We start from the raw sequence: 54,708 nt of genomic DNA on the forward strand, positions 1-54,708 counted from the left end.
TCAGGAATTGAAGCGACGCCGATGTGTTCCCTTTCTTTCTACCAAGGGAGAGGGGACTGATCGAGGTGAATGTTAGAGATTCATTGACCTGGAATATTGAGTCGTACTCAGGAATTGAAGCGACGCCGATGTGTTCCCTTTCTTTCTACCAAGGGAGAGGGGGCTGACCGAGGTGAATGAATGAGCTCCATCGACTTGAAATCTTGAGTCGGACTGAGGGTTTGAAGCATCCCCGATCTGCTCCCTTTCCCCTCGCCCCCTTGGGGGCGGTCCGACGATTCGGGAGGGCTGGGGTGAGGGGGTAGGTTCTTAACGACACAAAATATCTCAAGCCGGATAAAAAAAGGGCCTGCTTCGTTTCCGAAGCAGGCCCTTTTGTTTATTGAAGTTAGAACTCAGTAGAACCGATCAATCACCCGAACTTCGTTCTTGTTCTGCATCGAGTCCCACGCCTGTTTCAGCGTTTGCAGAACATTACCGATGAAGTCCTTGTCGGCCGCGGCTTTTTTGCCGACATAGCCGTGGCCGCGGCGGTACATCTTCAGGCGGGCCAGCAGGTTCTGGTTGTTCCGGTCGAACTCTTCTTCACCAGCATGGGGCGACAGGCAGTCGATATGGACCTGACCCGACTTGCTGATCCACAGAATATGGCTGTCGTGGCTGTCTTTTTGCGCAGCGAACATACGAGCCAGTTCTTCGATAGTAGGTTGATTGTTCAGATTCATGATATTGCCCCTTGACCAGTCTGGTGATCTTTCAAAGTTGATTCGCTAATACAGGTAGCCCATCGGTTAGTTGATCCCTGGCACCGAAACCAGGACGTCAGCGGTCGCCCGTGTGAAGTACGGGGTCATGCATCTGTTGCATGTAGTCGTGTTGAATAACTGCTACGCAATAGCGTCACAACGAGGAGAAGCAGCGAAAACCGGGAGGCTCCTTGACGACGTTTTCAGGGTCGACCACAAGCGTCTTGAGAATTTTCGCCAGCGCTTCTCGTCCTTGTACTGGACGTTCAGGCCAGGTCAGCTTCTTCAATCTGCCTTGTGGGCAGCGTGTATCCGGAAAAAACAGCTCGGCGGTCAGACGAGCTTGCTCAAGCGTGTTGCCAGTGCTCCCGATCGGGGAGACGTCTGCATCATGCAAAAGCAAAACGACGCCGTCAACGGTTTTGTAGTGATTATTTTTGGTCACTACATATTGTCGGACAAAGTCATTCTGGAATGAGAAAAGGGCCGTTCAGGCAGCGTGGGAAGGGCTGCGCAGGCAGTAGAAGGTGCAGGGGTAACCGTCTACGGTTTTCTGCTGACAAGTGAATTCGCCGCCGCTCACCTCAGGGATGACCCTGGCCCAGAAGCGCCGCGCAGGCAGGTTGGCGTCGACATGGAAAATCTGCCACTGACCAGGCAGGTGGCTCAAGAGGGCAGAGGCGACAAACTGCGCGACGCCTTGGCCACGCCAGCGCCGGCTGACGAAGAAATAGCCGATGTTGTAGTCGGCGCCTTCGATGAGGATGTGATCATCGACGGTCACGAATCCCGAGAGTTCGCCGTCGACGTTGATCAGGAATGGCCGGGTTGCCGGCTGGCGCCAGTAATCGTCCTTCAACTGGATTGGAAAGAATCCGTGTTCGGCGAGCTTCAGCGGCAGCCACTCGCTGAAGTCGTAAGTGTAGAACTGCATCAGGTTTTCGATGGTGTCCAGTTCGTCGCGCCGGGCGACGCGCAGTTCGATGACAGACATACCGCTGGCTCCTGACAATCACTGCAGAAACAGTAGCGCGCAACGGGCTATTTGGCTGCCGGTTTCGCCGTGCGTTTGCCGGTAGCGGTGGTTTTGCGCCGGGTGGTTTTGCGCTTGTTCTTCCAAGGTGCCGAAGCCTTGCCGGCAGGTAGCGGGCCGCTGATGGTCAGGCTCAGCCCGGCGCAACGGGTCACTTGCTTGCTCATCCACGCGGCCTGTTTGGTGACGAACTCTTCCAGACTCATCTCGCCGCTCTGCACCATGTCCAGCGCCTGTTCCCAGATCGCTGTAGTGCCGGGGTCGGCAATCGCCCTGGGCACGGCGTCGATCAGGCTGAACGCGGCGGGCGTGGCGGAGAGTGCCTTGCCGTTTTTCACCAGATAACCGCGATCCAGCAGGCCCTGAATGATCGAGGCGCGGGTGGCTTCAGTGCCGATGCCGGTGGTGTCCTTGAGTTTCTGCTTGAGCAGCGGGTCTTCCACCAGTTTGGCGACGTTTTTCATCGCCTTGATCAGATCGCCTTCGGTGTAGGGCTTGGGTGGCTGCGTCCACAGGTCCTTGAGCTTCACATCCGCCACGGCGCATTCGGCGCCCTGGGTCAGCGTCGGCAGGGTTTGCGGGGCAGGGGCTTCACGACCCTTGGCCGGGGCCAGTGCTTCCGGTAGTGCGCGTTTCCAGCCCGGCTCGATGATCTGCTTGCCGACGGCGCGCAAGGCTTCGCCGGCGCAATCGAAATCGGCCTGGGTGCGGTCGTATTCGTGATTGGGCAGGAACTGCGCCAGATACCGCGCGCGTATCAAGGTGTAGACCGCACGATGCTTGCCGGTCAGGCGTTCGAGATTCTTGGCGGCGGCGGTGGGGATGATGCCGTGGTGGGCGCTGACCTTGGCGTCGTTCCAGGCGCGGGAGCGACGCTGCGGCTCCAGATGCTCGCGCAAGGCATCGAGGCTCGGGTCGGCCTGGCGCAACGCCGCGAGAATCCCCGGCGCCTCGCTGTGCTGGCTCACGGGCAGGTAGCCGCAATCGCTGCGCGGGTAGGTGATGACCTTGTAGGTTTCGTAGAGGGCCTGGGCGATGTCGAGGGTTTCCTGGGCGCCGAGGCCGAGTTTTTTCGAGCAGACTTCCTGCAAGGTGCCGAGATCGAAGGGCAGGGGCGCCACTTCGCGCAGGCGCTCGGTGCGCAGCTTCACCACCCGGGCGCTGGCAGCGCTGCTGATTGCGGCGGCCGCTTGCTGGGCGAGGGCCTGATTGAGGCAGCGGTCCTGATCGTCACAGGCATCGTTCGGCGCCCGCCATTGCGCGGTGAACGCCGTGCCGTGGTGCAGCAGTTGCACATCGATGGCCCAGTACGCGACGGGCACGAAATCGGCGATGCAGCGGTCGCGATCCACCACCAGTCGCAGGGTTGGCGTCTGCACGCGGCCCACCGGCAGCACGCCTTGATAGCCGGATTGCCGGCCAAGCAGGGTGAACAGCCGACTCATGTTCATCCCGATCAGCCAGTCGGCCCGTGAACGCCCCAATGCCGAGTGATAGAGGCTGAAGGTTTCCGAGCCCGGCTTCAGAGCCGCCAGGGCCTTGCGGATCGAGGCTTCATCCAGCGCCGACAGCCACAAGCGGCGGATCGGCCCGCGATAGCGGCAATGCTCGACCAGCTCACGGGCGATCATCTCGCCTTCACGGTCGGCGTCGGTGGCGATGATCAGTTCGCTGGCCTCGCCGAGCAGTCGCTTGACTGCCTTGTACTGGCTGGCCGTGCGCGGCTTGACGGTCATTTTCCATTTGTCGGGGATGATCGGCAGGTCCGCCAGCACCCAGCGCTTGTAGCGTGCGTCGTAGGCGTCCGGCGGGGCGGTTTCCAGCAAGTGGCCGATGCACCAGGTCACCGTGACGTCCGTTCCCAGCCAGCAGCCGTCGCCTCGGCGCCTGGCGCCCAGCACGGCCGCAATATCCTTGGCCTGGGAAGGTTTTTCACAGAGGTACAGCCGCATAACCACCGTCGTCGATCATTGCCCGAAGAGGCGCACAGAATGGCCTGAGTCGGGCAATCGGGCAACTTTTATCTGTATGGATATACAGATAAAAGGATTGCCGGTCATGACAACCGTCGCCGGGGCAATCCGGGACGCTATCGAGAAATTGATTAGCGCCCCCGCTGGCGGCTGTGGCAGGTTCAATTCGCCTCAACAGGGCGAGTGACAGGACGATCTCGCCAGAAGATCGCCGTTTTTCTGTCTGACACTGACTCTTTAGAAACAAGGACGTACACCATGTCTCAACCTTCCTCCCAGGCCAGCAGCGCCTTCACCGCGGTCGACACTTTCAGCCACCTGTATGACCGTGGCACCGGGACCGTCAACGGCAAGCCGTCGTTCACCGCCGACCAGGCCGCCGACGAAATCCTGCGCAAGGGCATGTCGTGGCAAGACAAGAACGCCGACGGCAAGATTGATCTGACTTACTCGTTCCTGACCGACAAGCCGTCGAACTACAACCCCAAACTCGGCAACTTCAGCGAGTTCAGCGATCAGCAGAAAGCCCAGGCCATCCTGTCGATGCAATCGTGGTCGGACGTGGCCAAAGTCACCTTCACCGAAGGCAAGGGCGGCGACGGTCACATGACCTTCGGCAACTACGACGTCAGCACCGGCGGCGCGGCTTTCGCCTACCTGCCCCAGGGCAGCAGCTATGACGGCCAGTCGTGGTATCTGATCAACGATAAATATCAGGTCAACAAGACTCCGGACACCAACAACTACGGACGCCAGACCCTGACCCACGAAATCGGCCACACTCTCGGTCTGTCGCACCCGGGCGCCTACAACGCCGGCAACGGTAACCCGACCTACGGCGACGCCAAGTACGCCGAAGACACCCGTGGTTACAGCCTGATGAGCTACTGGAGCGAAGCCAACACCGACCAGAACTTCAGCAAGGACGGCAGCGGCGCCTACGCTTCGGCTCCATTGCTGGACGATATCGTCGCGGTGCAGAAACTCTACGGCGCCAACCTGGAAACCCGTGCCGACAACACCGTTTACGGCTTCAACTCCAACGCCGATCGCGACTACTACAGCGCCACTTCGAACACCTCCAAAGTGGTGTTCTCGGTATGGGACGGCGGCGGCAACGACACCCTGGACTTCTCCGGCTTCAGCCAGAACCAGAAGATCAACCTCAACGAAGGTTCGTTCTCCGACGTCGGCGGCCTGGTGGGCAACGTGTCCATTGCGTACGGCGTGACCGTTGAAAACGCGGTGGGCGGCTCGGGCAATGACCTGTTGATCGGCAACTCGGCAGCCAACGATCTGATCGGCGGTGCCGGCAACGACATCATCTACGGTGGCGGCGGCGGTGATTCGTTGTGGGGCGGTGAAGGTGCAGACACCTTCGTGTTTGGCGCTGCCAGCGACTCGACCATGACCGCACCGGACTGGATCATGGATTTCACCAGCGGCCTGGACAAGATCGACCTGTCGGGCATCGCCGGTTTCGCTTCGGGCGCGGCCACGCTGAACTTCGTCAGCGGCTTCACCGGGCACGCGGGCGACGCGATCCTCACTTACTTTGCGCAGACCAACCAGACCAGCCTGATGATCGACCTCACAGGCCAGGGTTCGGTGGACTTCGCCGTGGGTGTGGTGGGGCAGGCCGTGGCGACCGATATCGTCGCCTGATCTGAAAACGGAAAATCTGAAACGAAAAAACCGCAGTCCTTCGCAGGCTGCGGTTTTTTTATGGGCGGAAAACCGTTCGGCTGCGAACCCGACGAGATTCTCCCGCATGGGTTATACCTGAACCGGTGCCTTCGCCGCAGTCAGGAGAAACCGATGAAAACCTCCGGTCCAAGCCCCGTCATCACCATCGCCGAGCAGCCAGGCTGCCTCCTTGTGAAATTCCATGGCATACAAGTCGCCGCTTCAGCCCGAGCACTGGTGTTGCTCGAAGCCAATTACCCGCCGGTCTACTACATCCCCCGCGAAGATATCGACGAAAAATACTTCGCCCGCACCGACCACACGAGTTATTGCCCGTACAAGGGCGACGCCAGTTATTTCAGTCTGCAAGTGCCCGGGCATGAGGGCGCGAACGCGGTGTGGACGTACGAACATCCGAAGATTTCGGTCAGCCAGATCAAGGACTACGTGGCGTTCTATCCCGATCAGGTGAAGTTTGAATTGCTGGAGGCGGAGGTCTGAAATTACGCAGGGTGGCGAGGGCATTGCCCCCTCGCCACACGTTTATCAATCAGTTCTTGTCCAGATCGATATTCTTCGTCTCACGCAAGCAAATCATCCCGACCACCAGGCTCACCCCGGTAATCAGCACCGGGTACCACAGCCCGTAGAAAATATCCCCGGTGTACACCACCAGCGCAAACGACACGGTCGGCAGGAAACCGCCGAACCAGCCGTTGCCGATGTGGTACGGCAGGGACATCGAGGTGTAGCGGATGCGGGTCGGGAACAGTTCGACCATCAGCGCCGCGAGCGGTCCGTAGCACATGGCGGAAATGATGATCAGAGCGACGATCAGGGCCACGATCATCGGCTTGTTGATTTGCTGCATGTCAGCCTGTTGCGGGTAGCCGGCGAGGGTGATCGCGCCGCGCAGGGCGGCCTCGTCGAAGCCGTCGAGTTTCACATCGCCGACGCTCACCTGCACCGCGCTGCCAGCCGGGGCGGCGACGCTGGAGTAGGGCAGACCTTGCTTGACCAGGAAGGTCTTGACCTTGTCGCACGGGCTGTCGAATTTGGCCTTGCCCACCGGATCGAACTGGAAGGTGCAGGTGGCCGGGTCTGCCACCACGGTGATCGGCGCCTGTTGGCTGGCATGGTCGATGGCCGGGTTGGCGTAGTGGGCCAGGGATTTGAAAATCGGGAAGTAAAGCGCCGTGGCCAGCAGCAGGCCGAGCATCAGCACCGGTTTGCGCCCGACCTTGTCCGACAGCCAGCCGAAAATGATGAAGAACGGCGCGCCGATCACCACGCTGATGATCAGCAGACTGTTGGCCACCGCCGGGTCCATTTTCAGGAATTGGGTGAGGAAGAACAGCACGTAGAACTGCGCGGCATAGAAGGTCACTGCTTGCCCGGCGTTGATGCTGAACAGGGCGATCAGCACGACCTTGAGGTTTTCCCATTTGCCGAAGGATTCGCGGATCGGCGCCTTGCTGGCCTTGCCTTCCTCTTTCATCTTCAGATAGGCCGGCGACTCGTGCAGGCTCAGGCGAATCCAGGTGGAAATCCCCAGCAGCACGATCGACAGCAGGAACGGAATGCGCCAGCCCCAGACTTCGAACTGATCGCCGGTGAAGTAACGGCAACCGAGCACTACCAGCAGCGACAGCAGCAGACCGAGGGTCGCGGTGGATTGAATCCAGCTCGTATGGAAACCGCGTTTGCCGATGGGGGCGTGTTCCGCTACGTAAGTCGCGGCGCCGCCATACTCGCCGCCGAGGGCCAGGCCCTGGAGCATGCGCAGCACCACCAGAATGATCGGTGCGGCGATGCCGATGCTGGCGTAGGTCGGCAGCAGGCCCACCGCGAACGTCGCCACGCCCATCAGAATGATGGTCGCGAGGAAGGTGTATTTGCGTCCGATCATGTCCCCCAACCGACCGAACACCAGTGCCCCGAACGGCCGCACGATGAAGCCTGCGGCAAACGCCATCAGCGCGAAGATGAACGCCGTGGTGTCGTTGACCCCGGCGAAGAACTGCTTGCTGATCACCGCCGCCAGGGCGCCGTAGAGAAAGAAGTCATACCACTCGAACACCGTCCCCAGGGACGAGGCGAAGATGACCTTTCGGGTATCGGGGCTGGCGTCCGCGCTGCGCACGGCGTCCAGAGGCTGAACGTGTTCTGACATATCGGTATCCCTCACAGTGATTGTTTTTGTTGTTTCCACTGGTGTTGCGTGTCCGGGTGATGCGCGATGTCCGTGAATCTGATGCGGGTCATTTGTGGGAGGGGGCTTGCTCCCGAAGGCGGTGTGTCATTCAACTCACTGCTGAATGATCTGCCGCTTTCGCGGGCAAGCCCGCTCCCACAGGGATCGGTGTCGCTTGTAAAGAGTTGAGAATCAGCTGTGCCGCTTTCTCGGCAATCATCAGCGTAGGCGAACAGGTGTTGCCCGAGGTAATGCGCGGCATGATCGAGGCATCGGCGATGCGTAAACCGGGTACACCGTGTACGCGTAACTGTGCGTCGACCACGGCATCCGCGTCGTTGCCCATGCGACAGGTGCCGACCGGATGGAAAATCGTCGTGCCGATCTTCGCCGCCGCTTCGTGCAGTTGTTCTTCGGTTTGCAGGCTGGCGCCGGGCAGGTATTCCACCGGGTTGAAGGCCTTCAGGGCCGGGGCGCTGACGATGCGCCGGGTCAGGCGAATCGCATCGGCGGCCACGCGCAGGTCTTCGGGATGACTGAGGTAATTGGGTTGAATCAGCGGCGCTGTTTGCGGATCGGCGGAGCGGATCTCGACCCGGCCGCGGCTCTGCGGCCGCAAATCACACACCGATGCGGTGAACGCGGGGAAGCTGTGCAGCGGTTCGCCAAAGCGTTCCAGCGACAGCGGCTGCACATGATATTCGAGATTGGCCGAGGTCTGTTCCGGTCCCGAGCGGGCAAACGCGCCCAACTGACTCGGCGCCATCGACAACGGCCCGCTGCGGTCATACAGATAACGCAGGCCCATGCCCATCTTGCCCCACACACTGCCGGCGATCTGGTTGAGGGTGCGAGCGTTTTCCAGTTTGTAGATCAGCCGCAGTTGCAGGTGATCCTGCAGATTGCCGCCGACGCCTGGCAGTTCATGCACCACGCCGATCCCGAGCTTTTCCAGCAGCGGACGGGGCCCGATCCCGGAGCGTTGCAGAATGCTTGGCGACCCGACGGATCCGGCGCACAACACGATCTCTTTGCGCGCCTTGAAGCTCTTTTCCTGACCTTGCCAGCTTGCGCTGACCCTTGAGGCGCGACCGTCTTCGAACAGCACCCGATCCACCTCGACTTCGGTGAGCACCGTGAGATTGGCCCGGTCGCGAATCGGCTTCAGAAACGCCTTCGCCGCATTCCAGCGCACCCCGGCCTTCTGGTTCACCTGAAAGTAGCCGCAACCCTCGTTGTCGCCCTGGTTGAAATCATCGATGCTGGCGATGCCGCTCTGCTCGGCAGCGCTGCGGAACGCATCGAGAATCGGCCATGACAGGCGCTGGCGTTCGACGCGCCATTCGCCCTTGTCACCATGAAAGTCCGCCGCACCGGCAAAGTGGTTTTCGCTCTGTTTGAACAGCGGCAGCACGTCGTTCCAGGCCCAGCCCGGGTTGCCCTCGGCAGCCCAGCCGTCGTAGTCCTTGGCCTGGCCGCGCATGTAGATCATGCCGTTGATTGACGAGCAGCCACCCAGCACCTTGCCCCGCGGATAACTCAGCGCGCGGCCATTGAGGCCCGGTTGTTCTTCGGTCTTGAAGCACCAGTCGGTGCGCGGGTTGCCGATGCAGAACAGGTAGCCCACGGGGATGTGAATCCACGGATAGTTGTCGCGCCCGCCGGCCTCCAGCAGCAACACGCGCTGCTGTGGATCGGCCGACAGCCGATTGGCCAGCAAACACCCGGCCGGCCCGGCGCCGACCACGATGTAATCGAATTCATCGAGGGAAGTCTGCATTCCCTGACCTCGCTTATTGTTTTTGTTGTCAGTCATCCTAGTTGTTAGCTTTCGTCAAAAGAATGTTAGTTTTTGCGCAGCCGCTGTGCGTTTTCAAACAGCGCCTCCTGACGATAGCCGACAAGGACAAGCCATGTTCGACTGGAACGATCTGCGGTTCTTTCTCGAGTTGCAGCGCAGCGGCCGACTGCTTACCGCCGCCCGCCGCTTGAACACCACCCACGCCACCGTCGCCCGGCATATCGAGGCCATCGAAAAAAGCCTCGGCACCGCGCTATTCGTCCAGCACGCCCAAGGTTACGAAATGACCCCGGCGGGGGAGGCGCTGCTCAAACACGCCGAAGCCATGGAAAACGTCGCGCTGCTGGCCCAGGAGGAAATCACCCAATCTACGGCGCCGCTGGGCAAGATTCGCGTCGGGGTTACGGAAGGGCTGGGCATCATGTTTCTGGCCAGCCGCATGGTCGGGCTGTTCGAACGTTATCCGGGGCTGGAAGTGGAACTGGTGGCGGTGCCGCGCTTTGTCAGCATCCTCAACCGCGAGGCGGAAATCAGCATTCACCTGGAACGGCCGGCGGCGGACATGCTCGTCACCCGCAAACTCACCGATTACCGGCTCGCCCTCTATGCCAGCCGCGCCTATCTCGACAACGCGCCGCCGCTGCGCAGCCGCGAGGATCTTGGACGGCACGCGTGGATCGGCTATGTCGATGACTTGCTGTTCAGTCAGGAGCTGATGTTCCTCAACAGTTTCTGTCGCAATCCACGGGTGGTGTTTCACAGCACCAGCGTGATTGCCCAGCAGCAGGCGGCACGTTCGGGGCTGGGGATTGCGGTTCTTCCTTGTTATATGGCGGCGTCGGATCCGGACCTGGTGGCGCTGCTGCCGGATGAGAGTATCGAACGCAGTTACTGGATCAGTACGCGGCGGGAGTTGCACAAGTCGGTGCGGTTGCGGGTGGTCTGGGATTACGTCGTGGGGTTGTGTGAAGGCGAACGCGAGTTGTTGATGGGCCAGTAAAGGACGGTTGATTCATGCAACTAAAACGCCCGGCAAAAGGTCATTCGAATTGCGGAGGTTGAGTCATTTCGCAGAACCTCGACAACGAAGACGTTACCCGTGGCTACTCACCTCGATCGCCGCAATAACCTGTCCCTCGACAGCCTGAATTTCTTTCTCGCCGATGTGCGTGACGGGCTCGGTCCTTATCTCGCGATTTATCTGTTGGCGGTTCACCACTGGGAGCCGGCGAGCATTGGTCTGGTCATGACGATTGCCGGGATCGCTGCGCTCATCACCCAAACCCCGGCGGGCGCGCTGGTCGACAGCACACGCTTCAAACGGGCGCTGATCGCGATTGCCGCGCTGGTGGTCACTGGAAGCTGTCTGCTGCTGCCGTTTGTGACGTCATTCAGCCTGGTGGCCTTGACGCAAGCCATCAGTGCCGTTGCCGCTTCGATCTTCGCCCCCGCCATCTGCGCAATCACCCTCGGGATCACCGGACCTCGCGCCTTCACGCGAAGGACCGGGCGCAACGAAACCTTCAACCACGCCGGCAACGCCTGTGCCGCGTTGCTGGCCGGTTTGTCCGCGTACCTGTTCGGCCCGGTTGCCGTGTTTTATTTGATGGCGGTCATGGCGCTGGCCAGTGTGATTGCCGTTTCGTTCGTATCGGCCGACGCCATTGACCATGAACTCGCCCGAGGTCTGGAGCCCAGCGAAACGGGGCAGGGCAAGCAGCCTTCGGGGCTTTCCGTATTGCTCACCAACCGGCCGCTGCTGATGTTCGCGATTTGCTGTGCGCTGTTTCACCTGGCGAATGCGGCGATGCTGCCGCTGGTGAGTCAGAAACTGGCCCAGGCCAATTTGCAGATGGCCACGCCGCTCACCTCCGCCTGCATCGTCGCGGCGCAGATGGTGATGGTGCCGGTCGCGCTGCTGGTGGGGGCGAAGGCCGATCTGTGGGGTCGCAAGCCGTTGCTGCTGGCGGGGTTTCTGATCCTGCCGCTGCGCGGTGTGTTGTATGTGTTGTCCAACGATCCGTGGTGGCTGGTTTCGGTGCAACTGCTTGATGGCATCGGCGCGGGGATTTTCGGCGCGCTGTTTCCGGTGGTGGTGAAAGACCTGACGCTGGGGACCGGGCATTTCAATGTCAGCCTGGGAGCGATTTCAACGGTGTTCGGTCTGGGCGCGGCGTTGAGCAACAGCCTGGCGGGGATTGTGGTTCAGGAGGCGGGGTACAGCGCCGCGTTTCTGACATTGGCAGCAGTGGCGATGGCGGCGCTGGTGCTGCTTTGGGGGGCGGTGCCGGAGACGGTGTCGCGGTCTTCGCTGCATGCAACCACAGTGCAAGGCACGCCGCCGGCGGTCGTGCCCTGACAGTTAATGTCGACAGAGTCCGCGCAATCGCGAGTACACCTGCTCCGGCGGATGATCGAGGCTTCAGGTTTTTCGCGTGCCTGCCGATGAAATCTGCACGATTTCAATGGAAGCAGTCATGAGAAAGGTTGTTGCTCTACTGGCGGTCTCGACACTCGTCGCAGGCTGCAAACCCTTCGGCGGTCCTACCGGTAACCCCATTGCCGACGCCTATCCCATCTTTCGCTGCGCCGCTTATCTCGATGAGCCATCGCTTGATCAGTGGCAACTTGCCGAAATCCGCTCCCTCAGCCGCCGCGACAACGGTTGCAAGCTGATCCTGGGCAGAATGTACGAAGAGGGCCGAGGTGTGCCCCAGGACATCCCCCAGGCCAAATCGATTTATGAGTCCCTTGCCAAAGAGGAACCGCGCGCCTACAACCGACTCGGCGCCATCGCCGAAAAAGGCCTCGGCGGCCCAGTGGACCTGGTAGCCGCGAGGGACTTTTATCAGCGCGCCGTCAGCCGGCCCGACAATACCTATATCGAGGCCAAACTGGCCAGGTTCATGGAGGACGGTACGGGTGGCCCACAGGATTTGCCAGGCGCGATGAAGTATTACCTCAGCAGCGCAGAAGAGGTTGGCAGTGACTCATGGCAGGGTGTTGAGCGCCTGCGTGCCAAAGGCGTGCCGATGTCCACCGGACAGCAGCAGCGCTACAACGACGTCTTCATTCGCACCGTGAAGCACCAGGTCCAAAGAAAGATCGAAATCATCGAGAAAAGCCTGGCGGCCGAGAAATTGTCGACCCCCGACAACAAAGCGGTTCACGTGCAACTGGAGGGCTCCCCGGGTTCAGTCGTACCTGCCATTTCGCTGCAGCAGAGCTCGGGCAACAACACCATCGATCAAAAGGTGCTGCAGGGCTTCAGCGACTATCGATTTCCGGGCGAACCGATCATGCCCGAGGGCCAGAAGACCTATAAGGTCATTCCCGTGGTCGTGACGGACGGCAAGACCAGAATGGAGCGCTTCAGGGATAGCAGAAAAACCGAGACCCAGGCGAAATAAACGGATGGAGGCCAGTCACACGGCAGTGGTGTTACTGGCCCTCATAACCCAAGTCGCGGGGCACTTGTCGTAATCGCATCTGACGTCCAATCTATCCGGCGACGACAAGGAGCGTTATCCGACACTCCGTCGCGATCAGGGAGTGAGGCATGAGCGAAGACACAAAAGTGAAAGGCCCGGCATCCTACTTTCCGTCAATCGAAAAGAAGTACGGCCAGCCCATCAGCCACTGGCTTGAACTGCTCGCATCCATCACCGACAAAAAACACATGGAACTGGTCGCCTGGCTCAAGACCGAACACGGTATGGGCCACGGGCATGCGAACGCATTGGTCGCCCATCATCTGGCAAGCGGCAAAAAGTGAAGGCAGGGCAGCCATGAACTTGAAACACAGGCCAGTGACGGCCGACGACGTCAAAACAATCTGCAGTTTTCCGCAGGGCGTTCAGGAGTTGTATTTCATGTTCCCGAAGGCGGAATTCCCGTTGACGGAAGCGCAGATGAACGCCGCGATCGGCCAGCGCTTCGACTCCACGGTGGTCGAGGCGGAGGGCGAGATTGTCGGGTTCGCCAACTTCTATCGCGCCGAGCGCCAGGGCATTTGCTGTATCGGCAATGTGATCGTGGCACCGAGCGCCCGGGGCAAAGGTGTGGCGCGATTTATTGTCGAGACCATGACGGAGTTGGCCTTCGAGCGTTGGCAGGCGAAGGAGGTGCAGTTGTCCTGTTTCAATGAAAATACGGCGGGGTTATTGCTGTATCCGACGCTCGGTTTTGTGCCGTTCGATATCGAGGAGCGCGCTTCGCCGAATGGTGGGCGGACGGCGTTGATTCATATGAGGCGCAACAGAAGCACGGCCTGATCCACTATCGGTTTGACCGTCAGTCTTGTGCTTACTACGCTGCCTTTCATGGAAGTGTCATCTCGCGCGACAAGGAGTGTCGGCTATGCGTGCAGCTATTCGTTCGTCTTCTGTTTTTGCCCTGCTCCTGCCTCTGGCATTCAGTGCGGTAGCTGCCCAGCCACCGCTCGATCCGTTGGAAACCCTCAACCGCATCAACCGCAACTACAACACCATCAAAGACGCATGCCAGGAGCCCGACACCGGCGCTGCCCGCGGGCATTACTACTGCAGCGGCGTGACGTTGCGCATGGTCAACGACGGGCCGTTCAACCCGTGGGACTACAGCCCTTACGCGATCAAGATCGGCGCGACGTCCTACTCGTGGATCCGCAAGGATCTGAGCACGCGGATCCTCATTCATCCGGCCGGTCTGATCCTGCGCACGCCCACCGATGCGGCGGCGTTGAACCTGCCGGTAAAGGAACAAGGCTTCACCTGCATCTACGCGTTCGATGGCGGCACCGGGCCTGAGCGCAAGTGGTACGGCTGCGGTTTCTTCGACAGCCGCGAACCGCCACGCGCCGCCCAGGGGACGATGAACAACAAGAACTCCGCGCTGGCTTACGGCACCTGCGCAGAAGCGGGCGTGAGCACCGCCGAACAGTGGACCAACAAGTACACCGGGCTGATGAAGGGACCAATCCAGTACAGCCAGTGTTCCTGGAACGCAGAAAAGCCCAGCGACTGGAACGCGATGATCCGCGTCCACGAATCGCGGGTGAACACCACCAACAAAGACCCTTTCGCCTTCAGTGCACAGGTCAACGAGTTCATGTTGAAGAACGCCTCGGCCACCAACGACGGCAGCGAAAACATGAAGTACATCGACGCCTTCATCTACAACGTCAATAGCACACAGAACTTCGCTACCCGTGGCGATCAGGCACCGCCCAAACCGGAAAACGGCCTGAACAGTGCGCGTAATTTCCAGAAGAAGCTCCAGGCCCAGGGTTACAGCGTGCCGATCCTGCGGCTGGACTTCACCAAACCACCGGAGCAGCGTTTCAGCTATGTCGCGGCGGATCAGGCGATTGATTTGACGGTTGCTGGCAATGGTCAGCCTGCACCGGTGACCTCTCGCTACATCGCGTCGGCCAATTGGGTCGAGCGCCATGACCCCGGCACCGGCAAAAACGAATGGACGCTCAATGTCACGCCCACCGCTCAGGGCAAGGCGATTCAGGCCAGCGATCAGGAGGCGTTGTACAAGGAGTTGTTCGCCCTGCGCGGCGCCGACAGCCAGTGGCGCGACAACGAGAAATCCCCCGGCAGCATGCGTCAGCAACTCAGTTGTCTGGTGCAGAACTACCCGGGCAAGACCGAGTGGAATCTGGAGCCGTTCCGTCCCGTCGTCAGCCCTCAGGAAGCCACCAAGGCCGGTTGCAATCCGCTGCCAGCCAAGGCGCCGCAGTACATCGCTTCCGCCGACTGGGTCAAACGCTACGACCCGGGCACCCGTCAGGACGAGTGGAGCTTGAGCGTTGTGCCGACAGCGGCCGGGCGCGCCTTGCCCAACGAACAGATCGATGCCTTGTACCAGCAGTTGTTCGCCCTCAGGGGCGCCGATGGCAACTGGCGCGACAACGAGAAATCCGCCGGCAGCATGCGCCAGCAATTGAACTGCGTGCTGGTGAATTACCGCGCCAAGACACCATGGAATCTTGAACCGTTCCGGCCTGCGCTTTCGGATGCCGAGACCCGGGCGGCGGGGTGCAATCCGGTTGCGCGTTAAGCCTCCAGGTGCAGCAGGAAGTCGCATCTGAACAAGGAAGTCCAGAAGAACAATCAGGGAGAAAAGTGTCATGAAAAAACGCTGGAACAGGATCGTCCCATTACTTGCGGTTCCGTTGTTTCTGCACGCGACGTCGGCCAATGCCGAGTCCTGCGAAGACACGCTCAAGCGCGTTGAAAGCTTGTACAACAACACTACCGCCAGTTGCGGCAAAGACCCGGCGTCGGACTGTTCGGGCCTGCTGATCCGTGGCACCCACCGCGCCGACCCGGCAAAAGGGCAGAAGTGGGACGTCTGGAACCCCAGCCCCAAAGCGGTGGAGTTGGGCACATTCGCTGCGTCTTACATGCGGGCTGATGGCATCAGCTACGAAGACCCCGGCATGAGCACCCAGAACGGCTACATCATCACCCCGGTCGACATGGTGCGCGACCCGGAAACCCCGGTGCACGTTTACTGCGCGTTTCCCAACGATGCCTGGACCGACTTTCGCGACGACCGTGGCTGCGGCAACAACAAGAACACCAGTCAGACCGAGGCAGTCTGTCAATCCATGGCCCCGCCGATCACCAACGTCAACGCCTGGGTCGCGCACTTTACCAAGTTCAACAACAACCGCCAGCAGGACCAGTTGCAATGCGGCTTCAACATGCGCAACCCGATGAGCAGCCAGGATCGGGTCAACGCATTCCAGAACTTCATGGGCGCCCGACGCGTCATCAACACCCGTGAATTCCAGACCCAGACCGAACTGCGCCTGGGCAATCCGAAAACCGATGAGCTGCCGATCCTGGCCTTTTTCTACAGCGACTCACGGGGCCTGAACGACGCACTGGCCAACCAGCGCGACTATAAAGCCAGGACAGGGAAGGACCGCAACATCGTCAAGATCGACTTCCCGAAAACCCCTACCAGCAAAGCCACGTTCTCGTGCATCCAGACTGCGACGCCACCGGCGCAACAGTTCTGCGACAAGTACATCGAATCCAGCACCTGGGCCCAACGCGACGACCCGAAACTCGGGCCGAAGACCTGGTCGCTGCAAGTCGTGCCGACTGCTTGCGGGCGCGCTATCAAGGATGACCAGACCGACCGGATGTTCGCCGAGCTGTACAACAAACACAAAGACGACGAGCAATGGCGGATGTACAGCGTCAATGGTGGCTCGATGCGCCGGCAGATGGTTTGTCACTTGGCGGCGACGTTCGATGGCAAGCCTGTGAGGAACAAGCCAGAGTGGAATCTGGAACCGGCTCGGCCGTATGTGGATCAGGCCACGGCGGTGGCGCAGCGGTGTAATCCGTTCTGAGGTTATTGAAGGGTGGGATCCGGTCTGCCGATGCCTAAGGTATCGGCAGGCAGGATTTTCAAGACTCAAATATGCAACCAGGCCAACGAGCCCAGCATGACCCCCAAACCCGCCGCCCCAAACGATACGCGTCTGAGCCATTCCTTGCGCGTCAATAGGGTGATGGCCGCCAGCGAAATGGCGATTTGAATTGCGGTCATGGCTTGGGCCCAGCGGTGATGCTGATGCAGCACCTGCTCTGATTTCTCGTCCCACTCTCGCGCCTGTTGCTCAAGTGTTTCCGCCTTTTTGCGGGCTTCCTCTTTCTGCTCGGCATAGCGCCGAGCCTCGGCAACATAATGAGCGGAATCCAGCCCCGGAAGGTGGCTGGCCAGTTCCGACAGGTTCTGCCGGCTGGACTTGGCCTGGTAGTAGTTCCACTCGTTGGCGGCTTCGGTCTTCTCGATGGCAGCGTTGTTTTTGTCCATGGCGGCCTCACTCTCCGTCGAGCCGGCCTGGTAGCTCATCAGGGCGCCAACCGTCGCCATGATCGCCGTCATGACCGCAATCTTGCTGGCAAAACGATCGCCTTTTGCGTGGGCATGATGGGTGGTGTGCTCGATATGTTGCTCGTGGGGACTGGGGACTTCGAACTCTTCAGGCATGACGGTCGGACTTGGGGTCGATGAAGTGGATGTGGGCGAATTATGAAGGGTGGCCGGATTTTAAGACACCAGTGACTGACAGTGTCTGGCCGAAAGCGGACGGCCCCAGTGAGGGCGTAAGTTTTGTATTCGGCCATAGCTGTCGAACTGGGGGAGTGGAGGCCAGCCTGACGGCAGGCCGTTACCGGCCCGCACGCAAAAAAATGACACTCTCCACCTCTTAGTCACACCGCTCAGCCAGCGGGAATCGACAAGATTGCCCGCAGCCCGCCCTCTGCCCGGTTGACCAGGGTGATCTGTCCATGGAGCCGTGTCGCGATGGTGTTGACGATGGCCAGACCCAGGCCCGCGCCTTGGGCATTCCCCCGACTGTAGAACCGTTCGAACAGTCGGGCCCGATCCATTTCATCGATTCCCGGCCCTTGATCCTCGACACACAGGTGGTAAAAACCGTCAGCCTGATACAAGTGCACGGTAATCACGCCATGCTCCGGGGAGAAGTTGGCTGCATTGGAGATGAGGTTGTTCAGCGCGATGTCGATGACGGTGGCGTCGGCGACAACCTTGAAGGGTTGGTCGCTGGCATCGAAAGCCAGTTCCAGGTGCCTGCTCAGCAGCCACGGCGTGAGTTGAACCAGCGTGTTGCGCACGGTTTCGCCGAGGTCGATGCGTTGCGTGGCAGGCGCGTTGGCCTTGGGTTCCAGGCGGGCCATGGTGAGCAACTGGTTGACCAGACGGCTGGTGCGATCGACGCCGGCAATCAGATAGTCCAGTGATTCACGGCGCTCTTGTTCGGTGCCGGCTTCAAGCAGGTTTTGCGCGTGCAATCGCAGCACGGCCAACGGTGTGCGCATCTCATGGGCGGCGTCGGCGATGAAGCGGCGTTCGCGACCAAGTACTTCCTGTATTTGCGCAAGCATGCGATTGAGCGCCGCTTGCATCGGTTCCAGTTCACTGGGTAATGGCGTCAGTTGCAAAGGCTCAAGGGAGCCACTGTGTCGGGCGCGCAGGGTCGCCGCCATATTGGCCAGAGGGCTGAGCCCCCAGCCGATGGCAAGCCAGACCATCGCCGCGAGAATCAGGCTGCCGAGCACATTCGGCCATAGTGTATGGCGGACAATGCGATCGACGAGATCGGCGCGTACGTCGTCGCGCTCCCCGACCCAGATGCGCAAACCGTTCTGCTGGTCTTCGAGGATGAAGGCGCGCCAGTGGCGTTGGTTCAAATCCACCACGTCACTGAAGCCCGGCTGGGCAGGCGGCGCGCTGAAGGAGGGGGCGCTGGCGGTGTGCACCAGTACTTCACCCTTGGAACTCCACACCTGAAACGCAAGTTTTCGCTCGTAGGGATGTCCGTCACCCCGAGGCACTGCTTCAGCCAGCGCAGAATTGAAAGCGCGGTACAGGTCTGAGTGCTCCCGCCCCGCCAAAGGCATGCGCATCACGCCTTGCAGCAGACGTGCGTTCTGCGCCAGTTGCGCGTCGTAGACTTCGGCGATTTCGTGATTGCTGTCGTGCAGGTTGAACACGCTGAGCACCGCGAGGCCGGCGAGCATCAGGGCAATGATCAGCGTCAGGGTACGGCGTCGGATCGAAGTCATTGACGCTCCTCCACCAGATAACCCACGCCACGTATGGTACGGATCAGTTCGGTGGAGAATTTTTTGCGCAGATGGTGGATGTGCACCTCCAGGGTGTTGCTTTCGGCTTCTTCGTTCCAGCCGTAAAGCAGTTGCGTCAGATGATCGCGGGTCAGCACCCGGCCTGGCGGTGACAGCAGCTCGTGCAGCAGTTGATACTCCTTGGGTGTCAGCACCACCGGTTCGCCCAGATAGCTGACTTGCTGGGTGCCGGGGTTGAGGCTGATGCCGGCGTGTTCGATGAGCATCTGCGCGCGGCCGGCACTGCGTCGCAGCAAGGCGCGCAGGCGGGCCTTGAGCTCGGCCAGATCGAAAGGTTTGATCAGGTAATCGTCGGCACCGGCGTCTAGGCCGGCAATGCGGTCCTCTGTGGCATCGCGGGCCGTGAGGATCAGCACCGGCAGATTGGCGCCGCTGGCTCGCACCCGACGAAGCACTTCGAGGCCGTCCATGCGCGGCAGGCCGAGATCCAGCACGGCCAGGTCAAAGGTTTCACTGAGCAACGCGTGCAGGGCGCTGCTGCCGTCCTTGAGCCAGTCGACTGTATAGCCTTCGCGCCCCAGCGCCTGATGAATGCCCTCGCCGAGAGCCACGTCATCCTCGATCAGTAATAAACGCACACGGACTCCTGTCATTCGAGTTTTTTATTCAGGTCCACCAGCAACGAAGCGATTTCCCTGCGACGCCCGACATCGGCGCTTTCCCGTCCGGGACGGGGAGCAGCCTGCTGGGCTTTGAGCAGCGCCGCCCTGGCTTCAGCGTAGCGTTTTTGACGGAAGAGATGATCGCCCCAGAAGTACAGGCTGTCGATGCCGTCCGGGTTGAGTTGCAGGGCCTGCTTGAGCAGTTGTTCGGCCTTGTCGCTGTCGCCGAAACCGATTGGCCAACCCGGCACCCGGTCGTACAGCGCCGCGAGGCTTGTGTAGGCCGAGCCTTGCAGTGCCTTGGGGTCGAGGGTCAGGGATTTTTCAAGGTCGGCCCTGGCCTCCTTGGCCTTGCCCAGTACCCCGAGACCTCCTTGGGCACCGGCCCAGCTGCTGATGACGATGCCTTTCCAGATCCAGGCCTCGGCAACCGCCGGACGTTCGGTGGTGAATTGTGTTGCCTGGGCCGCCAGCTGTTCGAACGCGGCGGCGCGCTGTTTTTCCGGCGTCTCGTACTGGATGTGCGCCCAGCGCTGCTGGATGCTGTTCAGACGTTGCTGATCGGCAGCATCCAGCGCCCAGACACTGTGACTGAGGACACCCAGCAGCAGGCATGCGATGAGTCGTTTCATGGTTTTGGCGTCTCGTTGTCGATTTTTTCACTCAAGCGACGAATCAACGGCAGCTGTTTGCGCAGACCTCGATCCACCAGATTGGGCAGCAGGTTGTTCAGACGCACGAAAAAGCGTTCCGGCCAGCCCAGATAGAGATCGCGTCGATCACCGGCAATCGCATGCACCACGGCGTTGGCCACAGCTTGCGGGTCATCGACGCTGGCGTTGAGCGCATCGTTCAGTGCTTGCGCTGCCGGGCTGTTCATCGATGTCCGGGTGGCGCGGGGTGCCACGTACAGCACGCCGACGCGGGTGTCCGCCAGCTCGCGGCGCAAGGCTTCGGAAAACCCGCGCAAGGCAAACTTGGTGGCGCAGTAACCGGCATAGCCGGGGTAGCCGATCGAGCCATAGGTGGAGCCGACGTTGACCACCATGGCACTGTCAGCCTGCTTGAGCAGCGGCAGCAGCAGTTTGGTCAGACAGATCGGCGCACTTATGTTCACTGCCAGCATTGCGTTGATTTCACTGTCGTCGAGCTGCTCAAGCATGGCGAAGTGATTGACCCCTGCCGCATTGATCAGCAGGTTGAGGCCGCCGATGGCCTCGGCGGCAACCAGTACCTTGCGCCGGTCGCTGAGAAACGTCAGGTCGGCGGCGACCCAGCACAGGTTCTTTGGGTAAAGGTCGAGCAACGGGCGCAGCGATTCCTGATGTCGCGCGACCGCCAGGACTTGCGCACCGGCGACGCACAGAGCACGCGTGATGGCCAGCCCGATACCACCACTGGCGCCGGTCAGCACCACACGGGCTTCATGCAGTTGCATGTTGAGCCTCCGCGTCACGGGGCAGGCCGCGGAGCATGTCGGCGTAGAGCCGATAGACGACTTTCGAGGCATGGATCACTGCCGCCTGATCGACTGGGTCTTTCAGCTGATTCATCAGTTGGCGATAGGTTTGCATGTGCTCGATGTCCAGCGAGCCGTGGGAACTGAGGTAGCTGAATGCCGTTTCCGGCAGGGACAGACGTTCGCGGATGCTGCCCGCCGCATGGGTCGCCAGGGCGATACTGGTGCCTTCAAGTACGTTGACCATGCCGAACAGACCCACCGGATTACCTCGGGCGATCAGGTCGTAAAGGAAGCTGACCATCAGCTCGATCGGCAGCGACGGCTGGCCGTCACGCACCGCGTTCCGGTCACCGCCACAGGCCTCGATGTCGTCAAGTACCCATTGCTCATGGCCGTATTCGTCCTCGATGTATTCGCACACGGCTTTGCGCAACCATTCCAGATGCGTCGGCAGGCGCGCGCCGCAGGCCATCATCAACGGTACGGTGTGACGAACGTGGTAGTAGGCCTGGGCGAGAAACGCGCGATAGCTTTCAAGGCTGACCTTGCCTTGCAGGGCATCAAGGATGATCGGCAGATTGAACAGCTCGTGCCGTTCCTCATGCGTCGCCTCTTGCAGGGTGTCGAAAAAACTCATGATGCGGGTTCCTCGGAATTGGCGGATTCAGTCAGTTGCGCCTTGTACAACGCGACGATGGCGTCACGGCGCGGGCGGCCATTGGCGGTGAGCAGGCCGTTGGCTGCGGTGAAAGGTTGTTTGAGGCGCGTCCAGTGATGCACTTGGGCGTAATCGGGCAAGGTCTCGTTGGCGGCGGCGACATCGGCGGCCAGTTGCGCATCGGTGCAGTCCGGACGGTGTGGCCAGAGCAGGGCGTGGTTGTGCGGCAACGCCTCGCCGTATACGAAGGCCTGAGCGATGTGACGGCGTTGGGTCAGTTCCGACTCGACCCATTCCGGGTTGACGTTGCGCCCGAAACTGGTGACGAACTGATGCTTCTTGCGACCCTTGAGATAGAGAAAACCTTCCTGATCAAATTCGCCCAGATCACCGCTCGGCCACCATTGACCGGTGTAGGCCGGGTCACCCAGATAGCCGAGCAGGGTCGCGCCCTTGATCAGCACCTCACCGTCTTCGGCCAGGCGCACCTCGACATGGGGCAGGGGGCGGCCGACGCTTCCCGGGCGACGCGCCCCGGGCCGATTGAGGCAGACCACCGAGGCGCACTCGGACAAGCCATAACCCTCGTACACCGGCAGGCCTACCCGTTGGGCACGGTGCAACAGATCTCGGGAGACCCGCGCGCCTCCCACGGCAGCAAAACGCAGCGATTGTGGATCAAAGGCTTTCTGTTCGGCGGCACTGACCAACAGCAACAGTAATTGCGGCACCAGAATCAGACTTTCGGGTACCCGGCTGGCCAGGCAGCCGAGCAAGCGCGGCACATCGACGCCGCTGGCACCCTGAATACCGAGAGTCTGTTGGCTAGGCACACTCAACGTAGCGCCGGCGTACAGCGCCGCGTAGCAGCCGAGGTTTTCCAGCAGGATGGCCAGCGGCAGCAGTGCCAGGTGATGGCCTGGCGCAGTCGGCTCGCTGGCCCGATCCAGTTCCCGCGCAACCCGCAGCAGATTATCCGCACTCAGGCACACGCCTTTGGGAGTGCCGGTGGTACCGGAGGTGAACGTCAGTTTGGCGGTGCCGGCGGGCAGGCGATCGGGGCCGTCGAAACGGCGATGCCAGAACTCACCGTGTTGCTCATACCCGGCGGCGCGCAGTTCATTCTCCATCTCCGGTTCGGCGATCACCCGCTCAGCCTGGCTCTGCTCCAGGCAATGGGCCCGTTGCGCGGGGCTGAAGAACGGCGGCAGGGGCACGCACGTCAGGCCTTCGAACAGCGCCGCCAGATCCCAGAGCATCGCCTGGACGCCGTTGTCCAGCGCCAGGGCAATGACCTTCACCTGTTCATCGCGCAGACGCTGCTGGCGGTACATCACTTCGGAATACAGAGTCGTGTAATCGAGCTTCAGCGTATCGCCCCACAGCGCAATCGTGTTGTCGTTGCGCCCGGCATGGCTGCGCAAGGCTTCCTGGAATCGTTGCCGTTCAAGCGACATGGCTGGCTCCTTCAATCGAGGTCGGCAAACCCAACCGGGTAAACAGGCCGATGTTGCGCAAATGAATGAAGCCGGCGCGGATGTTGCCGACATGCACCCAAGGCTTGCTTTCGTAATAACTGCCCCAGTGTTGACGCTCGTCACCCAGGCGTTCCGGATCGGCGGCGCACAATGTCACGGGTTTGAGGCCCAGACGATGGAAACTGTTGACCAGTCCGGTATTGCCGGTAAAGGTCACCCATTCCAGGCCGCCCATGGCCAGCAGATAGGTAATGGCGATGATGCTCGTGCGTGCGCTGCCGGTGTCGCTGGCGGCCAGGTTGCCGACTTCGACTATGGCGCTACGTTCAACTTGCCTGCCTGCGGCTGCGCTGATCAACGGCTCGATCGGTTCGTCCAGGTAGCGCTCCAGAAACAACGGTTCAAGGTGGGCACGACGCACGCCGGCCACCGCGCACAGCTCGCCATCGCCGTTGTGAACGCCAAAAAGCTCGGGCATGAAGTGTCGGATGTCGGCGCCATGGGCCTTGCGAAACCGATGCTGGATGAAGGCTTCGAATGTCTCTCGCAACGTGTCGTCGGGCAACGCGCCGCTCAACGTCATCGGCGGCGTTTCGACACGGCCGAAGTGCAGGGGCAGGGGGATTTTCCAGGCGGAATCGGGCATGGGCTGAGCGCCTCCCTCATAGGTTCGAGGGAAGTATCCGAACCATTTCTTAACGAAGTCTGAAGGTGAAAAAAGCTTTATGAGCGATCCATCTTCAGATTGTCTTAAGACTTCCCGGGCAGGGTAAGGCCGTCGGTTCGCCCGGCAACCGGATCGAGACGGCCGAACACATCGGTCGTCACTCACGATAACCACGAGGCACGTTATGACTCGCAACACTGCCGTAAACCGTTATGGAAAACTGTCGATCGTCCTGCACTGGCTGATGCTGGCGCTGTTCGTCGGCGTGTACGCCTGCGTTGAACTCAAGGGCTTCACACCCCGTGGCAGTGAAGTGCGAGGCCTGCTGATGGGCTTGCATGGTCTGTTTGGCGTGAGCATCTTCGTGCTGGTGTGGATCCGCCTGTTCGGGCGCCTGACCCCACGTCCACCGATCACACCCAAGCCACCGGCCTGGCAGACGGGCCTGTCGCACTTGATGCACCTGGCGCTGTACGTCCTGATGATCGCCACCCCGGTGCTGGCCTGGCTGATGCTCGCCGCTGGTGACAAACCGTTTCCATACTTCGGCTTCCACCTTCCGGCACCCCTTGCCATTGACCCTGACCTGGCCAAACGCCTGAAGTACTGGCACGAACTGCTTGGCAACATGGGGTATTGGCTGATCGGCCTGCACGCGGCGGCAGGGCTGTTTCACCACTATTGGGTGCGGGATAACACACTGGTGCGGATGTTGCCGGGGCGCAGCCATTCGCAGTAGGCCCGTGCGCGGTATCTGGCAGCGGGCCTGAGCACGAACACGATCCTGTGTTCCTGGCCAACTCCGCTTACGACAGCCAATGCCTGTTGTCCAATGCCCGCGAATCCCTCGATTCAGCCTGCGAAATGCTCAACAACTTCGCCGCCACCCTGGAACCCGCCCATCGCAAAACGGCGCTGGGCATCGCACAAGTTGTCATGGTCGCGGGGCTGGCCTTGAGTCAGGCGTTGGATAGCGTGGAACTGAAGGCGTAAAGGCTGATGGTGAAGGTTATCGCTGCTGCAGCAAGACATTGTTTGTGCACGACGTGTCGTCCCTGATACTGGACCTGAACCTTATCATTCATGGCTCGGAGCCACCATTGGAGTCAACTGTAAGGGGAAAGTCGAACCCGGGACGCTAAACGGTTTTTAATCTACCGGTGGTTTCCCACCGGTATCTCGCTCACGAAGGCAGATTCTCACTGCAATTTCGGTGGATTGGTGGTCGTGAAAATGTAGCGCGCAAAGCGCCATTGGCCATCGGCTTCCCGGTGCAGCAGGAAAATTTCCTGGTTGCCCTCTGCATGGGCTGGTTGATCGCCGGACAGCAGTTTGACCGTTCCCTTGGAGCGAGTGCGGGCAAATGCCCAGTCACTGGACAGCTGTCGGATCTCATCGACAGTGAAGCGGATGTCGAGCCTGATGGTGTTGAAAACCTGGCGATAGGCTGCGCGCACTGCTTCACGGCCTTCGGCTGGCGGACTGTGCTGCGGCATGAATACGGCATCGGCGGCATACAAGGTCATGACACCTTCGACGTCAGATGCATTCAGTGCTGCTCCATAATTGTGGAGTTGCCGGGTGACGGCCGTCTTTACTGCATCTTCGGCGCCGGGGCTGGCGGCCTGAGCCGCCACGGGCAATAGTGCGCTGAGAAGCAATGCAATCAATGTGGTACGCATGGCTGTAAACCTCTGATGTCAGAGCAAGACGACAAGCTTGCCGAGTGCGCGATCGCTTTCCATCAAGCGATGCGCCTGGCGAACTTCGTCGAAGGCGAACGTTTGGGTACGAATGGACGGAATCCGTTTGGCAGCTATTTCCTTTGCAAGCCACAGCAATGGCGTGTCCGTCAGTGGCAAGGCCGGCGTGCCGAATAAGCCGCTCGGAAAGAAGTTCAGGCTGATCCCGGCAGGCAGGTCCTGCATCAGGTGGAATTGCTCCAGAATCGGCGCACCGCCGAGCAGGCCGATGACGCTCACCGCGCCGAAGGGGCGCAAGGCCTTTGTGGTGTCGCGCAGCGTCGCGGCCCCGACAACTTCGAGTGCGGCATCCACGCCCTGGGGAGCGATTTCGCGAACACGCTGCGCGATCTCACCGCTGTCTACGAGCACCGCATCAGCCCCCATTTCGTAAAGGCGCTGGCTGTTCGCAGCGTTGCGTGTAGTGGCGATCACTGTTACTCCGCGAGCCTTCGCATAAGTGATGGCTGCCAGGCCAACCGATGACGTTCCTCCCCGTATCAGCAACGTCTGGCCCTTTTGAATGGCCAGGCTTTTGTCCAGAGCCCCCCAAACCGTGAGATAGGCCTCCGGCAACGTGGCGAGTTCTTCCCAGGAGAGTGTGGTTCCGTCCAGCGAGACCACGTTGTTGCGCAGCACCGTAACCTGCTCGGCATAGCTGCCATTACGGCTGAACTGCATGCCGCCCATGGCCGTGGCCACGCGTTGACCGGTACGAAAGATGCCGGCAGGGTCATGGATGATTTCGCCGACCGCCTCGATGCCGGGCACGCGCGGCGAAGTGATGTCGCCCATTTTGCCGGCGCGCAGATAAGTTTCTGCGCGGTTCAGGCCCAATGCACGGACGCGGATCTTTACTTCGTCCTGCGTTGGTTCGGGAGACAGGATGTCTCGCAGTTGCAGGACTTCGGGCCCGCCTGGTTGTTCAATCACATACGCTTTCATGGTCGTTTCCTCAGGCACGTGGCTGGTTGGTTGCGAACAGGTACCGATGGATCTTCCACTCGGTGTTTTCACGTCGAAACACGAACAGCTCGTTGTTGCCTTCGGTCACTTCGATGCCGGCCGCGAGGAGGCGGGTACGGCCCGACGATGAAGTTCGCACCCAGGCCCAATCACCCGTGACTTCGATCTCATGGATGTCAAAACGCACGTTGAGCTGGAGGGTCTTGAACACCTGCTCGTAACCGGCGCGCACCGCCTCGCGACCGATCAGGGCAGGGGCATGCTGCGGCATGAACACCGGATCGCTGCCGTAGAGGCTGAGGATGGTGTCGGTATCAGCGGCATTGAGGGCGACTTCGTAGGCTTTGAGAATGGATTGAATGGCCATGTTGGCACTCCTGTTGATTGAAAGGTTGTTTCTCAAGCAAGCGAGTGCACTATCTACCCATTGAATGTGGAAGATAATCCACGCAGGAGATAGTCTTCATCTCAAATATGAGAGGGAAGGGGTTATGGATTTTAATGCCGTCCGGATGTTCGTCAGCGTGGCGCAGACCGGCAGTCTGTCCGCCGCCGCCGAGCGTCTCAGCATTCCGCTACCGACATTGAGCCGACGCATTCGTGAGCTCGAGCAGCAGTTGAAGGTGCAATTGCTTGAGCGTTCGGTGCGAGGCACCAAGCTCACGGATTCGGGGATGCGTTTGTATGAACATGCCAGCCGTGGCATTGAGGCATTGATTGAGGGCGAACAGGCCGTGATCAGTGATCAGGCGCAATTGAAGGGGCGCCTGCGGCTGTCATTGCCGCCGTCGTTTGAACCGTGGTGGGACGTACTCTCGGCGTTTCAGCGGCAATATCCGCAGATTCAGCTCAGCGTTTACACCACGGCGCGGCGTATTGATCTGATTGAAGACGGTGTCGATGTCGCTTTGCGCGTAGGGACGATTGCCCACGAAACACTGGTCGCACGCCGTATGCTGACTTATCGACACGTTCTGGTGGCGAGTCCGGCATTGATCGAGCGGTTGGGCAGCCCCGAGACCGTTGAGGCTCTGCACAGCTATCCCTGTGCGGTGTGGAGTCAGGGAGGTCATGCGACATGGCAATTGGGAGACCAGCCATTCACGCCGGACTCGATACTCTCGACCAACGACTACGCACACCTTCGAAGCCGGGCACTGGCCGGTGATGTGGTCACGGAACTGCCGCCATTTCTGGCGGCGAATGCCATTCGGGAAGGCGCATTGCTCGCGTTGCTTTCCGATCATCCGCTACCGGAGCAACAGATCAACTTGCTTTACCCGTCGCATCGGCATCCTTCTGCCATTGTGCGGGCGTATCTCGACTTTTCTCAGGGGTATTTGGGGTATCTGGCCCAAGCGTCTTCTACTTGCGGGTAAGGGGCAGCTTCTGGTCGAAAGCTCCACAGTTGACCCCTTGTAGCCAAGGGGCCGTTTGAATCAGTTCCGATACCCTACTGAAGGGGCGTTGCAATCCCGACTCTCGGAAACAAGAGCACTGTCTATCGAGCGTTAGGACCCGAGGTGATGGCCCTCAGGACTTTCCAGCTTCCGGTGCCGACACCGGCCCTGTTCGGCGAGCGGTTTGTATAGACGTGATAACCCAGGGTCTTTCGTCCTGAGAAGTGATTGCAGGTATCCAGGTATCCACCTTGAGAATTGTTGTATTCGTTCCGGAGACTGACCGGATCCCCGATGTAGATCTGTGAGCCGACAGCGCCGTACAAGACGACCCAGTCGAGAGTTTTTTGACCGGTTTTTTCAACGCCGCGGTTCGCTTTTTCCGCGGTGGAGACATTGTAAAGCTCCGGTGCAGCGGCGTGATTGTTCGTGTCGAGGTAGCCGCCCCCGTTTGAGCACATCGGCTGCCGGCTCGGTGTTGATCGTTTTCTTCTCGACGCTGACGTTGAATGAGCCGCTGTTGTTCCCGTAATCGCCCGCCAGATCATTGACGAGAAAGGTGAGTTCTCCATCGGTCGGTACTGTCCAGCGGAGCACGCCGTTATTGATCGGGGTGAGATAGTCATCGCCGATTTTCATCAGGAGCGCACCGACAAGTCCGTCCGGATAGACCAGCCCGGCAGGCTTGTACGAACCCACGAGACTCTCATCCCCTTGAGGACCGTAAGCTCTTCCTGAACCGCGTTCTACCCATCCCGAGGCGATTCGTAATCACGTCTCCCTTCTTGACCTTGAAACCTGTCTGTTTGCCGCTCTCCAGTTTCGCATCGACTGTGCCGGACCAGATATCGGATTGAGACATTGTGAAGCTCCTTTTCCATAGTGATTTCCCTGGCATTTGCCGGGAGAAAACAACGATTTCGCTTTGTGGCCTGCGTACGCACTAGTGAAGGAATCTACGCTCAAAGAGACGAATCGCCGGAGTTCCAGGCTCATTCTGACGGCTTGGGATTCCTTCCCGCAGGTCGCGAGCTGACTATAGAAAGCGGGGGAGGGCTGTCAAAAAAACAGGACGTCTCTGTAATATTCAAAGTCCCTGAAAACTGGGGCGAAGAGAAGGAAATCGGTGGTAGCGCACAGGCAGAGGAAAAAGGACGGTTCAGGCATAAACGGAAATTTCGAATGGCTTTGGAAATGCGGTCGCTTGCAGTTGGCATTCACTTCGGGTGAGAGCGTAACCATGCTGAATGGGTGCTTCTGGTCGAAAGTAGACGCTTATGAATGACCGCTTTCGGCCAGAAGCTGCCAGTCACAAAAGGCTGCTTTCGACCCAATGCGGACGGTGGTGACAGGTAAAAATCGGCCCGAAGCGGACGCTCCCGAGTGTCTATTTAATCTGCGGCGATCTACCCCTCCTATTCGCCTGAACTATCAGCCAAGGGATGGCTGGAATTATCCATTTGAGCCCTCACCTTGCGGGGCGTACTTCCTGTCCACGATTGAAATGCGCGAGCAAAAGAGTTGGAGTCCTCGAACCCCAAAAGAAACGATATCTCCGCACTCGACATAGCGGTATTGCGCAGGTAGTGGCGTGCCAAGGAGTCGCGCAAAGTATCCAGCGTCTGCTGGTACGTAGTCCCTTCGTCCTGCAGCCTACGCTGAAGCGTGCGGGTGCTGACCCCCAGTTTTCGACTGATTTCCTGCATCGATACCGCGCCCGCCGGTAAAGACTCAAGCAGCGTACTGCGTACCCGTTCGACCATTCCGGATGTCCTGTCCAGGTCGGACAAACGCTGTCGCAGACTGGGCTCAAAGAACAACCACATCTTATGGTTTTCTGTCAGAAAAGGTCGCTCGACGTCCGCTGCTGCAAATACCACGCTGGCCTGTGGCGCATCAGTCACTGGAACGCCGAAGTAGGCTTGGTACGCATTCAAGTCCGAGCCAAGGGTTGACGGCGATGGCCAGTTCACCTGCAACGGCTGCACAGCGCTACGTGTCGCCAACCTTGCCAGTTGAACAAAGAAGACGAGCTTGAATGCTAAAAACACAGTAGGTGGCTCGGAGGCGTCTAAAAAATCCATAGTGACGGTGGTATGCGAATTAGTCCGCACGACCCGAATCACCATGGGCGCAATTAGCCTCACATATTTAGCAATCTGCTCGAGGGCACTGCCCATATTGGCACTGCACAGCGCGGCAAAAAGCTCCGGGTCAAACCAGTCTGACGACATGACCTGAGCAATTTGCAAGGGAGCGGGCAAATCGGCGTTTACAGATTTGGCTTCAGCTTCAATAGCCTCCCAAAGCTTGAAGAAGTTTGCCGAGTCTAGGCGAACGTTCTGTCGCGTAAACAAATCGCCTGGTAATTGCGCGCGACGCAAAACGGGAGCAGTTGCCAGTCCCGCATCTTGCATCAATACCCGCCATCCTGGCCAAACTGAATAGTCCAAAGCTGAGCTGCGCTTAACGATCATGGGAAATGTACTGCACTCATGGGGAGATTTATTTTGAATTTTAGGGCTCAGTTTAGGCCGCCAATCACGCCACGACAACGGCGGATTGCGCCAGAAATACCAGGAAAAATTGGCGCCTTTCGAAGTGAAGTTGGCGCGTTAGGCGAGTGCCAACCGTTCATTAGGCGAGCAATGTATGCCTATCTGAGATGTTGAACTGACCGATCTCGATGATCGTATCGTTATCGAGAAAATACAGAACAAAGCATCTTCTAGATCAAGACGTGTTTTGGGCTTCTCCTCTCTATTGGTAGTCATATGAAAAAGACAGTTTTAATCACCGGTGCCTCATCGGGATTCGGCTTGATGCTTGCCACCACTCTTCACCAGCAAGGCTTTAACGTCGTTGGCACGAGTCGCAATCCGGAAAAATATGCCAGCACAGTCCCATTCAAATTACTGCGTCTGGATATTGACGATGATAGTTCTATCCGGTCGTTTACTGATGAGCTGTTTAAAAACATAAAAACCTTGGATGTTTTGGTCAATAACGCTGGCTATATGGTGACTGGGATTGCGGAGGAAACACCTGTAGAAGTAGGTCGTCAGCAATTCGAAACAAACTTCTGGGGCACCGTCAAGGTTACAAATGCAGTGTTGCCGCAATTGCGAAAACAGAAAAATGGCCAGATCATCACAGTCAGTTCAATTGTAGGGTTGATAGGTCCACCTAATCTTTCTTACTACTCGGCATCAAAACACGCAGTGGAAGGATACTTTAAATCTTTACGCTTCGAGTTGAATCAATTCAATATCAATGTCAGCGTGGTCGAGCCCGGCTGGTTTAAAACAAGTTTGGGGCTGAATGCTCACTCTGTTACGGATAGCAAGATCGCCGACTACGACCTTTACCGTACAAAAGTGAACCTGGTAACACAAAAGGGTATAGATGAAGCAGAATCGCCGCACGCCGTTGTGAGCACTATCATCAAGCTTATCGGCACAAAAGAACCGAAGTTCAGCAATCCTGTGGCAAAGATGGCCGGCATGATTTTGTTCCTTCAAAGTTATCTACCCAAAATGTTCGAGAATGCAATATTTAAAAGCATTGCATCAGGTAAAAAGCTATAGAAGATCTATAAGGCAATTTTTTGTCGATTCGTATGTGCTCAGGCAATGAGAAATAACTTATGAAATATTATCTTTGTAAGTATATCCCGCCACGCGCGGACTTCCTGGCAACAATGACTGCCGACGAGCGTCAGTGGATGACTCAACATGGTAGTTATCTGAATGAGCTTCTTGAGCAGGGAGTGGTCGTGGCCCACGGCCCTGTGATTGATCCTGATGGTGGCTATGGTGTTTCGCTGTATCAAGTTGATGATGATCAGGATATCGCAGCGATCACATCGCAAGACCCTATCGTAAAGAATGGAAGTGGGCACTACGAACACTACGCAATGCTTCATTTGAAGGCGCGTGGATGATTCGTGGGCTTCGATATCGCTGAGCTGTTTTTATTAAGTAAATGACTTTAATGCTTAGCAGGCGGCTGTCCACTAATTTATAAATGCCAACAGTAGGAAATAGATATGACAACTGCACTTATCACTGGCGCATCGAGCGGCATAGGCTCTGTTTATGCTCGCCGGTTTGCCGCTCGCGGCCATGACCTTGTTCTCGTCGCTCGTGCGACCGACAAACTCAACATTCTCGCCACTGAGTTACGTGACGAACATGGTGTTTCCATCGACGTCATAACTGCTGATTTGACTGACAGCGCTCAGATCGAGCCGGTGCTTCAACGGCTGCGCTCAGAACCACCGATTGATATTCTCGTCAATAATGCCGGGGCCGCATTGATGGGGGATTTCGCCACAGCCGAATCTGCCGACATGTACAAGTTACTGCGACTCAACGTCCTTGCCCCAACGTTATTAGCATCAGCCGTCATTGGTGGGATGGTGAAACGTGGGAGGGGATCGATCATCAACATCGCGTCAGTTCTGGCCCTTTTACCTGAATACTCCCATGGCATCTACGCGGCCACAAAGTCCTATGTCCTGACGCTCTCGCAGAGCCTCGCGGCAGAAGTCACGTCGAAGGGCGTGTACGTTCAAGCCGTACTGCCAGCAGCTACGCGTACAGAAATTTACGAACGTGCGGGCGGCGACATCAGCAAGGTGCCCGACGTCATGGAGGTTGATGATCTTGTAGATGCGGCACTGGTAGGTTTTGACCGTAAGGAATTGGTCACCATTCCACCTGTGCCTGACGTTACTGCTTGGGAAGCTTTCGAGCGGGAACGCGGGCTCTTGGCGCAAGGTTTCAGCAACGCCCAACCCGCAGCACGCTACCGCACTTAAAAAGTGTGGTGACGCCAGGAGCAGGCGTTGCCATTACCCTTGCCTCGAAGGTCACTCCATAACCTTCGAGGCGGCTGAAAGTAATGTTATAGCTCTGCCGATCAGCGTCGAGAGCTGATGGCCGTCGTCGAAAAGTGCGCCCTCAGATGCGCAGACATCTTAGCCCACCAGGGCACGCCCGGCCCCTAGCCAATAGATACCTCACACTAGTGCTGTGGATCGCCAAGCGCTGTTCCGTTGATTGGTCGTATGTCCGCTTTTGGCCGAAAGGCCTGTTGAAGACAGCCGTATCCCCTTGGCCGGCAGCTATCGGCCAAGAGCGGACGTTTGCGCGCTCCGAAACAAGCCGTCGTTCACTCCTGTTAGTAAGGCGCTTTATCTGTCGACTGATGCCAAATAGATCCATGGGCTCGGCAGAGCTCAACGGAATATCTGTCGCACAACATTTCGATGGCGGCTTTATCAAGCGTCTGATCTGAAGAGGAGATTGACCCACCACAGGTCAGGTACAAGTACAACGCAGCCAGCGCCTCCAGCCTCGACGAGTCGGACTGTACGGTAAACCTTGAAACATCTACCTCGCTCGCCTGGATTTCGATGTAAGGGTCATCGCTCTCTCTGTCTTTCACATACAGGTATGTCCAAGAGCGGCTGTTCAAAGGGTATGAGTCACCATCCGTGTCTACGTTTCGCCCAGGGCCATAGAGCAAATCCAGGAAGCACCTGAAGTCGGGCCGTTCGCTAACGACGGTCACTGTGTACATAGGTTCTCCGTATTGTCTGCTTTGGGTCGAAAGCAGCTTTTTGTGACTGGCATCTTCTGGCCGTTAGACGTCACTCGGGATCGGCAACCAGCCCGGATGGCTGCACTGTTTCACCGACCCGATCACATCTGGTTGAGCTGGGCTTTTCTACTTTGTGCAGGGCTCGGATGGAATGAGGACGACCAGATCCGTATCACCTATGTCGACCCCCGTTTGTGAAAGCAAGGTAGTCACTTGTCCACGGTGATGCGTTTGATGATTGAAGAAATGCATGAGCAAACCATAAAAGCCCCTGTCAGCGGGTATTCCCTTCATGCTTGTGTAATTGAGGGTGTGATCTAGATCCGACTCTGCAATGGAGCAAGACCAATCGACAATTTTCTGATCGAGCCATTCTCGATGTGCCGAAAGTTCTCGGATGTTCGAGAACAGCAACTGGTCCAGGTTTTTGAGCGCAGGAAGCTGCCGAATCGGTCCCAGAGCCAAGTAGTTCGCTGGGTGCTTGGCGAATCGCTTTAGCCAGACAGTGTCGCCGGCCACCAGATGGTTCAACGTCCCAAGAATTGAACCAAAGAATGCTTTCCTATCCACTGAGAGTTCTTCATCTGGCAGGCTTCTGGCTGCCTCATAAATCTTTGCGTTCATCCACTCGTTATACGTCGCCATTAGGCGAATATGACTGGTTCGGCTCATCATGCTCATCCCTTCAATGAATACTTGATAAGCGATCCACGCTCATCTTGAATCCCGGTCTAGTGTTGGGCTTTGTTGTTTCGGGGGCAACTGGGGAGGGACCGTTCTTGCTGGGTGCTTGCATTTGGCTCGGCGAATGTCTTCATTTGGCCGATTTCTGCCTGGCGCGAGCGGCGGAAAACGACCAAAAGCTGCCAGTCAGAAAAGGTTGCTTTCGACCCAAAGCCGTCAGTCGACCTGAGGGCATGAATTAGATGATTTGAACCAAAGGACTGCGGAGTCGACATGAACGTGTTTCTGCTTCTGAGGCAGAAAGGGCGCATCGAGCGTCCCCAACGCTATGGAGACCCAGTCGGCAAACTGACCTTCAGATCGTGACCAGAATAGAGTCGAACCGCACTCCATGCAGAACTCGCGTAATACCGTCTCTGACGAAGCATAGGTTTTGATGCTGGCGGAACCGCGCAATATTCGAAGCGCGCTACGCGGAATGCTTCCGTACGAGGCGAATGCTGCCCCGTGACCTTTGCGACACTGGCTGCAATGACAATGACTCACTGCTTTTGGTAAGACCAGTAGCTCGTAATGGACAGCTGAGCATAAGCAGCTCCCTTGATGCACCTGTGTCATACGCTGTTCCGGGCAAATGAAAATGCCAGCGTAACTGTCCTGGTGCTATCAGTCGACCGACTGCTTTCGGCCCAGAGTGTGTAAAAACGTCTTCGCGACCCCTTGCTATGATTTCTGAGGATTTCATCGCAGGGATCGCCCATGAAGCACTTTATCCAATGTGAACATCGAGGCCAAGGCACCTTACTTCCCGAGAGCCTCGACGACTACGTCAGCGATACCAATCCGGTGCGAGTAGTCGACGTTTTTGTCGACGAACTCAACCTGAAGCGGCGTTCCGGCTGTCCTGTAGCAGCCATGAAACAGTGCTTGAAACCGCGTTGGCCACCGGCTTCCAGTCGGGCGAAGCGTTTGCGCGCGCCTTCAAACTCAAGTTCGGCTGCACGCCATCGGCCTGGCGTTCCACGACGCTTCAGCGGCTAAAAACTCAGGCGGCCGCAATCGGACAGCATCCAGGCGGCCAAGAGAGCAATCCTGATCAGGTGTTCGGCAATATTCGTCAGGAAGATAAGTTCGCGTTCAGTGAATCTGACGGCTCTTATCGGCTGACGGAAGAAATTGCCATGAATGTACGCATTGTTGATTTACCCAAAGCACGTGTCGCGTATCAACGTTTGATCGGTCCATATGGGCCAGCCATCGGTGAATTCTGGCGAGGTACCATTGCGCCGTGGATGCACTCAAATGGCTTCAGTGATCAGCCGTGTTACGGCATCGGTTATGACGATCCTTCTCTCACGCCAGCCAACAAGTGCCGCTATGACGCCTGCGTCGAAGGATCGTCGAAGTCGTCTCTCTTGCTCGAAATTAAACGTAGAACGCAGAGCCTGTTTAAACGAAACCTCTCGTCATGGGTCGCTGCCCACAACGCCTTGCGTCACCCCCTACAGCTAAGACAGAATCCGCCGGCTTGTGCGTCTGGGGCTCCCTCCGTAACTTGATTCCCGTCACTGCACATCAGTGATCGGGTCTGCAAGCCCGCCGGAAAAACCAGTCGCACAGCCTGCCAAAAGGACGCTCGTTTGTGTCCGCTCAATGGCGGCTTTGTGCGGGAGACCCTCGGGTCTGCCGGGTGCCTGGTTTCCCGGTCTTGCAGACCCGCACATAGCTGCCACCCATCATCTGCAAGTGATGTAGGTAGCTCCTAATCAAAAATCAGGAGTTTCACCATGATCAAACCAACACCGAATCCGCCAGAAACCGATCCAGTCTCACCCTACCAATTTCCCGATTCCCGAACCCTGAACGAAGCCGCCGAACGCGCCCTCGACCATTACCTGACCCCGCAACAACGCATCATGGGCAGCCACACCAAACACGACCCAATGTTCCTGGCCAACTCGGCCTACGACAGCGAATCCCTGTTGGCGAACGCCAGCGAATCACTCGATTCAGCCAGCGAAATGCTCAACAACTTCGCCGCCACCCTGGAATCCGGCCACCGCAAAACCGCGCTGGGTATTGCGCAAGTTGTCATGGTCGCGGGGCTGGCCGTGAGTCAGGCGCTGGATAAGGTAGAGCTGAAAGCGTAGAGGCCGCCCTCAAGTAGAAAGGAGCAGATTCATTACCTGAATCTGCTCCTTTTTTGTTCGATGAGCTCAGCCGTTTGCGCCGGCTCGCTTTTCCGCCGTCACGATGCAAGCCTTGTAGAAATTGGAATGGAAATCGCTGATTGCTTTCTGCTGCAAGCTCTCGCTTGAGTACTGCGGAATCGCGTACGCCTCGCGAATCAGCGTCTTGAACAACTCACCCACATACTCGCTCTGCTTGCCTGCCGCTTCGGCCAGTTCCCACACCGAATCCATGGGCGCGCCTTGCTGCCTGCTTTTCATGACCTGTTTGGCCGAGTTTTCTATCCGTTGGCACTCTTCGAGCTCTTCCTGCGGAACAGGAGAGGCAAGAGCGGAAAGGCTGATGGTGAAGATTATCGCTGCTGCAGCAAGACATTGTTTGTGCACGAGGTGTCGTCCGTGATTTTGAGGCTGAACCTTATCATTCATGGCGTGGCGCCACCATTGTGCGCAGGGTGATAGACAGGAAAAGAACCCGGCGCGTTGCCCGAGTCTGGAGTGTTCGAAAAAGTCTCTCCCCTCACTCCATCAGCTTGTCAATAGCACAGTTGAGCGACTGTGCATCCGGCAGCGCGGTGGTAGGCTTTTTACGAGCGCCCGATCTGTTCAGATTATTGGTTAAGGCAGGTCAGGCCAATGCTCAAGCCGCATGTCAGATAACTGAAAGGATTCGAAAATGAAAAAGTCCATCACTGCTCTGGCCGTATCCGCAACGCTCGCTTTCACCGCCACCGTCGCGAATGCTTCCGTACATCCGACCACCCTCAAGGCTCCTCAAACTGTCAATCAAGTAACAGCTTCTATTGGCACGCCTTTCGGTACCCAACAAACAGCGGGCGAAATCCACATGGCCAGTCTGGCCAGAAGTTGCTCCGATGATCGATATTCCTGGTGGGAATACAGCGGTTGGGAAATTGTCGGCTGTCTCGCAAGCGGCCAGTGGTAACTGTTCAGATGAGCCTGGTGCGTGACTTGCGTGGTAAGTGCGCACCAGCGCTTGTTGTGAGGTTGGTTTTGAGTCAGGTGCCGGATTACGTGTATCTCAAGGTATAAACCCAATTCTGCGGCGACAAGAGCAGCCGTTCTTCTCCGCATGAAGCCAGGCGCTGGCACTGGGCCACGGCTTGCGCCACCCTGCATCGACTGTCACCCTTCGGCCCGTTCTCAAGGATCAGAACGAGGAATCAAGGATTGAGTGGCTACATTCCCAACCCGCCTAAAAACTATCGCAACACAGGCACCAAACCCGTCGATATTCATGCCCAGCGTTGGGCTGAGTATGAGAAACACGGGAAAGAGCCTGCGCGTGAGCCTGAAAAAATCGGCATGGCCCTGCGGATCGGAGTGTTCTTCGATGGTACGGGGAATAATGCGAATAACACCGCAGCAGGCTTGCTTTGTGGTGCCCATCATCCAATAGCGCCCGAAGATATCGATGCCAGTTGCAAGCCTTTCATGAGTGATCCTGATAGCAGCTATGCCAACGACACAAGTAATGTGCAGAAGCTGAGTGAGCTGTATTTCGCACCTCAGGAAGCCGAAGGGGATAGCTTGTACAAACAAGCGTTTCGGATGGTGTATGTCGAGGGGATTGGAACGCGATCTGGTAAACAGGACAGTACGTTCGGTGCTGGTACTGGGCGAGGTGATACCGGTGTTGCAGGACGTGTTCAAAGCTCATTCGCCGAGATTGAACTGCGTGTAAAAGACGTGTTGGATCTACATCCCAGTGGGGAAATTACCTCGCTGAAATTTGATGTATTCGGTTTTAGTCGCGGAGCTGCGGCCGCTCGGCATTTCGCCAACGAAGTCGCCCGTGGAAAACAGGGACCTTTAGGGGATGTTTTAAGAAACAATGAAAAGCACCTCAGCCGGACCTTCGTTGATCAATTCAAAAGCAGCATAAATATTGGCTTCATCGGCCTTTTTGACACGGTGCCTTCGATTGCTGGATGGTCGAATCTGGGTGACGTCAAGAGTCCAATCGCAACGGGCATCAAGTTGTACCTTGACCGTCGTTTTTTTACAGATGTCGTTCAATTATCTGCCCGAGATGAGTGCCGAGCGAATTTTGCGCTGAGTCGTGTCAAAGCCGACCATTTGGAGATCACGCTGCCAGGGGTTCACTCGGATATTGGTGGGGGTTACCGCGATGAGGTTGAAGAGTGTGTGCTCATCAGCCCTATGCAATCCCTTGAGGTTTCGCAATTTACCGATGTGTCCACCACCTCGATTTACCAAGATGCGCTGGCTGTGAAAAAACAATGGTTGGACAAGGGTTGGCCGGCGAAAATGTTGGAAATCGTCACCCCCGCTGCGCGGCTCCTTCCGGTAGATCTGCAAGATAGGCTCAGTACTCGCAAGAAACGCGTTTACGTGGCCGTTCAGCTCAAGCGCCCCGTGAGCGGTAAGCTATCCAGGGTATATCTGCGTGTAATGCACCAGTTGGCTAAAGAAAAGGGTGTTCGATTCAACGATATTCCGGACACGCCAGAGTTGGCCGTTCCTTCCGAGCTTCAATCGCTGTGCAACCGGTTTGTGGCAGGTGACTACAGCACTACACCACAAGAGGAAAAACAGCTGAAGCTGAAGTACATTCACATGTCCGCAAACTGGAACCATCCCCTCGGCCGCAGAGACGGTAGTGGTCTCCGTGCCGTGTATATCAATGCGCCTACGGCAGGCGCGATTCGCGTGCAACATCCTCACGTACCTGACTGGACGCTCTGGTAATGAAGTTACTCGTCACTCTCATCTGTGCCCTTTTCATGACTGGCTGCCAGTCTGCTAATCCACTTTCCGCTAAAAATGATCCTAAGTCCGAATGGTGGGAGATGGCTTTTATTGAGCCTGATTACATGAAGGTCTGGGTGGAAGACAGCTCTGTGCAAGATATCACCGGCAAAGTCTTCTCCAGGACTGGCGGCGGTACCGCCGCTGGCGGTGAACCTGAAGACGGCACAGAGTCCGCAAGGGGCTGGAAGGGCGTTGGCGGCAGTGGAAGAAAAGTAGTGGGTGCCGACCTACCCATTCGTATTTACGTCCGCTGGCAATCCATCGTAGAGCAGAAGACATGGCAGGTTTGGGTGGACATTCCTGAGGAGGCCAGGCAACTGATGGTGTCATCTACCAATCAGCGTTGCCCGCAGACGCCTGATCAAAAAGCGAGATATATGGCGTCGATCTATCTGGGGTTGGCGCCTGGTGGCGTCGTGCAGGTGTGGGTAAGAGACTCGTGCCATCATCCGATGAAAGTGGCCCGAGCCCAAGCCGAGATCGAGCCGTTAGGCCCGAGTCAGGGTAAGAACCAAGGTCGTTACGCTTATCCGGTCAGTGAAAAGTCGAAACGCTACATCGAGACATTTGGCATTCCGTACGGCAGTTGGTAGCCAGGGAGTGAAGCTGAGGGAAAATGGGGCGGATACTTCTGAGAAATAAATCCGCCCCCCCCCCATTATTTCTAATAAATCAGAAGTGATTTTGTTCCTCGCAAAACAGTTGCTGAATTCCGGTCTACGCTCGATGTGCAGGGCAAGTAGAGGATCGAAAATGGCAGCTAAAGTAGCTGAGGTGCTTTACATCACAGAGCGCAGTTTCAACAGGCAGATCCTATTTGTTTCTAATCTTCTGAGTCGGACGCGACTTGAATTAGTGATTTGGCTTTATCCAGAGTCGGGTGTTGATCGAATAGCTGGCTTTGACATCAGCTCACGCGTCACCGCAGATGCCATGCCGGTCACAACCTATCCTAATCATATTGTCGGTAGACGCACCGGGCGACTCCGAATGACCGATGACTTGATTAAAAATATTTACCTAAATGAAAGCTCCCTTCTCGGTGAGTGCGACAGTTTGTGCATTTATCTTCCCGAAAGGGTTGATTGGAGCGTGAGCGTCATATTTCACGAAGGGGTTATTTTGATTAAGGATAGCTCTCTGCTCGGTGACATGAAGGGTCTTGAATTCAAGGCTTCATCACACGCTCCTTCTTGGTGGTGAAGCGATTTGCTTGCCAGATATTCAGGGTTCACCCATGTTCCCATGGAACTAGAGCGCAGACTGTTCTGACGTCTGTCAAGTGAGTATTTCAACGACAGCACTCCCCAACCGCTCCCCATTAACCATCACATGCACCGAATGCTCCCCCGCATAGTGCTTGCGCGTAGTGAAATCCTTGATCACTTGCCTGCGCGCCACAACCTCACTCCCAAACCCCGCCAACTCCAACGTCTTCAACTTGAAAACCTTGGTCGACGTCCCGCCATTCGCCTTCACATAGTCAATCGCATAATCAATCACCAACCGCTGCTCCACCGGCACCAACGACCGGACGGTGAACGACAACGTGATCGTCTCCCCAAGCCGCACAACCGCCGGTTCAACCTTCACATCCAGCAACTCAACCTCAGCCTTGGCCCCCGCACCAATAACGGTGAGCGCCCGCAGATCCCCCTGTTTGATCAGACTCCGCAACGCATGTTTGGCGATCCACGCCGTGTGCCTGTTCTCCAGCGCCCAGCCCTCAACCGCATCCAGCACCCATTCCGGATGTTCCTTGGTCACGTCATTCAAATGATTCGCCACGGACTTGCGAACGTACAAACTCTCGTCCGCCTTCAATCGATCAAGAATCCCGGCGGCCAAGTGCGGGTTTGCCTGCACCGGTTCCAGGCGAAAAGACCATGGCAGGCGAGGGCGGCTGCCTTCGCTGGCGAGTCTTCGGACGTGGTGGTTTTCGTCCCGCGCCCAATCGTGCATCCGTTCCAGCGAGCGTTTCAGGTCGCTGCGCAGGAAGTGGCGGATGGCGAATTCGGAGGAGCCGAAAGTAGTGAAGTACTTCAGGGCTTCCATCGAGGTGTCGAACGCGTGCGCGCCGTAGCGGGCGACGTAGTGCGGCAGGCTCATGCTGACGAAGCCGCTGTTCAGTCGTGGGGCGAGTTCGCGCAAGACATCGAGGGAGTTTTCGTAGTCCAGTGGCAGCACGGCGTGCAGGCTTTCGCTGACGCGGGCCATGCGTTGCATGACGGAGAGGTCGGCGAGGCCGTCGTTGGCGTGCTTGAGAAAAGCCTTGGCCTTGAACGACGGGTACACGGCGCTCATTTCGGTGGCGATGTGTTGCAGGCGTTCGGCATTGAAGATTTCTTTCAGGGCCGGGGCGGCGGTTTCGGTGGTGCTCATGGTCAGGTCATCGGGGTGCTGATGAACGCCTGAGTGCCTTCGGCGTACGCGGTGTATTGGGCGATGCGCGGGAAGCGTTGAGCGTCGATCTGGTCGGGGACGACGAGGCCGGTGAAGCTCCAGGCCACAGCGAGGGTGATGCCGTCCTGCTGGAGAGTGCCGTCGGTGGGCAGTGGATGTTTTTGCAGTTCGTGTTCGAGGGCGGTGAAGGCGGCGGCGAGTTGGCCTTCAACGCGTTCGACCCATGGCTGATATTGAATGTCGGTCGGGCGCAGGTTGCGCTCGTAGTAAAGCTGCACGGCTTTTTCGCAGGCGGCGAGACCGAGGCCGATCAGGCGCAGGGCTTTGACCCGTTGCGATAAGTCGGACGGCAGCAGGGTTTTGCCGGACAGGGCTTCGAGGTAGTCGAGGATCAGCGTCGAGTCGATCAGCACTTCGCCATCGTCAAGGACCAGGGTCGGCGCCTTGACCACCGGGTTGATCTGCTGGAATCGTTCGAAGTGGCGAAACACCGACACCGGGTCGTGTTCGAGTTCGATCCCCAGGCACTTCGCGGAGATCGCCACGCGGCGCACGTAAGGGGAGTCCAGCATGCCGATCAGTTTCATGACGCGTTCCTTCAAGTCGAACCGGGGAGGGCATAACGTAGCTGAGGTTGCAGGGATTGTCAGTCCCTGGACCGGGCTGGTTTTGCGGTCAGCTACTGCAATAAATTGCGACAAAGCGCCGCGGCCGTTCGCCGTTTGTCTTCTATATACATCCGCTCGACTGAATTTCTTGCTATAAACGCACTCCGATGACCGCCGTGAAGCCTGTGTCAGAGCACTTTCCGGGCTTTGTCGGACAAATTCCCTGTATTTACAGTTGCTGAGGCCTCAAACGGGCCTTAGACTGCCGCCCCTTCGTAAATTGAGTGCCGGGTGGCGTTTGCAATAAACGATGCCTTTCCGATGACCCAGACGGTTCGCCGGAACGCTCCCTAATTCGCCTTAATGCACGTTTTTTTATAGAGATATCAATGACAAAGGACAAGTTGCTGGCCATGCCGGCAGATGACTACATGAATGCCGAGCAACACGCTTTCTTCAGCGAGCTGTTGCAGAACATGAAAGTCGAAACCCATGAGCGCATTGAGCAGAACCGTATTGCCATCGAGAGCCTGGACACCCCGGCTGACCCGGCCGACGCCGCCTCGGTGGAAGAAGAGCGCACCTGGCTGGTAAACGCGATCGATCGCGACCAGCGCATGCTGCCGCAACTGGAACAGGCCCTTGAGCGTATCAAGGAAGACAGCTTTGGCTGGTGCGACGACAGCGGTGAGCCTATCGGCCTGAAACGCCTGCTGATCAGCCCGACCACCAAGTACTGCATCGAAGCTCAAGAGCGTCACGAGCAGATCGACAAGCACCAGCGTCAGGCCTGATTCCTGAGGCGACCCCTTCAGTGCGGGTCGTCGCGAAAAGATCGCAGCCTTCTGCAGCTTCTTTTGAAGCTACAGAAGGCTGCGATCTTTGCTTTTTCTCGTCTGCCAGAAATCCCCGCACATTCCATTGACCTGTCACAGACCCACGACTAACGGACCATGGATAATGGCCTTGTAGTGGCGTTTAATGCAGCCACAACAATGAGAACAAGCGTGGGGTAACAAAATGACGAGAGATGGATCTCTGGTTGCGGCTCTGCCTGCACCAGTTGTTTTGCCGAAGAATCGCTGGCTCGCGCCGACCCTGCAAAGCATCGCCCTGATGTTGTTGCTGGCCGGGATGACCCTGGGCGAATGGCCGTTATACGTGAGCATGCCGCTGGCGGTGCTGATTGTCTGGCTGCCGCGCCTGCGTTCCCGTGCTGTCCGCGATACGCAACCGGTCGACAGCAACAACGCGATGTCCGAGCTGACTCGCGATCTTTCCTACACCACCAGTCATAACGCGCTGTCAGCCGCCGGTGTGGCGTTTTCCGTCAAGGAACTGGCTGGCAAACTGCAATCGCAACTCGACGCTGCCGCGCAGATCGTCAACAACGCAGAAGTGATGATCGCCACCGAACAAGCCACTTCCCAACTCAGCCGTGAAGCGCTGGGCGCTGCCAGTGAGGCCCATCACAGCAGTGCGGCGGGGCGAACCGAGCTGGTGGATTCCATCTCGCGCATGCATCAACTCAGTCAACGCGCCAATACCAGCCGTGAGTTGATCGAAGCGCTGAGCCAGCGCAGCGACGACATCCAGCGTGTGACCCTGGTGATTCAGTCAATCGCCAGCCAGACCAATCTTCTGGCGCTGAACGCCGCCATCGAAGCGGCCCGGGCCGGTGAGCATGGGCGCGGTTTTGCGGTGGTCGCGGACGAGGTTCGTGGTCTGGCGGCGCGTACCGCGACAGCGACGGGTGAAGTGGGCGAGATGGTCGCCGACATTCAGCAACGCACGGCGCAGGTTGTAGAGCAGATCCGCCAGCTCTCCGACGATTTGCACACCGGTGTCGAGCAGGTTGAACACACCGGTCAGCACCTGGAAAACATCGCACGACTGGCTGCCGGGGTGGAAACCCAGGTCGGCGAAATCGCCCGTGGCGCCGAGACCAATCGCGAACAACTCGACAGTCTGTTCACCGCCATCGAGCAAATGCGCAGCGATCTGGCGATCAGTGATCAACAGACTCGGCGCCTGGCCGAAGCGGCCGTGCAGATGGAGGGGCAGGCGGAAACCATCAGCGAGCGCCTGGCCGAGGTCGGTCTGGATGACTATCACCAGCGCATTTACGACCTGGCCCGCGAAGGCGCGGGCCAGATTGCCGCGCGATTCGAGGCTGATGTCGAGCAGGGCCGGATCAGCCTCGAGGACTTGTTCGACCGCCAGTATCAGCCGATTCCGAACACCCAGCCTGCCAAGTTTCAGACCCGTTTCGACCGCTACACCGATCAGGTGCTGCCAGCGATTCAGGAACCCTTGCTGCTGCGCCACGAAGGTCTGGTGTTCGCCATTGCCTGCACACAGCAGGGTTATGTGCCGACGCACAATCAGGCGTTCAGCCAGCCGCTGACCGGCGATGCGCAGACCGATACGGTGCACAATCGCACCAAACGCAAGTTCGCCGACCGCACCGGTATTCGCTGCGGCAGCCATCAGCAACCGGTGCTGTTGCAGACCTACACCCGCGATACTGGCGAGCTGATGCACGACTTGTCGGTACCGATCATGGTCAAAGGCCGGCATTGGGGTGGCTTGCGGTTGGGGTACAAACCGGAGAGTCCGCGCTGACACATTGTTGCCGGAACTGCAATTAAGCTGTGCACGGACGTTGCTGTTTCCTCTTGATCCAAATCATTAACATGCCTTCATAGTTAGGTTGCTAATGAATTCGGGAGGTCAGCATGCAATGCAGAGTCGATGTCGCGGTGATGATCGGCAGCGGTGTTCCGGCCGGGCTGCGTGCGATGGGACAAAGTGTCTGCTGGGTGGTGCTGCTCAATGGCGAGCGCCGGGGGACGGCCTTCGCCAGTCGCGGCGAGGCAGAGGAGTGCAGAGCTGCGTGGCTTGCGCAACTGGGCGCCGCACCCGGTGACAGCCTGCACTGATTGCGCTTAATGGCTGTGCACCGCCCGCGATTCCAGCGAACGGGCGAGGGCACAGGCGGCGTTGTGATCCTCGCGGAAACCTCTGACGCGACCTGTCGACTTTTCCCTGATATGGAAAAAGGCGTTGCCGGCCGGGATCACCTGGAACAGCGGCTCCCGGCCAGACTGCCCTGGTGCGTAGTCAGTCACAACGTTCGGGCCATTCGAGACAAAGGTTGGTTCGTGGGCTGCGGCAAAATGGGTCAAAGTGCACATATGAAGTCCTTTTCATGGATTGACCCGCATTTACAGACGGTTGCGGGTAGTCGCGAGCAGCGTCGCTGCTCTAGAATCGCCAACACCTGTTGACGGCATGACGTTATCTAAAGCAATTTTTTGCGTGCGATATGTCGGAAAAGTGCTTTTCTTGGTGAGTTTTTTCCCTAAAGTTCGTAGTCAGTTTTCTCTGGCCGACCGTGAGGCGATTTCCTTCAACATTTGGAGAACGTCTTTGCAGGTTTCGCGAGTGGCATTCCAGTAGTCTTGTGAACCTCGCGTTGAATGAGCACTTGGCTCGTTCAGGCTTTTATTCGAGTCATCGCGCAACACCATCGGCCTGGCCGTTTTAACTGTCGTGCGCGTTTTTCGCGTGCGGCACTCTTTCAAGTGTGGGGATGTTTCTTTGGCAGTCAGTAACCTCGATATGCATGCTTTGTTCGTGCTGGGTGATTTGCGGGCAAAGCTGGTCAAGCAGTTTCAATCGCGTTTTGTTTACATCACCGAGCAAAACGCCGAAGGCATTTACGTTGCCGAAATCGACACCGAAAGCGCATTGGTGGTCGATGACAAGCCTGGCCTCAAGCTCAAGGTCGGCGATCATTTCAGCGCTTCGGTATTGCCCAGTCGTGAAGGCGGCAAGATGGACATCCGTTTTCGCGAGATCAAAATGACGGTGTACGGCCTCGGCGACTATGCCTTCGTCACCACGGCCGACGGCCATGCCATCGTGTTCAAGGAAGGTCATAGCGCGGTCACTGTGTTCGCCGCCAATGAGCAATTGCAGGAAGGTCTGACCAAAACGCTGAAAGCTGTCACCGCCAAAGCCGCCAAGTGGCGCAAGGGCGAACTGGTGACCTTCAAGGCCAGCGAGTGACGGGCGTGAGTCGCGCCGATTTCCACTTGCAGAACCTCGACAGCGCTCGCGATGAAGCCCGGCGCCTGTTCGATGCCAGGGCTGAGTTGAAAGGCGCCTGGCTCGGTTGGGTCGCCTCGCAGATCTACGCTTTGCAGCCTGCTGAATACGCCAGCATGGTCAGACGCGAGCTTCAACGCTTGAAGGAAATATCTGAAAAGTAGCCTCGTCCGTGTCATGCCCCTGAAAAAGCAGGAACCTCGTCTACAGTCAGTTGACTGAGTATTCATAGGCTTGCGGTCTTCTGTCAGGCCATCCTGCTATTGCTGTGAACAGCACGAGGTGCAAAAGCATGAACGGATTTCGACGGTTGCTGGTCGCGGTTCTGGTCGCATTCGGCTTGACGACGGCGATGCCAGCGGTCAATGCAGCGCAGACCCCGATCCACTTTGCCGACCTGAACTGGGAAAGCGGCAGCCTGATTACCGATGTCCTGCGGATCATCGTCGAGAAGGGTTATGGCTTGCCGACCGACACGTTGCCAGGCACTACCATTACCCTGGAAACCGCACTGGCCAACAATGACATCCAGGTCATCGGCGAGGAGTGGGCCGGGCGCAGTCCGGTGTGGGTCAAGGCCGAGGCCGAAGGCAAGGTCGCCAGCCTGGGTGATACGGTCAAGGGTGCCACCGAAGGCTGGTGGGTGCCGGAATACGTGATCAAGGGCGATGCTGCCAAAGGCATCAAGCCCCTGGCGCCGGACCTGCGCAGTGTCAGTGATCTGAAGAAGTACAAGGACGTGTTCAAGGACCCGGAAAATCCCGGCAAGGGGCGCTTCCTCAATAGTCCGATCGGCTGGACCTCGGAAGTGGTGAACAAGCAGAAGCTCACGGCTTATGGGCTGCAGGATGACTTCACCAATTTCCGCAGCGGTTCCGGTGCGGCGCTGGATGCCGAAATAACCTCGTCGATCCGCCGAGGCAAACCGGTACTGTTCTATTACTGGTCGCCGACGCCATTGCTCGGCAAATTCAAACTGGTGCAACTGGAAGAGCCGCCGTTCGATGCCGAGGCCTGGAAGACCCTGACTGACGCCGACAATCCCAACCCGAAACCGACCCGCTCATTGGCGTCGAAACTGTCGATCGGAGTATCTGCACCGTTTCAGAAGCAATATCCGCAGATTGCGTCGTTCTTCAGCAAAGTCGATTTTCCAATCGAGGATTTGAACAAGGCATTGGCCGAGATGAGCGAGAAGCACACTCCGCCACGGGAAGCGGCGATGGCGTTCATGAAGGTCCATCCGGATGTGTGGCAGGCGTGGTTGCCGAAAGATGTGGCGGAGAAGGTTCAGGCGGGCTTGTAGGATTGTGGCGAGGGAGCGTGCTCCCTCGCCTGGCTTGATCAGAACCGGGTCTGCACCGCCAGTTCAAAGGTACGTGGTGTGCCGAGGTAATACGCAGGCGACACGTGAGCGAACTCGGCATACACCTCGTTCGTCAGGTTGCGCACCCGGCCGGTGACGGTGGTGTGCGAATCTACCTTGTAGCTGAGGAAACTCCCGAACAACGTGTACGACGGCACGGTCATGGTGTTGGCATTGTCCGCATACACCGACGCCACGTACCGCGCGTCAACCCCGCCTTGCCATTGTGGTGAAAAGTCATAGGTCAGCCACAGATTGCCGACCCGATCCGGCACGTTGGTCGGCGTATTGCCCTTGCGTGAAACCACTACGCCAGCGGCGTTCTTCTCGTTGAACTCGTCGTACTGCGCATCGACCCAGGCGAAGTTGCCCTCGGCCAGCAACCTGTCGGTGATCCGCAGTGAGCTGGCAATCTCGATGCCTTTGGACGTCTGCTGGCCGACCGGAATGCTGTTGGTCGGGTCCAGTGGATCGGTGACGGCAAAGTCTTTTCGCTCGATGGTGTACGCCGCTACTGTCGCCGAGCCGCGGCCATTCAGGTAGTCGAACTTGCTGCCGATTTCCCATTGCTTGCCCGTTGAAACATCGAAATTTTGTGTACCGCTCGGCTGCTCGGCGGCGGTGCTGTATTGCACATACACATTGGCTGACGGAATGAACTGGTAGGTCAGGCCGACGCGCCCGGTGACGGGTTCCCAGCTGCGCTTGAGATGGCGCGGGTTGCTCGCCGTCACCGTGCGATGGTTGGTCACGTTCAGGTCGATGTCGTCATAGCGCAGGCCTGTAAGCAACGAAAGCTTGTCGGTCAGTGCCAGGCGGTTTTCGGCGAACAACGCTTTGGTTGTGACCTCGTTCGTCTTGTCGCTGACAAAACCCGGCTTCGTCCCCGGTATGTCGTAGAAATACCCCGGGCGATAGTTGTTCGGGTCCACGGTGCTCGCACCTTTGACGTTGAGCGGAGAGTTGGTGGTCTGGTTGACCTTGTATTCGAAGCCGCCGGACCAGGTGGTGTCGAGACCGAACAGGGTGTTGTCGTGGCGCAATTCGAACTGGTTGCCGTCCTGCTCACCCTGATGTCGCACCTGATAGGCCGTGGAGCGGTTCACGGCACTGTTGTCGGCGTTGTACTGGTAGGTTTCGAGGTTGCGGTAATCACGCTGGCTGTCGAGGTGATAGAGCGTGTTGCGCAGGGTGGTGCTGTCGTTGATCCGGTAATCGATGATCGAGCGCACCCAGATCGTCCGCTGCTCGTAGCGGCCGTCCTCGACGTTGTAGTTGTTGAAGCGGTTGTGCCTGTCGATCTTCAATTCGCCGGCCTTGGGGTTGAGCACCGGTGTGCCCCAGTACGGGCTGTTTTCATGTTCGTCCTGATATTCCAGAGCCAGGGTGTGCGACAGGTTTGGCGTCAGGTCGCTGAGCAGCGAGAAGGCCATACTCCAGGCATCGCGCTCCTGGCGGTCGATGTAGCCGTTGCTGGTGTTGTGGCTGACGTCGAGACGCGCGTAGTGCTGCACGTCGGCGCCGGGGGCGGTCAGCGCGTGATTGAGGCCGAACGCGGTTTCGGTGGTGTCGTAGGTGCCGTAGCTGACCCGGCCTTCGGCGGCTTGCTCGTCGCGAGTGGCGAGTTTGGTCACGTAGTTCAGAGAACCACCGACCGAGCCGGCGCCGTTGATCAGTGACGATGGGCCGCCGACCAGTTCCACCCGGTCATAAATCCACGAGTCCACCGGCCGCGCCAGTCCGCCGGAGACATTGACGCCGTTGAACATCTGGGTGATCTGGCTGCTGGTAAAACCGCGATAGGAGACGAAACCGCCAAACCCCGGCGGGGCGCTGGCGTTCACCCCAGGCAAGGTGTTGGCCGCGTCCTGAAAGTTCTGCGCGCCATGGCGCTCGATGTCGTTGCGGTTGGCGATGGCCACCGAGGCCGGAGTGTCGCGCACGCTCAAACCGAGGCGTGAAGCCATGCCGCTGGACTGGTCGAGGCTCAGTCCGGGTTCGGCGCTGGACTCGCCGTCAATGGTGATCGGCGCCAGATCCACGGTGGATTGTGCCCAGGCGTTGACGGACAGGCAGCCGCACAGGCTCGCCAGCAAGGTAAGTTGTTTCATCGATTGAATCCTGAATGCTTGTCTAGGAGTCAGCGCACAGGCGAACGCCGCGCGTTGGCGCAGTGGGCTGACAAATCAAAAAGGCAAAGTCACTCAGGCGAGCGGCGGGGCGCGAGGATTGGCTGAAGGCCAGATGAAGCGGGCAGGGAGGTCGGCGCTGACGATGACCGGCAGTGGCGGGCTGTGTTGTTCCGGCAGGATTGCCAGGGTCAGGCTGGAGTTGAACGCCGGGCCCATGCCGCCGGTGGAGCACAGCGGACAGCCAAAGGCTTTGGCCAGGGTCGGCAGTTTTTCTTCGGAAGGATTGGACGCGAGCGGCGCCTGGGTGCTCGGGTCGACGGCGCAGAATTGGCCGCCGATACCGTTGAGCTGCATCCCGACCATTTGTCCGTGACCGATACTGCAGGCGAACACGTTGAACAGGACGCAGCAATAGAGCATCCAGGCCAGCAGTGAGCGATCGGAACGGGTGAATTTCATGGGGCGGCACTTTACCGCACCGCCGACCGGTCGTGCACATGTAAAAATGCCGACTAGGATGTTTTGTTCAGATCCCTTTCAAGGATTCTCGACCATGACCTTTGTGTTGGCTCAATGGCTGGTGACGATATTTGCGGCGATCAGCCTGATGCATGTGTATTGGGCGATGGGTGGGCAGTGGGCGGCCGTGGCGGTGATACCGCAGGTTCCGGTGGATAACGGCGGGCTGACCCTCAGGCCGGCGTTCAAGCCGTCAGGCTGGATCACGCTTGTGGTAGCGGCGGCCCTGCTACTGATTGCCGCACTGGTGTGCATGAGGGTGGGCTGGTGGTTTTCGCCGGTGCATCACTGGGCGTTGCAGTGGGTGATCAGCGCGATTGCGCTGCTGATGTTTGCGAGAGCGATCGGCGATTCGGAGCTGGTGGGCTTTTTCAAGGAAGTGAAGGGTTCGCGGTTTGCCCGGCTCGACACTTGGGTTTATTCGCCGCTGTGTCTGGTCTTGGGAGCCGGGCTGTTGGCCGTTGCCTGGATCTAGCTGCCGCTCTCGGTGCGCCGGCTGCTCACTTCGGCCGGCACATCATCCCCGGCCATGCGCTTGCGGAACAGCGCAGCACGCGCCAGCAGCAGGGTGGTCACCGGCACGGTGATCGACAGCAGAATCGGGATCAGCCACGCGTGCAGCACCGGCCCGGACTTGAGCGCGGAAAAGCAGATGATCGATGCCAGTGCCACGCACCAGGCGCCCAGGGTCGAGGCCAGCGCCGGCGGGTGCATGCGTTGGAAGTAATCCTTCATCCGCAGTAACCCGGTCGCGCCAATCAGGGCAAACACGCCGCTGAGCACCAGCAGGATCGCGACCGGGATTTCCACCCACAGAGACAATTCAGTGTTCATTCGATCACCTCGCCACGCAGCAGGAACTTCGCCAGGGCAAACGAGCCGACGAAGCCGAACAGCGCGATCAGCAGCGCCGCTTCGAAATAGGTGTCACTGGAGTAGCGAATCCCCAGGGTCAGCATCATCAGCATGGCGACGATGTACAGGTAGTCCAGCGCCAGTACCCGGTCCTGTGCCGACGGCCCTTTGAACAGGCGAATCAGCGTCAGCACCATCGCCAGCGAGAACAGGAACAGCGTCAGCAGAATCGCATTCGATAGCAGCGGGCTCATTCGAAAATCTCCATCAACGGCCGCTCGTAAGTGACCTTGAAGTGCTGGATGAATTGCGCCTCGTCATCCAGATCCCAGACGTGCAGCAACAGAATGCTGCGATCCAGCGCCAGTTCCGACCAGACTGTGCCGGGCACGACCGTACAGATCATCGACAGCGCCGCCAGACCGTGGGCATCGCGCAGGTCCAGCGGCACCTTGATGAAGCGTGAGCGGGGCGGTCGGCGACCGGCGTTGAGCACGCCCCAGGCCACGGCCAGGTTGGAAACGACCACGTCGCGCCCAACCAACAGGAACAGACGCAGGATCGTGCCGGGACGGCGAATGTGGATCTGTTGCGGGCGCAGTTTGCGCATCATCAGCGGTGCACAGAAACCCAGTACAGCTCCCAGCAGCAGGTTCCCTGGGCTGATCGACAGGTTCAACACCAGCCACAGCAACCAGAGCGCAAGCGACAACCACGGAGCAGGAAACAGACGCTTCATGGTTGCACCTCCAGCCGCGCAGCCTTGGCTTCCGGGCTTGGCACAGCGCGGGTGCCCAGTACCGCCATCACGTATTGCTGCGGGTTGTTCAGGGCATCTGCGGCGGCCTGGGTGTAACGCAGCAGCGGTTCAGCCTTGAAGGTCAGGGCGATGCTCAGGCCGAGCAGCAGGAAGATCGGCACGCATTCGAGTTTGCGCAGGACCGGCGATGGGCGCTCTTCCGGTGACCAGAAGCGCTGGATACCCAAGCGCGAGAACGCCATCAGCGAGCCGAGGCCGGTGAGGATCAGCAACGCCAGCAACACCCAGGCAGCAGTCGAGATCGGTTCGCCAGTGCCAAGCCCCAGAGGGTTGAGCAGGGCGCCGATCAGGCTCAGCTTGCCAATGAACCCCGACAGCGGCGGCATCCCGATGATCAGCAGTGCGCACGCAATGAAGCTCAGGCCGAGGAACGCCATGGTCCACGGAATCACCTGGCCGACCAAGGCTTTTTGGTCATCGTCGAGGTTGATGCCCTTTACCGGCGGCTGCCATTGCTGAGGCCGTGGCAGCAGCTCGTTTTCGTCTTCCAGCGGCACTTCGATGGCGGTACGCGAACGTTCGATCAGTTCCGCCAGCAGGAACAGCGCGCTCAATGCCAGCGTCGAGCTGACCAGATAGAACAGCGCCGCACCGATCAGATTCGGCTGGGCAAAACCTATGGCTGACAGCAGAATCCCCGCCGACACCAGAATGCTCAGGCTGGCCATGCGTTCCAGACGTTGCGCGGCGATTATTGCCACGCCCGCGCAGAGCATGGTCGCCATGCCGCCGTAGATCAGCCAGTCGCCGCCGAAGTAGGCCGAGGCGCCGGCCTGTCCGGAAAACAGCAGCGTCCACAGGCGCAGCAAGGTGTAGATGCCGACCTTGGTCATGATCGCGAACATCGCCGCGACCGGTGCGCTGGCCGAGGAGTAGGCCGGCACCAGCCAGAAGTTCAACGGCCACATCCCGGCCTTGGCCAGGAATGCCACCGCCAGAATCGCCGCGCCGGCGTGCAGCAAACCACGGTCGGCTTCCGGCACCAGTGGAATCTTCATCGCGAGGTCGGCCATGTTCAGCGTGCCGGTGACGCCGTAGATCAGCGCCGCGCCGATCAGGAACAGCGACGAGGCCAGCAGGTTGATCGAAATGTAATGCAGCCCCGACGACACGCGCGCCCGGCCCGAGCCGTGCAGCAGCAACCCGTAGGACGCGGCGAGCAGCACTTCAAAGAACACGAACAGGTTGAACAGGTCCGCCGTCAGGAACGCGCCATACAGGCCCATCAACTGAATCTGGAAAAGTGCGTGGAAGCTCGAACCTGCGCCATCCCAACGCGCCATGGCGAACAGCAGGGCGCTGACGCCGATGATCCCGGTCAGCACCAGCATCAAGGCCGATAGCCGATCGACCACCAGCACGATACCGAACGGCACTTGCCAGTTGCCCGGCAGGTAGACGCCGATGGAGCCGGGCACTCCGGTGGTCTGGGTCCATTGCAGCAGCATCACCGAAATGCCCAGGCCGAGCAGGCTGGAGAACAGGTTGATCTTCGCCTTCAGCGGCCGGTGCTTTTCGCCGAGCATCAGCATGATGGCGGCGGTCAGCAGCGGCAGCAGGATCGGTGCGGCGATCAGGTGAGTCATCGCCGTCATTCCTTGGGCTCCCGGCCGTCCACATGGTCGGTGCCGGTCAGGCCCCGTGAAGCGAGCAGCACCACCAGGAACAGCGCGGTCATGGCGAAGCTGATGACGATGGCTGTCAGCACCAGGGCCTGAGGCAGCGGGTCGGTGTAGTTGAGCAGGTCCTGAGGTACGCCGTCCTTGATGTTCGGCTCCTTGCCGATGAACAGGCTACCCATGCTGAAGATGAACAGGTTGACGCCGTAGGACAGCAGGCACAGGCCCATGACCACCTGGAACGTCCGCGGACGCAGGATCAGCCAGACGCCGGAGGCAGCGAGCACTCCGATGGCGATTGCGATGACTTCTTCCATCAGACGGCTCCTTTGATGGCAGCGGTTTTGTGACCCCGGACCGATTGGTGGGCGAGTGCGGTGAGGATCAACAGCGTCGAACCGACCACCACCGCATACACGCCGATGTCAAAAAACAAGGCGCTGGCGATATGGATGTCACCCAGCACCGGTAAGCTGAAATGCCAGGTGTGTGTGGTGAGGAACGGATAACCCGCCAGCATCGCGCCGAGACCGGTGACCGTAGCGAACAGCAATCCAGTGCCCATCCAGCGCAGCGGTCGCAGGCTCATTTGCGCCTCGACCCACTGGGTGCCGGCGACCATGTATTGCAGGATGAACGCCACCGACATCACCAGACCGGCGACAAACCCGCCGCCCGGCTGGTTGTGCCCGCGCAGGAACAGGTAGAACGACACCACCAGTGCAATCGGCAGCAGCAGGCGCACCAGCACCGCCGGCACCATCATGAAGCCGAGTGCGGTGTCGCTGGCCGAACGCGGGTTGACCAGATCGGTGACCACGTCCGGTGCCAGCAGACGTTGCTGGGCTGGCAGTTGCAGGCTTTCTTTCGGTGGGCGGAAGCGACGCAACAGGGCGAACACGGTCA

The 54,708-nt window shown here is 58.6% G+C and carries 60 protein-coding genes and 3 pseudogenes (1 of these 63 only partly in view); 30 read left to right on the forward strand and 33 right to left on the reverse strand.

The window, feature by feature from the left end; all coding sequences use genetic code 11:
• Positions 1-395: 395 nt before the first annotated feature.
• The 4 genes from ACW9HX_RS14695 to ACW9HX_RS14710 all read right to left on the reverse strand — a co-directional run bounded on the left by ACW9HX_RS14695 (position 396) and on the right by ACW9HX_RS14710 (position 3,731).
• Complete coding sequence (locus ACW9HX_RS14695; RefSeq protein WP_085602835.1) at positions 396-725, reverse strand: hypothetical protein; 330 nt, start codon at positions 723-725, stop codon at positions 396-398.
• A 175-nt stretch (positions 726-900) separates the two neighbouring features.
• Complete coding sequence (locus ACW9HX_RS14700) at positions 901-1,191, reverse strand: hypothetical protein (protein ID WP_176504837.1); 291 nt, start codon at positions 1,189-1,191, stop codon at positions 901-903.
• 45 nt (positions 1,192-1,236) lie between these two features.
• The gene (locus ACW9HX_RS14705) at positions 1,237-1,740 is read right to left on the reverse strand and encodes a GNAT family N-acetyltransferase (protein WP_457381176.1); all 504 of its coding nucleotides are present in this window, start codon (positions 1,738-1,740) and stop codon (positions 1,237-1,239) included.
• A gap of 47 nt (positions 1,741-1,787) precedes the next feature.
• Positions 1,788-3,731 carry a DNA topoisomerase III gene (locus ACW9HX_RS14710; RefSeq protein ID WP_457381177.1) on the reverse strand — a complete coding sequence of 648 codons (1,944 nt, stop codon included), beginning with the start codon at positions 3,729-3,731 and terminating at the stop codon, positions 1,788-1,790.
• A 279-nt stretch (positions 3,732-4,010) separates the two neighbouring features.
• Here ACW9HX_RS14710 and ACW9HX_RS14715 point away from each other — a divergent pair, with 279 nt between their 5' ends.
• Positions 4,011-5,417, forward strand: a complete 1,407-nt coding sequence (locus tag ACW9HX_RS14715; RefSeq protein ID WP_457381178.1) for a serralysin family metalloprotease — start codon at positions 4,011-4,013, stop codon at positions 5,415-5,417.
• A 153-nt stretch (positions 5,418-5,570) separates the two neighbouring features.
• Positions 5,571-5,939, forward strand: a complete 369-nt coding sequence (locus ACW9HX_RS14720; protein ID WP_457381179.1) for a DUF427 domain-containing protein — start codon at positions 5,571-5,573, stop codon at positions 5,937-5,939.
• A 49-nt stretch (positions 5,940-5,988) separates the two neighbouring features.
• Here ACW9HX_RS14720 and ACW9HX_RS14725 read toward each other — a convergent pair whose 3' ends face one another.
• Both ACW9HX_RS14725 and ACW9HX_RS14730 read right to left on the reverse strand, forming a co-directional pair.
• Positions 5,989-7,611 (reverse strand): MFS transporter, encoded by a 1,623-nt coding sequence (locus ACW9HX_RS14725; RefSeq protein ID WP_115078311.1) that lies wholly within the window; start codon positions 7,609-7,611, stop codon positions 5,989-5,991.
• 130 nt (positions 7,612-7,741) lie between these two features.
• The gene (locus ACW9HX_RS14730) at positions 7,742-9,412 is read right to left on the reverse strand and encodes a GMC family oxidoreductase (protein ID WP_457381180.1); all 1,671 of its coding nucleotides are present in this window, start codon (positions 9,410-9,412) and stop codon (positions 7,742-7,744) included.
• A gap of 133 nt (positions 9,413-9,545) precedes the next feature.
• Here ACW9HX_RS14730 and ACW9HX_RS14735 point away from each other — a divergent pair, with 133 nt between their 5' ends.
• The 7 genes from ACW9HX_RS14735 to ACW9HX_RS14765 all read left to right on the forward strand — a co-directional run bounded on the left by ACW9HX_RS14735 (position 9,546) and on the right by ACW9HX_RS14765 (position 16,790).
• Positions 9,546-10,433: a LysR family transcriptional regulator gene (locus ACW9HX_RS14735; RefSeq protein ID WP_457381181.1), complete on the forward strand. Its 888-nt coding sequence runs from the start codon at positions 9,546-9,548 to the stop codon at positions 10,431-10,433.
• A 99-nt stretch (positions 10,434-10,532) separates the two neighbouring features.
• Complete coding sequence (locus tag ACW9HX_RS14740; RefSeq protein WP_457381182.1) at positions 10,533-11,792, forward strand: MFS transporter; 1,260 nt, start codon at positions 10,533-10,535, stop codon at positions 11,790-11,792.
• A 76-nt stretch (positions 11,793-11,868) separates the two neighbouring features.
• Entirely contained in the window at positions 11,869-12,843 is a 975-nt protein-coding gene (locus ACW9HX_RS14745) for a tetratricopeptide repeat protein (RefSeq protein WP_457381183.1), read from the forward strand.
• A 149-nt stretch (positions 12,844-12,992) separates the two neighbouring features.
• Positions 12,993-13,208 (forward strand): DUF4287 domain-containing protein, encoded by a 216-nt coding sequence (locus ACW9HX_RS14750; RefSeq protein WP_457381184.1) that lies wholly within the window; start codon positions 12,993-12,995, stop codon positions 13,206-13,208.
• A gap of 13 nt (positions 13,209-13,221) precedes the next feature.
• Positions 13,222-13,707 carry an N-acetyltransferase family protein gene (locus ACW9HX_RS14755; RefSeq protein WP_457381185.1) on the forward strand — a complete coding sequence of 162 codons (486 nt, stop codon included), beginning with the start codon at positions 13,222-13,224 and terminating at the stop codon, positions 13,705-13,707.
• Between the two features lie 85 nt (positions 13,708-13,792).
• A complete protein-coding gene (locus tag ACW9HX_RS14760) occupies positions 13,793-15,481 on the forward strand; it encodes a DUF2599 domain-containing protein (RefSeq protein WP_457381186.1) in 1,689 nt (562 codons plus the stop codon).
• A 70-nt stretch (positions 15,482-15,551) separates the two neighbouring features.
• Complete coding sequence (locus tag ACW9HX_RS14765) at positions 15,552-16,790, forward strand: DUF2599 domain-containing protein (protein WP_457381187.1); 1,239 nt, start codon at positions 15,552-15,554, stop codon at positions 16,788-16,790.
• A gap of 65 nt (positions 16,791-16,855) precedes the next feature.
• On the opposite strand, the gene ACW9HX_RS14770 is transcribed toward ACW9HX_RS14765, so the two are convergent.
• The 8 genes from ACW9HX_RS14770 to ACW9HX_RS14805 all read right to left on the reverse strand — a co-directional run bounded on the left by ACW9HX_RS14770 (position 16,856) and on the right by ACW9HX_RS14805 (position 23,962).
• On the reverse strand, positions 16,856-17,434 hold the full coding sequence (locus ACW9HX_RS14770; RefSeq protein ID WP_457381188.1) for a DUF4337 domain-containing protein: 579 nt from the start codon (positions 17,432-17,434) through the stop codon (positions 16,856-16,858).
• A 233-nt stretch (positions 17,435-17,667) separates the two neighbouring features.
• Entirely contained in the window at positions 17,668-19,035 is a 1,368-nt protein-coding gene (locus ACW9HX_RS14775) for an ATP-binding protein (RefSeq protein WP_457381189.1), read from the reverse strand.
• Entirely contained in the window at positions 19,032-19,694 is a 663-nt protein-coding gene (locus ACW9HX_RS14780; RefSeq protein WP_457381190.1) for a response regulator, read from the reverse strand. Before ACW9HX_RS14780 ends, ACW9HX_RS14775 begins: the two co-directional genes overlap by 4 nt.
• 11 nt (positions 19,695-19,705) lie before the next feature.
• Positions 19,706-20,350, reverse strand: coding sequence for a tetratricopeptide repeat protein (locus tag ACW9HX_RS14785; RefSeq protein ID WP_457381191.1), 645 nt, complete (start codon positions 20,348-20,350; stop codon positions 19,706-19,708).
• A complete protein-coding gene (locus ACW9HX_RS14790; RefSeq protein ID WP_457381192.1) occupies positions 20,347-21,156 on the reverse strand; it encodes an SDR family oxidoreductase in 810 nt (269 codons plus the stop codon). Before ACW9HX_RS14790 ends, ACW9HX_RS14785 begins: the two co-directional genes overlap by 4 nt.
• The gene (locus tag ACW9HX_RS14795) at positions 21,143-21,817 is read right to left on the reverse strand and encodes a TenA family transcriptional regulator (protein ID WP_457381193.1); all 675 of its coding nucleotides are present in this window, start codon (positions 21,815-21,817) and stop codon (positions 21,143-21,145) included. Before ACW9HX_RS14795 ends, ACW9HX_RS14790 begins: the two co-directional genes overlap by 14 nt.
• On the reverse strand, positions 21,814-23,295 hold the full coding sequence (locus ACW9HX_RS14800) for an AMP-binding protein (protein WP_457381194.1): 1,482 nt from the start codon (positions 23,293-23,295) through the stop codon (positions 21,814-21,816). The genes ACW9HX_RS14795 and ACW9HX_RS14800 overlap by 4 nt, the downstream gene beginning before the upstream one ends.
• Positions 23,285-23,962 (reverse strand): thermostable hemolysin, encoded by a 678-nt coding sequence (locus tag ACW9HX_RS14805; protein ID WP_457381195.1) that lies wholly within the window; start codon positions 23,960-23,962, stop codon positions 23,285-23,287. The genes ACW9HX_RS14800 and ACW9HX_RS14805 overlap by 11 nt, the downstream gene beginning before the upstream one ends.
• Positions 23,963-24,167: 205 nt before the next feature.
• Between ACW9HX_RS14805 and ACW9HX_RS14810 the strand changes: the two genes are divergently transcribed.
• A complete protein-coding gene (locus ACW9HX_RS14810) occupies positions 24,168-24,722 on the forward strand; it encodes a cytochrome b (protein WP_457381196.1) in 555 nt (184 codons plus the stop codon).
• A 23-nt stretch (positions 24,723-24,745) separates the two neighbouring features.
• Positions 24,746-24,976: pseudogene (locus ACW9HX_RS14815) on the forward strand (DUF6124 family protein); the annotation flags it as partial.
• 206 nt (positions 24,977-25,182) lie between these two features.
• Here ACW9HX_RS14815 and ACW9HX_RS14820 read toward each other — a convergent pair.
• From ACW9HX_RS14820 to ACW9HX_RS14830, 3 genes are read right to left on the reverse strand one after another with little or no spacing between them, the layout of a single operon-like run.
• Complete coding sequence (locus tag ACW9HX_RS14820) at positions 25,183-25,665, reverse strand: YybH family protein (protein WP_457381197.1); 483 nt, start codon at positions 25,663-25,665, stop codon at positions 25,183-25,185.
• An 18-nt stretch (positions 25,666-25,683) separates the two neighbouring features.
• Positions 25,684-26,670, reverse strand: coding sequence for a zinc-binding dehydrogenase (locus ACW9HX_RS14825; protein ID WP_457381198.1), 987 nt, complete (start codon positions 26,668-26,670; stop codon positions 25,684-25,686).
• Positions 26,671-26,680: 10 nt separating this feature from the next.
• Positions 26,681-27,058, reverse strand: a complete 378-nt coding sequence (locus ACW9HX_RS14830; protein ID WP_457381199.1) for a YybH family protein — start codon at positions 27,056-27,058, stop codon at positions 26,681-26,683.
• 124 nt (positions 27,059-27,182) lie between these two features.
• Here ACW9HX_RS14830 and ACW9HX_RS14835 point away from each other — a divergent pair, with 124 nt between their 5' ends.
• Positions 27,183-28,070 (forward strand): LysR family transcriptional regulator, encoded by an 888-nt coding sequence (locus tag ACW9HX_RS14835; RefSeq protein WP_457381200.1) that lies wholly within the window; start codon positions 27,183-27,185, stop codon positions 28,068-28,070.
• Positions 28,071-28,451: 381 nt separating this feature from the next.
• Here the strand turns inward: ACW9HX_RS14835 and ACW9HX_RS14840 are convergent, their stop codons facing one another.
• Positions 28,452-28,856 carry a LecA/PA-IL family lectin gene (locus tag ACW9HX_RS14840; RefSeq protein ID WP_457381248.1) on the reverse strand — a complete coding sequence of 135 codons (405 nt, stop codon included), beginning with the start codon at positions 28,854-28,856 and terminating at the stop codon, positions 28,452-28,454.
• Between the two features lie 650 nt (positions 28,857-29,506).
• The gene (locus ACW9HX_RS14845; RefSeq protein WP_457381249.1) at positions 29,507-30,508 is read right to left on the reverse strand and encodes an AraC family transcriptional regulator ligand-binding domain-containing protein; all 1,002 of its coding nucleotides are present in this window, start codon (positions 30,506-30,508) and stop codon (positions 29,507-29,509) included.
• 357 nt (positions 30,509-30,865) lie between these two features.
• Between ACW9HX_RS14845 and ACW9HX_RS14850 the strand changes: the two genes are divergently transcribed.
• From ACW9HX_RS14850 to ACW9HX_RS14860, 3 genes are all read left to right on the forward strand, one after another.
• On the forward strand, positions 30,866-31,678 hold the full coding sequence (locus tag ACW9HX_RS14850) for an SDR family NAD(P)-dependent oxidoreductase (RefSeq protein ID WP_457381201.1): 813 nt from the start codon (positions 30,866-30,868) through the stop codon (positions 31,676-31,678).
• Between the two features lie 59 nt (positions 31,679-31,737).
• Positions 31,738-32,034, forward strand: coding sequence for a YciI family protein (locus tag ACW9HX_RS14855; RefSeq protein ID WP_457381202.1), 297 nt, complete (start codon positions 31,738-31,740; stop codon positions 32,032-32,034).
• A 105-nt stretch (positions 32,035-32,139) separates the two neighbouring features.
• A complete protein-coding gene (locus ACW9HX_RS14860) occupies positions 32,140-32,913 on the forward strand; it encodes an SDR family NAD(P)-dependent oxidoreductase (RefSeq protein WP_457381203.1) in 774 nt (257 codons plus the stop codon).
• 911 nt (positions 32,914-33,824) lie between these two features.
• Here the strand turns inward: ACW9HX_RS14860 and ACW9HX_RS14865 are convergent.
• Together ACW9HX_RS14865 and ACW9HX_RS14870 are read right to left on the reverse strand one after the other, a co-directional pair.
• Positions 33,825-34,370: a DinB family protein gene (locus tag ACW9HX_RS14865; RefSeq protein ID WP_457381204.1), complete on the reverse strand. Its 546-nt coding sequence runs from the start codon at positions 34,368-34,370 to the stop codon at positions 33,825-33,827.
• A gap of 228 nt (positions 34,371-34,598) precedes the next feature.
• Positions 34,599-35,000, reverse strand: a complete 402-nt coding sequence (locus ACW9HX_RS14870; protein WP_457381205.1) for a GFA family protein — start codon at positions 34,998-35,000, stop codon at positions 34,599-34,601.
• A gap of 141 nt (positions 35,001-35,141) precedes the next feature.
• Between ACW9HX_RS14870 and ACW9HX_RS14875 the strand changes: the two are divergent.
• The 4 genes and pseudogenes from ACW9HX_RS14875 to ACW9HX_RS14890 all read left to right on the forward strand — a co-directional run.
• Positions 35,142-35,267: pseudogene (locus tag ACW9HX_RS14875) on the forward strand (hypothetical protein); the annotation flags it as partial.
• Positions 35,255-35,344: pseudogene (locus ACW9HX_RS14880) on the forward strand (hypothetical protein); the annotation flags it as partial. The pseudogenes ACW9HX_RS14875 and ACW9HX_RS14880, both read left to right, overlap by 13 nt.
• Positions 35,321-35,941 carry a GyrI-like domain-containing protein gene (locus ACW9HX_RS14885; RefSeq protein WP_457381250.1) on the forward strand — a complete coding sequence of 207 codons (621 nt, stop codon included), beginning with the start codon at positions 35,321-35,323 and terminating at the stop codon, positions 35,939-35,941. The pseudogene ACW9HX_RS14880 and the gene ACW9HX_RS14885, both read left to right, overlap by 24 nt.
• Before the next feature lie 228 nt (positions 35,942-36,169).
• Positions 36,170-36,532: a DUF6124 family protein gene (locus ACW9HX_RS14890; RefSeq protein WP_457381206.1), complete on the forward strand. Its 363-nt coding sequence runs from the start codon at positions 36,170-36,172 to the stop codon at positions 36,530-36,532.
• Positions 36,533-36,598: 66 nt separating this feature from the next.
• On the opposite strand, the gene ACW9HX_RS14895 is transcribed toward ACW9HX_RS14890, so the two are convergent.
• Positions 36,599-37,000: a hypothetical protein gene (locus ACW9HX_RS14895; RefSeq protein WP_457381207.1), complete on the reverse strand. Its 402-nt coding sequence runs from the start codon at positions 36,998-37,000 to the stop codon at positions 36,599-36,601.
• A 247-nt stretch (positions 37,001-37,247) separates the two neighbouring features.
• Between ACW9HX_RS14895 and ACW9HX_RS14900 the strand changes: the two genes are divergently transcribed.
• The 4 genes from ACW9HX_RS14900 (at position 37,248) to ACW9HX_RS14915 (ending at position 40,570) form a co-directional block, all read left to right on the forward strand.
• Positions 37,248-37,517, forward strand: coding sequence for a hypothetical protein (locus ACW9HX_RS14900; RefSeq protein WP_085610622.1), 270 nt, complete (start codon positions 37,248-37,250; stop codon positions 37,515-37,517).
• A 245-nt stretch (positions 37,518-37,762) separates the two neighbouring features.
• Positions 37,763-39,304, forward strand: coding sequence for a phospholipase effector Tle1 domain-containing protein (locus ACW9HX_RS14905; RefSeq protein ID WP_457381208.1), 1,542 nt, complete (start codon positions 37,763-37,765; stop codon positions 39,302-39,304).
• A complete protein-coding gene (locus tag ACW9HX_RS14910; RefSeq protein ID WP_457381209.1) occupies positions 39,304-39,960 on the forward strand; it encodes a DUF2931 family protein in 657 nt (218 codons plus the stop codon). The genes ACW9HX_RS14905 and ACW9HX_RS14910 overlap by 1 nt, the downstream gene beginning before the upstream one ends.
• A gap of 160 nt (positions 39,961-40,120) precedes the next feature.
• Complete coding sequence (locus ACW9HX_RS14915) at positions 40,121-40,570, forward strand: hypothetical protein (protein WP_457381210.1); 450 nt, start codon at positions 40,121-40,123, stop codon at positions 40,568-40,570.
• 75 nt (positions 40,571-40,645) lie between these two features.
• Here the strand turns inward: ACW9HX_RS14915 and ACW9HX_RS14920 are convergent, their stop codons facing one another.
• Together ACW9HX_RS14920 and ACW9HX_RS14925 are read right to left on the reverse strand one after the other, a co-directional pair.
• Positions 40,646-41,749, reverse strand: coding sequence for a DNA alkylation repair protein (locus ACW9HX_RS14920; protein WP_457381211.1), 1,104 nt, complete (start codon positions 41,747-41,749; stop codon positions 40,646-40,648).
• 2 nt (positions 41,750-41,751) lie between these two features.
• Positions 41,752-42,357 carry a glutathione S-transferase gene (locus ACW9HX_RS14925; protein WP_457381212.1) on the reverse strand — a complete coding sequence of 202 codons (606 nt, stop codon included), beginning with the start codon at positions 42,355-42,357 and terminating at the stop codon, positions 41,752-41,754.
• A 410-nt stretch (positions 42,358-42,767) separates the two neighbouring features.
• Between ACW9HX_RS14925 and ACW9HX_RS14930 the strand changes: the two genes are divergently transcribed.
• From ACW9HX_RS14930 to ACW9HX_RS14940, 3 genes are all read left to right on the forward strand, one after another.
• Positions 42,768-43,172 (forward strand): TraR/DksA family transcriptional regulator, encoded by a 405-nt coding sequence (locus ACW9HX_RS14930; RefSeq protein WP_007935965.1) that lies wholly within the window; start codon positions 42,768-42,770, stop codon positions 43,170-43,172.
• A gap of 607 nt (positions 43,173-43,779) precedes the next feature.
• A complete protein-coding gene (locus ACW9HX_RS14935) occupies positions 43,780-45,003 on the forward strand; it encodes a methyl-accepting chemotaxis protein (RefSeq protein ID WP_457381251.1) in 1,224 nt (407 codons plus the stop codon).
• Between the two features lie 113 nt (positions 45,004-45,116).
• Positions 45,117-45,320 (forward strand): hypothetical protein, encoded by a 204-nt coding sequence (locus ACW9HX_RS14940; protein ID WP_457381213.1) that lies wholly within the window; start codon positions 45,117-45,119, stop codon positions 45,318-45,320.
• 6 nt (positions 45,321-45,326) lie between these two features.
• Here ACW9HX_RS14940 and ACW9HX_RS14945 read toward each other — a convergent pair whose 3' ends face one another.
• Positions 45,327-45,575 (reverse strand): hypothetical protein, encoded by a 249-nt coding sequence (locus ACW9HX_RS14945; RefSeq protein WP_457381214.1) that lies wholly within the window; start codon positions 45,573-45,575, stop codon positions 45,327-45,329.
• A 406-nt stretch (positions 45,576-45,981) separates the two neighbouring features.
• Between ACW9HX_RS14945 and ACW9HX_RS14950 the strand changes: the two genes are divergently transcribed.
• The 3 genes from ACW9HX_RS14950 to ACW9HX_RS14960 all read left to right on the forward strand — a co-directional run bounded on the left by ACW9HX_RS14950 (position 45,982) and on the right by ACW9HX_RS14960 (position 47,797).
• Positions 45,982-46,452 (forward strand): hypothetical protein, encoded by a 471-nt coding sequence (locus tag ACW9HX_RS14950; RefSeq protein ID WP_007950541.1) that lies wholly within the window; start codon positions 45,982-45,984, stop codon positions 46,450-46,452.
• 5 nt (positions 46,453-46,457) lie between these two features.
• Complete coding sequence (locus ACW9HX_RS14955) at positions 46,458-46,655, forward strand: hypothetical protein (RefSeq protein ID WP_457381215.1); 198 nt, start codon at positions 46,458-46,460, stop codon at positions 46,653-46,655.
• A gap of 128 nt (positions 46,656-46,783) precedes the next feature.
• The gene (locus tag ACW9HX_RS14960) at positions 46,784-47,797 is read left to right on the forward strand and encodes an ABC transporter substrate-binding protein (protein ID WP_457381216.1); all 1,014 of its coding nucleotides are present in this window, start codon (positions 46,784-46,786) and stop codon (positions 47,795-47,797) included.
• 38 nt (positions 47,798-47,835) lie between these two features.
• On the opposite strand, the gene ACW9HX_RS14965 is transcribed toward ACW9HX_RS14960, so the two are convergent.
• The gene (locus ACW9HX_RS14965; RefSeq protein ID WP_457381217.1) at positions 47,836-49,968 is read right to left on the reverse strand and encodes a TonB-dependent receptor; all 2,133 of its coding nucleotides are present in this window, start codon (positions 49,966-49,968) and stop codon (positions 47,836-47,838) included.
• A gap of 93 nt (positions 49,969-50,061) precedes the next feature.
• Positions 50,062-50,448, reverse strand: a complete 387-nt coding sequence (locus ACW9HX_RS14970) for a DUF2946 domain-containing protein (protein ID WP_457381218.1) — start codon at positions 50,446-50,448, stop codon at positions 50,062-50,064.
• A 94-nt stretch (positions 50,449-50,542) separates the two neighbouring features.
• On the opposite strand from ACW9HX_RS14970, the gene ACW9HX_RS14975 reads away from it, so the two are divergent.
• Complete coding sequence (locus ACW9HX_RS14975) at positions 50,543-50,983, forward strand: DUF3995 domain-containing protein (RefSeq protein WP_457381219.1); 441 nt, start codon at positions 50,543-50,545, stop codon at positions 50,981-50,983.
• On the opposite strand, the gene ACW9HX_RS14980 is transcribed toward ACW9HX_RS14975, so the two are convergent.
• The 6 genes in view from ACW9HX_RS14980 to ACW9HX_RS15005 are tightly spaced (each overlapping or abutting the next) and all read right to left on the reverse strand, a layout consistent with a single transcriptional unit that may run on beyond the window.
• Positions 50,980-51,342, reverse strand: coding sequence for a Na+/H+ antiporter subunit G (locus tag ACW9HX_RS14980; protein WP_457381220.1), 363 nt, complete (start codon positions 51,340-51,342; stop codon positions 50,980-50,982). The two genes, ACW9HX_RS14975 and ACW9HX_RS14980, sit on opposite strands and share 4 nt — an antisense overlap.
• Complete coding sequence (locus ACW9HX_RS14985) at positions 51,339-51,617, reverse strand: K+/H+ antiporter subunit F (protein ID WP_003225959.1); 279 nt, start codon at positions 51,615-51,617, stop codon at positions 51,339-51,341. Before ACW9HX_RS14985 ends, ACW9HX_RS14980 begins: the two co-directional genes overlap by 4 nt.
• Positions 51,614-52,102: a Na+/H+ antiporter subunit E gene (locus ACW9HX_RS14990; protein WP_457381221.1), complete on the reverse strand. Its 489-nt coding sequence runs from the start codon at positions 52,100-52,102 to the stop codon at positions 51,614-51,616. The genes ACW9HX_RS14985 and ACW9HX_RS14990 overlap by 4 nt, the downstream gene beginning before the upstream one ends.
• Complete coding sequence (locus ACW9HX_RS14995) at positions 52,099-53,778, reverse strand: monovalent cation/H+ antiporter subunit D (RefSeq protein ID WP_457381222.1); 1,680 nt, start codon at positions 53,776-53,778, stop codon at positions 52,099-52,101. Before ACW9HX_RS14995 ends, ACW9HX_RS14990 begins: the two co-directional genes overlap by 4 nt.
• Positions 53,775-54,119, reverse strand: coding sequence for a Na+/H+ antiporter subunit C (locus tag ACW9HX_RS15000; protein ID WP_096820144.1), 345 nt, complete (start codon positions 54,117-54,119; stop codon positions 53,775-53,777). Before ACW9HX_RS15000 ends, ACW9HX_RS14995 begins: the two co-directional genes overlap by 4 nt.
• Positions 54,119-54,708, reverse strand: partial view of a monovalent cation/H+ antiporter subunit A gene (locus tag ACW9HX_RS15005; RefSeq protein ID WP_457381223.1) — the 3' portion only. It continues 2,311 nt past the right edge of the window; only the last 590 of its 2,901 coding nucleotides appear in the window; its start codon lies off the right edge, out of view — the gene reads right to left on this strand; the stop codon is at positions 54,119-54,121. The genes ACW9HX_RS15000 and ACW9HX_RS15005 overlap by 1 nt, the downstream gene beginning before the upstream one ends.

This window comes from Pseudomonas sp. SDO52101_S400, assembly GCF_054071635.1.

Coding starts and splice junctions, on each gene's coding strand:
- ACW9HX_RS14965 (WP_457381217.1), bottom strand. CDS start 49,968: ATGAAACAACTTACCTTGCTGGCGAGCCTGTGCGGCTGCCTGTCCGTC.
- ACW9HX_RS14865 (WP_457381204.1), bottom strand. CDS start 34,370: ATGAGCCGAACCAGTCATATTCGCCTAATGGCGACGTATAACGAGTGG.
- ACW9HX_RS14810 (WP_457381196.1), top strand. CDS start 24,168: ATGACTCGCAACACTGCCGTAAACCGTTATGGAAAACTGTCGATCGTC.
- ACW9HX_RS14705 (WP_457381176.1), bottom strand. CDS start 1,740: ATGTCTGTCATCGAACTGCGCGTCGCCCGGCGCGACGAACTGGACACC.
- ACW9HX_RS14935 (WP_457381251.1), top strand. CDS start 43,780: ATGATCGCCACCGAACAAGCCACTTCCCAACTCAGCCGTGAAGCGCTG.
- ACW9HX_RS14910 (WP_457381209.1), top strand. CDS start 39,304: ATGAAGTTACTCGTCACTCTCATCTGTGCCCTTTTCATGACTGGCTGC.
- ACW9HX_RS14785 (WP_457381191.1), bottom strand. CDS start 20,350: ATGAAACGACTCATCGCATGCCTGCTGCTGGGTGTCCTCAGTCACAGT.
- ACW9HX_RS14830 (WP_457381199.1), bottom strand. CDS start 27,058: ATGGCCATTCAATCCATTCTCAAAGCCTACGAAGTCGCCCTCAATGCC.
- ACW9HX_RS14895 (WP_457381207.1), bottom strand. CDS start 37,000: ATGAATGATAAGGTTCAGCCTCAAAATCACGGACGACACCTCGTGCAC.
- ACW9HX_RS14960 (WP_457381216.1), top strand. CDS start 46,784: ATGAACGGATTTCGACGGTTGCTGGTCGCGGTTCTGGTCGCATTCGGC.
- ACW9HX_RS14870 (WP_457381205.1), bottom strand. CDS start 35,000: ATGACACAGGTGCATCAAGGGAGCTGCTTATGCTCAGCTGTCCATTAC.
- ACW9HX_RS14695 (WP_085602835.1), bottom strand. CDS start 725: ATGAATCTGAACAATCAACCTACTATCGAAGAACTGGCTCGTATGTTC.
- ACW9HX_RS14900 (WP_085610622.1), top strand. CDS start 37,248: ATGAAAAAGTCCATCACTGCTCTGGCCGTATCCGCAACGCTCGCTTTC.
- ACW9HX_RS14860 (WP_457381203.1), top strand. CDS start 32,140: ATGACAACTGCACTTATCACTGGCGCATCGAGCGGCATAGGCTCTGTT.
- ACW9HX_RS14825 (WP_457381198.1), bottom strand. CDS start 26,670: ATGAAAGCGTATGTGATTGAACAACCAGGCGGGCCCGAAGTCCTGCAA.
- ACW9HX_RS14945 (WP_457381214.1), bottom strand. CDS start 45,575: ATGTGCACTTTGACCCATTTTGCCGCAGCCCACGAACCAACCTTTGTC.
- ACW9HX_RS14980 (WP_457381220.1), bottom strand. CDS start 51,342: ATGAACACTGAATTGTCTCTGTGGGTGGAAATCCCGGTCGCGATCCTG.
- ACW9HX_RS14795 (WP_457381193.1), bottom strand. CDS start 21,817: ATGAGTTTTTTCGACACCCTGCAAGAGGCGACGCATGAGGAACGGCAC.
- ACW9HX_RS14915 (WP_457381210.1), top strand. CDS start 40,121: ATGGCAGCTAAAGTAGCTGAGGTGCTTTACATCACAGAGCGCAGTTTC.
- ACW9HX_RS15000 (WP_096820144.1), bottom strand. CDS start 54,119: ATGGAAGAAGTCATCGCAATCGCCATCGGAGTGCTCGCTGCCTCCGGC.
- ACW9HX_RS14735 (WP_457381181.1), top strand. CDS start 9,546: ATGTTCGACTGGAACGATCTGCGGTTCTTTCTCGAGTTGCAGCGCAGC.
- ACW9HX_RS14940 (WP_457381213.1), top strand. CDS start 45,117: ATGCAATGCAGAGTCGATGTCGCGGTGATGATCGGCAGCGGTGTTCCG.
- ACW9HX_RS14850 (WP_457381201.1), top strand. CDS start 30,866: ATGAAAAAGACAGTTTTAATCACCGGTGCCTCATCGGGATTCGGCTTG.
- ACW9HX_RS14720 (WP_457381179.1), top strand. CDS start 5,571: ATGAAAACCTCCGGTCCAAGCCCCGTCATCACCATCGCCGAGCAGCCA.
- ACW9HX_RS14765 (WP_457381187.1), top strand. CDS start 15,552: ATGAAAAAACGCTGGAACAGGATCGTCCCATTACTTGCGGTTCCGTTG.
- ACW9HX_RS14835 (WP_457381200.1), top strand. CDS start 27,183: ATGGATTTTAATGCCGTCCGGATGTTCGTCAGCGTGGCGCAGACCGGC.
- ACW9HX_RS14920 (WP_457381211.1), bottom strand. CDS start 41,749: ATGAGCACCACCGAAACCGCCGCCCCGGCCCTGAAAGAAATCTTCAAT.
- ACW9HX_RS14710 (WP_457381177.1), bottom strand. CDS start 3,731: ATGCGGCTGTACCTCTGTGAAAAACCTTCCCAGGCCAAGGATATTGCG.
- ACW9HX_RS14755 (WP_457381185.1), top strand. CDS start 13,222: ATGAACTTGAAACACAGGCCAGTGACGGCCGACGACGTCAAAACAATC.
- ACW9HX_RS14775 (WP_457381189.1), bottom strand. CDS start 19,035: ATGACTTCGATCCGACGCCGTACCCTGACGCTGATCATTGCCCTGATG.
- ACW9HX_RS14820 (WP_457381197.1), bottom strand. CDS start 25,665: ATGCGTACCACATTGATTGCATTGCTTCTCAGCGCACTATTGCCCGTG.
- ACW9HX_RS14855 (WP_457381202.1), top strand. CDS start 31,738: ATGAAATATTATCTTTGTAAGTATATCCCGCCACGCGCGGACTTCCTG.
- ACW9HX_RS14990 (WP_457381221.1), bottom strand. CDS start 52,102: ATGAAGCGTCTGTTTCCTGCTCCGTGGTTGTCGCTTGCGCTCTGGTTG.
- ACW9HX_RS14970 (WP_457381218.1), bottom strand. CDS start 50,448: ATGAAATTCACCCGTTCCGATCGCTCACTGCTGGCCTGGATGCTCTAT.
- ACW9HX_RS14790 (WP_457381192.1), bottom strand. CDS start 21,156: ATGCAACTGCATGAAGCCCGTGTGGTGCTGACCGGCGCCAGTGGTGGT.
- ACW9HX_RS14725 (WP_115078311.1), bottom strand. CDS start 7,611: ATGTCAGAACACGTTCAGCCTCTGGACGCCGTGCGCAGCGCGGACGCC.
- ACW9HX_RS14925 (WP_457381212.1), bottom strand. CDS start 42,357: ATGAAACTGATCGGCATGCTGGACTCCCCTTACGTGCGCCGCGTGGCG.
- ACW9HX_RS14715 (WP_457381178.1), top strand. CDS start 4,011: ATGTCTCAACCTTCCTCCCAGGCCAGCAGCGCCTTCACCGCGGTCGAC.
- ACW9HX_RS14770 (WP_457381188.1), bottom strand. CDS start 17,434: ATGCCTGAAGAGTTCGAAGTCCCCAGTCCCCACGAGCAACATATCGAG.
- ACW9HX_RS14800 (WP_457381194.1), bottom strand. CDS start 23,295: ATGTCGCTTGAACGGCAACGATTCCAGGAAGCCTTGCGCAGCCATGCC.
- ACW9HX_RS14995 (WP_457381222.1), bottom strand. CDS start 53,778: ATGACGGCGATGACTCACCTGATCGCCGCACCGATCCTGCTGCCGCTG.
- ACW9HX_RS14975 (WP_457381219.1), top strand. CDS start 50,543: ATGACCTTTGTGTTGGCTCAATGGCTGGTGACGATATTTGCGGCGATC.
- ACW9HX_RS14730 (WP_457381180.1), bottom strand. CDS start 9,412: ATGCAGACTTCCCTCGATGAATTCGATTACATCGTGGTCGGCGCCGGG.
- ACW9HX_RS14985 (WP_003225959.1), bottom strand. CDS start 51,617: ATGAGCCCGCTGCTATCGAATGCGATTCTGCTGACGCTGTTCCTGTTC.
- ACW9HX_RS14760 (WP_457381186.1), top strand. CDS start 13,793: ATGCGTGCAGCTATTCGTTCGTCTTCTGTTTTTGCCCTGCTCCTGCCT.
- ACW9HX_RS14890 (WP_457381206.1), top strand. CDS start 36,170: ATGATCAAACCAACACCGAATCCGCCAGAAACCGATCCAGTCTCACCC.
- ACW9HX_RS14930 (WP_007935965.1), top strand. CDS start 42,768: ATGACAAAGGACAAGTTGCTGGCCATGCCGGCAGATGACTACATGAAT.
- ACW9HX_RS14805 (WP_457381195.1), bottom strand. CDS start 23,962: ATGCCCGATTCCGCCTGGAAAATCCCCCTGCCCCTGCACTTCGGCCGT.
- ACW9HX_RS14845 (WP_457381249.1), bottom strand. CDS start 30,508: ATGCAAGATGCGGGACTGGCAACTGCTCCCGTTTTGCGTCGCGCGCAA.
- ACW9HX_RS14750 (WP_457381184.1), top strand. CDS start 12,993: ATGAGCGAAGACACAAAAGTGAAAGGCCCGGCATCCTACTTTCCGTCA.